Source organism: Stenotrophomonas maltophilia group sp. Smal32 (genome assembly GCF_030237085.1).
Taxonomy (GTDB): domain Bacteria; phylum Pseudomonadota; class Gammaproteobacteria; order Xanthomonadales; family Xanthomonadaceae; genus Stenotrophomonas; species Stenotrophomonas maltophilia_Q.
In genome coordinates this window covers 5819-51494 of record NZ_JASJSI010000026.1, presented here as the reverse complement: position 1 = coordinate 51494, position 45676 = coordinate 5819, and the positions used below count along the sequence as shown (strand labels likewise).

35 protein-coding genes are annotated in these 45676 nt (G+C 67.1%); 8 read left to right on the top strand and 27 right to left on the bottom strand.

Translation table 11 applies throughout. From position 1 onward, the window contains the following. Positions 1-72: 72 nt before the first annotated feature. The 3 genes from QRO91_RS08805 to gap all read right to left on the bottom strand — a co-directional run bounded on the left by QRO91_RS08805 (position 73) and on the right by gap (position 5239). Entirely contained in the window at positions 73-1449 is a 1377-nt protein-coding gene (locus tag QRO91_RS08805) for a DUF3999 domain-containing protein (protein ID WP_049432709.1), read from the bottom strand. Continuing rightward, positions 1446-4109, bottom strand: coding sequence for a DUF2339 domain-containing protein (locus QRO91_RS08800; protein WP_049432705.1), 2664 nt, complete (start codon positions 4107-4109; stop codon positions 1446-1448). The genes QRO91_RS08805 and QRO91_RS08800 overlap by 4 nt, the downstream gene beginning before the upstream one ends. A gap of 125 nt (positions 4110-4234) precedes the next feature. Beyond that, the gene (gap, locus tag QRO91_RS08795; RefSeq protein WP_019660012.1) at positions 4235-5239 is read right to left on the bottom strand and encodes a type I glyceraldehyde-3-phosphate dehydrogenase; all 1005 of its coding nucleotides are present in this window, start codon (positions 5237-5239) and stop codon (positions 4235-4237) included. Between the two features lie 192 nt (positions 5240-5431). On the opposite strand from gap, the gene QRO91_RS08790 reads away from it, so the two are divergent. Then, positions 5432-6061: an OmpW family protein gene (locus tag QRO91_RS08790; protein WP_049432699.1), complete on the top strand. Its 630-nt coding sequence runs from the start codon at positions 5432-5434 to the stop codon at positions 6059-6061. A gap of 232 nt (positions 6062-6293) precedes the next feature. Here the strand turns inward: QRO91_RS08790 and QRO91_RS08785 are convergent, their stop codons facing one another. After that, complete coding sequence (locus QRO91_RS08785; RefSeq protein WP_049432696.1) at positions 6294-7421, bottom strand: GGDEF domain-containing protein; 1128 nt, start codon at positions 7419-7421, stop codon at positions 6294-6296. A gap of 114 nt (positions 7422-7535) precedes the next feature. On the opposite strand from QRO91_RS08785, the gene QRO91_RS08780 reads away from it, so the two are divergent. Together QRO91_RS08780 and QRO91_RS08775 are read left to right on the top strand one after the other, a co-directional pair. Next, a complete protein-coding gene (locus QRO91_RS08780; RefSeq protein WP_049432694.1) occupies positions 7536-8354 on the top strand; it encodes a S1/P1 nuclease in 819 nt (272 codons plus the stop codon). Between the two features lie 11 nt (positions 8355-8365). Continuing rightward, positions 8366-9166: an MBL fold metallo-hydrolase gene (locus QRO91_RS08775; RefSeq protein WP_049432690.1), complete on the top strand. Its 801-nt coding sequence runs from the start codon at positions 8366-8368 to the stop codon at positions 9164-9166. A gap of 22 nt (positions 9167-9188) precedes the next feature. On the opposite strand, the gene QRO91_RS08770 is transcribed toward QRO91_RS08775, so the two are convergent. The 5 genes from QRO91_RS08770 to QRO91_RS08750 all read right to left on the bottom strand — a co-directional run bounded on the left by QRO91_RS08770 (position 9189) and on the right by QRO91_RS08750 (position 12756). Further along, positions 9189-9641 (bottom strand): hypothetical protein, encoded by a 453-nt coding sequence (locus tag QRO91_RS08770; protein WP_197650883.1) that lies wholly within the window; start codon positions 9639-9641, stop codon positions 9189-9191. After that, entirely contained in the window at positions 9638-10516 is an 879-nt protein-coding gene (locus QRO91_RS08765; protein WP_049432683.1) for a hypothetical protein, read from the bottom strand. Before QRO91_RS08765 ends, QRO91_RS08770 begins: the two co-directional genes overlap by 4 nt. Positions 10517-10596: 80 nt before the next feature. Then, a complete protein-coding gene (locus QRO91_RS08760) occupies positions 10597-11160 on the bottom strand; it encodes a hypothetical protein (protein WP_049432681.1) in 564 nt (187 codons plus the stop codon). Next, a complete protein-coding gene (locus QRO91_RS08755; protein ID WP_197620189.1) occupies positions 11157-12398 on the bottom strand; it encodes a TonB family protein in 1242 nt (413 codons plus the stop codon). Before QRO91_RS08755 ends, QRO91_RS08760 begins: the two co-directional genes overlap by 4 nt. After that, a complete protein-coding gene (locus QRO91_RS08750; protein WP_010484077.1) occupies positions 12391-12756 on the bottom strand; it encodes a BlaI/MecI/CopY family transcriptional regulator in 366 nt (121 codons plus the stop codon). The genes QRO91_RS08755 and QRO91_RS08750 overlap by 8 nt, the downstream gene beginning before the upstream one ends. A 118-nt stretch (positions 12757-12874) precedes the next feature. Between QRO91_RS08750 and QRO91_RS08745 the strand changes: the two genes are divergently transcribed. Genes QRO91_RS08745 through QRO91_RS08735 form a run of 3 tightly spaced genes read left to right on the top strand, consistent with a single transcriptional unit; the run spans position 12875 to position 16067 of the window. Beyond that, positions 12875-13432: a flavin reductase family protein gene (locus QRO91_RS08745; RefSeq protein WP_049432676.1), complete on the top strand. Its 558-nt coding sequence runs from the start codon at positions 12875-12877 to the stop codon at positions 13430-13432. Between the two features lie 34 nt (positions 13433-13466). Continuing rightward, positions 13467-15419, top strand: a complete 1953-nt coding sequence (locus QRO91_RS08740) for an acetyl-CoA hydrolase/transferase C-terminal domain-containing protein (RefSeq protein WP_049432673.1) — start codon at positions 13467-13469, stop codon at positions 15417-15419. Positions 15420-15464: 45 nt separating this feature from the next. Beyond that, entirely contained in the window at positions 15465-16067 is a 603-nt protein-coding gene (locus QRO91_RS08735; RefSeq protein WP_285310366.1) for an NADAR family protein, read from the top strand. A gap of 115 nt (positions 16068-16182) precedes the next feature. On the opposite strand, the gene tkt is transcribed toward QRO91_RS08735, so the two are convergent. The 13 genes from tkt to QRO91_RS08670 all read right to left on the bottom strand — a co-directional run bounded on the left by tkt (position 16183) and on the right by QRO91_RS08670 (position 32073). Beyond that, positions 16183-18180 carry a transketolase gene (tkt, locus tag QRO91_RS08730; protein WP_049432670.1) on the bottom strand — a complete coding sequence of 666 codons (1998 nt, stop codon included), beginning with the start codon at positions 18178-18180 and terminating at the stop codon, positions 16183-16185. 215 nt (positions 18181-18395) lie between these two features. Then, on the bottom strand, positions 18396-19715 hold the full coding sequence (locus QRO91_RS08725) for a dicarboxylate/amino acid:cation symporter (protein ID WP_049432668.1): 1320 nt from the start codon (positions 19713-19715) through the stop codon (positions 18396-18398). Positions 19716-19772: 57 nt separating this feature from the next. Continuing rightward, entirely contained in the window at positions 19773-21488 is a 1716-nt protein-coding gene (locus QRO91_RS08720) for a BatD family protein (RefSeq protein WP_049432664.1), read from the bottom strand. Next, the gene (locus tag QRO91_RS08715) at positions 21485-23329 is read right to left on the bottom strand and encodes a VWA domain-containing protein (RefSeq protein ID WP_049432661.1); all 1845 of its coding nucleotides are present in this window, start codon (positions 23327-23329) and stop codon (positions 21485-21487) included. The genes QRO91_RS08720 and QRO91_RS08715 overlap by 4 nt, the downstream gene beginning before the upstream one ends. Then, positions 23326-24330 (bottom strand): VWA domain-containing protein, encoded by a 1005-nt coding sequence (locus QRO91_RS08710; protein ID WP_049432658.1) that lies wholly within the window; start codon positions 24328-24330, stop codon positions 23326-23328. Before QRO91_RS08710 ends, QRO91_RS08715 begins: the two co-directional genes overlap by 4 nt. Next, positions 24327-24776 (bottom strand): DUF4381 family protein, encoded by a 450-nt coding sequence (locus tag QRO91_RS08705; protein ID WP_285310365.1) that lies wholly within the window; start codon positions 24774-24776, stop codon positions 24327-24329. Before QRO91_RS08705 ends, QRO91_RS08710 begins: the two co-directional genes overlap by 4 nt. Then, positions 24773-25702, bottom strand: a complete 930-nt coding sequence (locus QRO91_RS08700; RefSeq protein WP_049432652.1) for a DUF58 domain-containing protein — start codon at positions 25700-25702, stop codon at positions 24773-24775. The genes QRO91_RS08705 and QRO91_RS08700 overlap by 4 nt, the downstream gene beginning before the upstream one ends. Before the next feature lie 8 nt (positions 25703-25710). Then, the gene (locus tag QRO91_RS08695; RefSeq protein WP_049432649.1) at positions 25711-26736 is read right to left on the bottom strand and encodes a MoxR family ATPase; all 1026 of its coding nucleotides are present in this window, start codon (positions 26734-26736) and stop codon (positions 25711-25713) included. 198 nt (positions 26737-26934) lie between these two features. Further along, complete coding sequence (locus QRO91_RS08690; protein WP_100443671.1) at positions 26935-28902, bottom strand: type IV pilus secretin PilQ; 1968 nt, start codon at positions 28900-28902, stop codon at positions 26935-26937. 21 nt (positions 28903-28923) lie between these two features. Next, a complete protein-coding gene (locus QRO91_RS08685) occupies positions 28924-29427 on the bottom strand; it encodes a pilus assembly protein PilP (protein WP_043035665.1) in 504 nt (167 codons plus the stop codon). 26 nt (positions 29428-29453) lie between these two features. Beyond that, positions 29454-30110, bottom strand: a complete 657-nt coding sequence (locus QRO91_RS08680) for a type 4a pilus biogenesis protein PilO (RefSeq protein WP_005410857.1) — start codon at positions 30108-30110, stop codon at positions 29454-29456. Then, the gene (locus QRO91_RS08675; protein WP_049432643.1) at positions 30107-31015 is read right to left on the bottom strand and encodes a PilN domain-containing protein; all 909 of its coding nucleotides are present in this window, start codon (positions 31013-31015) and stop codon (positions 30107-30109) included. The genes QRO91_RS08680 and QRO91_RS08675 overlap by 4 nt, the downstream gene beginning before the upstream one ends. Further along, positions 31015-32073, bottom strand: coding sequence for a pilus assembly protein PilM (locus tag QRO91_RS08670; RefSeq protein WP_005410860.1), 1059 nt, complete (start codon positions 32071-32073; stop codon positions 31015-31017). Before QRO91_RS08670 ends, QRO91_RS08675 begins: the two co-directional genes overlap by 1 nt. 219 nt (positions 32074-32292) lie before the next feature. Between QRO91_RS08670 and QRO91_RS08665 the strand changes: the two genes are divergently transcribed. Then, on the top strand, positions 32293-34716 hold the full coding sequence (locus tag QRO91_RS08665) for a penicillin-binding protein 1A (protein ID WP_049432636.1): 2424 nt from the start codon (positions 32293-32295) through the stop codon (positions 34714-34716). A gap of 196 nt (positions 34717-34912) precedes the next feature. Next, positions 34913-35557 (top strand): hypothetical protein, encoded by a 645-nt coding sequence (locus QRO91_RS08660; RefSeq protein WP_049432633.1) that lies wholly within the window; start codon positions 34913-34915, stop codon positions 35555-35557. Positions 35558-35680: 123 nt separating this feature from the next. On the opposite strand, the gene QRO91_RS08655 is transcribed toward QRO91_RS08660, so the two are convergent. From QRO91_RS08655 to QRO91_RS08635, 5 genes are all read right to left on the bottom strand, one after another. Continuing rightward, a complete protein-coding gene (locus QRO91_RS08655; RefSeq protein ID WP_049432630.1) occupies positions 35681-36430 on the bottom strand; it encodes a hypothetical protein in 750 nt (249 codons plus the stop codon). A 69-nt stretch (positions 36431-36499) separates the two neighbouring features. Continuing rightward, positions 36500-41422, bottom strand: a complete 4923-nt coding sequence (locus QRO91_RS08650; RefSeq protein WP_197651210.1) for an ESPR-type extended signal peptide-containing protein — start codon at positions 41420-41422, stop codon at positions 36500-36502. 67 nt (positions 41423-41489) lie between these two features. Continuing rightward, positions 41490-42188, bottom strand: coding sequence for a pilus assembly protein (locus QRO91_RS08645; protein WP_049432627.1), 699 nt, complete (start codon positions 42186-42188; stop codon positions 41490-41492). A 17-nt stretch (positions 42189-42205) separates the two neighbouring features. Continuing rightward, a complete protein-coding gene (locus tag QRO91_RS08640) occupies positions 42206-43339 on the bottom strand; it encodes a CfaE/CblD family pilus tip adhesin (protein WP_049432624.1) in 1134 nt (377 codons plus the stop codon). Then, positions 43336-45676, bottom strand: a 2341-nt coding sequence (locus tag QRO91_RS08635; protein WP_285310364.1) for a TcfC E-set like domain-containing protein, incomplete at its 5' end; no start/stop codon positions are given. The genes QRO91_RS08635 and QRO91_RS08640, both read right to left, overlap by 4 nt.

The window sequence follows — 45676 nt, the reverse complement described above, 5'->3', positions numbered from 1 at the left end:
GCCAAGCGCGGCTTTTTCTTTTGCTTTGCACGACCACCCCCACCCACGAGGGGCTGCGCCGTTCGCCGGAACCTACGCCGAAGGCGCAGGCTTCTGCCGAAGCAGGCTGACCGCCAGGCCGCCAACAACCAGCACACCCAGCCCCAGCAATGCCCACAGCAACCACGACTTCCAATCATGCTGGGCCTTCAGCGCCGCATCGCCGGCCAGCGGCTCCGGGCTGCCTTCCAGGCGCGCCAGCGTCGGCTGCCACGACGGGTCGTTGCGCTGTCGCAGTTCCTCGATCAGCACCCCGATCGGCGCCTCCATCCGGCGCGCGGTCGAGCTGCCCACCGCCAACGCGTAGGGCGCCGCGCCCTGGCTGAGGAACACCAGCACTTCCGGCTGGTAGCCCAGGCGCAGGGACGGCGCAGTCGCCAATTCGGCAGGATTCGCAACCAGCTTCCAGTAGCGGTCGCGATGCACGCCGCCCAGTGCCTGCGCGGCCGACTGCTGGCGCGGGCCCTGTGCGCCCTGCTGCAGCTGGTAGGCAATCCACGGCGCACTACGGCGCTGCCACTCCGCACTTTCGTCGTCGCGGCTGAACAACGTCCACTGCACCAGGCTGTTGTCGGTACTGGCCACGTCCGCACGGGCGACCGGGAAACGGCCATCCATCTCAAAGGTGTATTCCCCCTTGCCCGTCGAGGTCGGCTCCAGCGACAGCCACTCCCACGGCAGTGTGGCCGGCGCCGGCGGCAGCTCGGCCAGTACGCTGCGCAGCGCCGGCAGGCGTGCATCGCCCTGCGCCAGCACGCGCAGGTAGCGCGCCTCGCCGTCCACCTGCAGGCGGCGCTGCAGCAGGCGCTTGCCAGCACGCTGCAGGTCGACCAGCGGGATATCACGCCCGATCGGACGCCAGTGCTGCAGGTCGTCGCTGGCATCCAGCTGCACCTGTGCCTGCAGCGGCTCTCCGCTGTCGGCCCAATCCAGTACCAGCGCCGCCACCGGCTGCTGGCCGAGCACGCTGGCGTCGATCAGCCAGCCACCCTGCCCGCTCGCCGCCGCACCGCCACTCACGCGTGCTTCGACGCGACGCACACGGCCATCGGTATCACGCTCGGTCAGCAACTGCAGATCGTTGCGCTGCGCTTCGGCCAGCGGCGGCAGCGCGAACCAGGGCAGCTCACGCTGCACCGGCGGCTGCGCCAGCGGCTGATCGGGCGCCAGCAAGGCGGAGGGCAGCGACTGGCCTGCGGCATTGAACACCTGCAGATCGCTCAGGTCCGCGGTACCGGCGCGACGGTAGATCGCCGGTTCCAGCACGACGCGATAAGCACCGGACTGTGCACTGGACAACGTCAGTGGCCACTGTTCGGCGTACTGCGTGCGGTAATCGGCGGCCTGCACCGCGACGGCGGCCAACAGGCCGAACATCGCAGGCAGCAGCACCCTGCTCCACATTTTCATTGCTTTTCCTCCACGGTCGGCGCCGCGCTGGGCGGTGCCGGTGCCAGATAACCCACGACGGTGCACAGCAGGCCGTAGGCGATGAACGATGCGATGCCCAGCAGGTTGCCCAGGTGCTGGCGATCGACGATGACCAGCTTGGCCAGCACCACGCCCATCAGCACGGCACCGACCATCCACAACACGCGCTGGCCGCGACGCGAACCCCATACCCAGGCGATCACTCCGAGCACGCTCCACAGCACGGTCAGGCTGGTCTGCGCCAGGCTGAAGCGCATCATCGACGCGTTCCACGACAGGCCGCCCCACTGGTGCACGCCATGCAGCACCACGCTGGTCAGCGCAACGAACGTTGCCAGTGACAGCAGCGGCATGCGGATACCCAGCAGTGCCTTCGGCGCCTGGCCGCTGTACAGCCAGCGCGCGAGCAGCAACAGGCTGAGCCACTGTCCAAGCTCGGCCGGGTTCAGCACCGGCAGCCAGAGCAACGGAGAAGCATCGCCCGGCAACAGCTGCCCCAGCAGCCAGCCGATCGACAGCAGCCCGAACAGCACGCACTGCAGCGGCGTGCGCACGCGGTCGAACGCTTCACCCAATGGCCAGCGCAGCGTATTCCAGCGCCACAGCGACAGCGACGCCATCAGCAGCCACGGCAGCGTGACCAGCAGCGTCGTCCAACCCTGCGCCAGACCGGCCTCGCCCCCCCCCCACAGCGCCAGCAGCGAAAGCAGCGACGGCCACAGCAGCCACCACAGGAACTGCGCGATGCGCGCCACGCTGTCACCGCCCTGGCGCAGGCACAGCAGCGTGCGTACACCGAGCACGGCGAATACCGCCCAGGCCAACGCACCGTAGCCGGCGAACGGCTGATGGTGCGCGTCGCTCTGCATCAGCGCCAGCGGGAAGCCCAGCGCCAGCATCGCCAGCGCAGTCACGCCCAATGCACGCGCCGGCTGGCGGCGCTGCATTTCGGCGGCCAGCCATGCGGTGACCGCAGCCAGCACCAGCAGCGCATCCACTTCCATGCGGTACGGGAAGAAACGGGTGATCTCGTGTACCAGCCCGCCCAGCCACCACAGCAGGCCCCACAGGTAGTAGACCAGTGCGACCTCATGGCGCGGCCGGCGCTGGTAGCTCCAGGCGGAGGCGAAACCTGCCAGCGCCAGCAGCAGCGCGCCGATGGCGGTCGGATTGATCAGGAAGCGCAGGTCCTCGTGCCAGTGGTCGCCGCCGGCCACGAAGGCGAACGCGGCGCCCATCTGCAGCAACGCGCCAGCCACCTGCGGCAGCCAGCGCTTCTGGCGCAGGCCCAGCCAGGCCAGGCCAGCGCCTTCCAGCGCGAACACGGCACCCGTGGCGCGTGCCGACAGCGCCAGCGGCACTGCCAGCGTGGCAAAGCCCGCCGCCAGCACCGCGTGCGACTGCGCCAGCACGGTGTACGACGCACGCCGGATCAACGCCCACGCCAGCACCGCGTAGATCGCGGCCAGGCCGAGCGCGCAGAGCGCCAGCGTCATCGGCTGCTCATGCAGCATGCCGGCCTGCAGCGAGAACGCGACCAGCGGGGTGCCGAACACCAGGCTGCCATCGACCAGGTCGCGGCGGCCGGCGGGCTGCCGGCGTGCGTACAGCAGCGGGATCAGCAGGTAGAAGGCAAAGAACAGCAGCAGGAACGGTTCGGTACTGCCGAACTTGTCCGGCGCGTACTGCAGCACGCCCCAGAACGTACCGATGCCGAAGGTGAAGGCGAAACCCAGCAGGTTCAGCGCGCGCCACGGCCGGAACCAGGCAATGGCGAAGATGCCGGCGTTGAGCACCGCGTAGTAGCTGAACAACCCCACGTGGTTGCCACTGCCGGTGGACAGCCACAGCGGCGCCATGAAGCCGGCGAGGATGCCCAGCACCGCCAGGGTTCGCGAGTTCTGCATCACCGCCAGCACGCACAGGCCTGCCACCAGCGCAATCGAGCTGACGAAGGCGAAGCCTGGCGGAATCAGGTCGAATCGCTTGAAGGCGGCGAAGATGGTCAGCAGCAGCACGCCGATGGCACCGCCCTGCAGCGCAAGCGCGAACATGCGCCTGCGTTCGCGCTGGTGCCAGCCGAAGGCCAGCAGGCCCAGCGCGCCCACGGTGACGCCGGCCAGGCGCAGTTCGATCGGCAGCACCAGCCAGCCCTGGTCGCTGACGTATTTGAGCAGCGCGGCGACACCGGCGAGCAGCACCAGCATGCCGATCTTGACCGGCACGTTGCCTTCGGTGAACCAGCGCTTGACCGCACCGATGCCACGCTCGATGAAATTCGGCAGCGCCGGCTCGGCAGGCAGTGGTGGCGCCACCGGTACCGGCGGCGGCGTGACGGGACGGGGCGCAGGTGGCCCGGCAGGCAGGGCTTCAGGCGCCGGCGGCGGTTGTGGTGTCGCCGCCGCGACTGGCCGCAGGAACGGAGGATCGGCGCTGGCCGAAGGCGTCACCACCGACCGGGCAGGCGCCGCTTCGGTGGCGGTGGCCGCAGCGGCCGGCCGGGTGGCAGGCGCGGCGGCCAGCGCGCTTTCCAGCGCGGCGACGCGGCGGCGCAGGCCGGCGATCATCACCAGCGCCACCACCAGCAGCAGCGGGATGGCCAGCAGGACCAGTACGACCAGGGCGATCAGAGCTTCCATTGCGTGCTTCCATTGCGTTCCCGCGCCCCAGCGGCAGCGGTCGACCGGGCCATGCTACGACAGGGCCGGCCCCATAAACGACGAACCCCGGCCAGGCCGGGGTCCGCGTGCGATCTTCGCCGGCCTTACTTGGCGGCGACAACCTTGGCCATTTCCAGGCACTTGTTGGAATAGCCCCACTCGTTGTCGTACCACGACACGAGCTTGACGAAGGTGCCGTCCAGGGCGATGCCGGCGTCGGCGTCGAACACCGAGGTGTGGGTTTCACCGACGAAATCGGTGGCCACCACCTTGTCTTCGGTGTAGCCCAGGATGCCCTTCAGCGCGCCTTCGCTCTGTGCCTTCACTTCGGCGCAGATCTCGGCGTAGGTGGCTTCCTTTTCCAGCTCGACGGTCAGGTCGACCACCGACACGTCCGAGGTCGGGACGCGGAAGCTCATGCCGGTCAGCTTCTTGTTCAGTTCCGGAATGACCACGCCGACGGCCTTGGCCGCACCGGTGGACGACGGAATGATGTTTTCCAGGATGCCACGGCCGCCGCGCCAGTCCTTGTTGGACGGGCCATCGACGGTCTTCTGGGTGGCGGTGGCCGCATGCACGGTGGTCATCAGGCCACGCTTGATGCCCCACTTGTCGTTGATGACCTTGGCCAGCGGGGCCAGGCAGTTGGTGGTGCACGACGCGTTGGAAATGATGGCCTGGCCGGCGTAGGTCTTGTCGTTCACGCCGAACACGAACATCGGCGTGTCGTCTTTCGACGGGGCCGACATGATGACCTTCTTCGCGCCCGCATCGATGTGCTTCTGCGCGGTTTCCTTGGTCAGGAACAGGCCGGTGGCTTCCAGCACCACGTCGGCACCGACTTCATCCCACTTCAGGTTGGCCGGGTCGCGTTCCTGGGTCAGGCGGATCTTCTTGCCGTTCACCAGCAGGTCGTTGCCCTGCACGGCCACGTCGGCCTTGAAGCGGCCGTGCACGGAGTCGTACTTGAGCATGTACGCCAGGTAATCCGGCTCCAGCAGATCGTTGATGGCCACGATTTCGATGTCGTCGCCGAAGTTCAGCACCGCCGAGCGCAGGACGTTACGCCCGATGCGACCGAAACCGTTGATACCAACCTTGATTGCCATGTTCTCAAGCTCCTGCGGCCGCGACGGGTGCGGCGGGATGGATAGGGCCCACAAGTCTAGCAAACCGGGGCTGGCCACCGTGGGCCAGCGCCCGCGCCAGAGGGCTGGCGGACAGGATTTGATCCGGATCAAAGCGTTAGCGCGGCGTGAGGCCGAGACTGTCGCCATCCACCCAGCAACGAGATCACCCCCATGCGCAAGACCTCCCCCCTGATCCTGGCCGGCCTGGCCGCCGCCCTGTCCCTCGCCGCCGCCCCGGCCATGGCCCAGTCCAAGGGTGACTGGACCGTCTCGGCCGGCATCCACCAGGTGGCGCCGAAGTCGAACAACGGCTGGCTGGCCGGCCACACCCTGAAGGTCGACGTCGACAACGACGTCAAGCCGACCATCACCGGCGAATACTTCATCGCCGACAACCTGGGCATCGAAGTGCTGGCCGCACTGCCGTTCAAGCACGACATCAACATCAACGGCCTGGGCCGCGTGGGCAGCACCAAGCAGCTGCCGCCGGTGGTGACCCTGCAGTACCACTTCAACAGCAAGGGCAAGGTCTCGCCGTTCGTTGGCGCGGGCGTGAACTACACGACCTTCTTCAGTGAAGACACCACCGGCGCACTGGCCGGCAGCAAGCTGAAGCTGCAGGATTCGTGGGGCCTGGCCGCGCATGCCGGCATCGACTTCGCGATCGGCGAGAAGGGTGCCCTGCGCGTGGACATGCGCTGGATCGACATCGACAGCAAGGTGAAGTTGAACGGCGAGAAGATCGGCACGGTCAACATCGATCCGCTGGTCTACGGTGCGTCGTACGTCTTCAAGTTCTAAGCGGTGTGTTGAGCGCGGGGGCTTCGGCCCCCGCTCCCTGCCACACGCAAAACCCTCGCAGCATGTTGCCCCGGTCTTTGCCGGGGCTTTTTTTCGGGAAGCATGCGTAGGCGCGCTCTTCTGTAGAGCCGAGCCATGCCCGGCTATCTCGCGGAGCGCGCAGATATCCGAAGAAGAGCAGCCGCGCATGGCTCGGCTCTACAGAAGCATGAACGGGCCGCCTTTCAGTCGATTATTGATCCGGCGCCACTTCCACCCGGTTGCGGCCGCTTTCCTTGGCGCGATACAGCGCTGCATCGGCGCGTGCCAATGCCTGCTCCAGCGTATCGCCACCATCGTCATGCCAGCGCGCCACGCCGATGCTCACGCTCACCACCGGGGCTGCATCCGAATCGGCATGTGCGATCGCCAGTGCCTGCACCTGTTGCCGAAGCTGCTCGAACGGCGCTGATTCCGGTTGGCCCGGCGCCCAGTGGCCCAGCGCCACGAACTCTTCGCCGCCGTAGCGCGCCACCACCGAGTCGCTACCGCGCAGCTGCGCGGCCAGGGTGGTTGCCACCGCATGCAGGACGGTGTCGCCGGCGGGATGGCCGTGGTGGTCGTTGTAGCGCTTGAAGTAGTCGATATCGATCATGGCGATGCGCAGTGCGCCGCGCGCATGCGACGTGCGCAGATAGCGCTGGAAGATCTGGTTGGCCTGGCGATCGAAGGCGCGCCGGTTCAGCAGGCCGGTCAGCCCATCGTGGTTGGCCAACGCATCCAGGCGTTGCTCGGCCCGCCACGTTGCACGCGCCTGCCGTTCGGAAATGTAGCTGCCGACAATGCCGGCCAGGTTGCTGGCCAGCACGAACATCACGCTCTGCAGCATCTGCGCCCAGTGCCGGCCCACCTGCAGCTCGGCCAGCAGGAACGCCAGCGCGATCAGGGTTCCGGTCAGCGTCGCCACCCCGAAACGCAGCCCGCACAGGAAGTAGTTCAGCAACAGGAACAGGCTGATGCCTTCGTAGGGGTAGTTCACGCCGGCACGGTGCGCGGTCCAGATCATGGTCACCAGCGCCAGCCCGCTGACCAGCACGACGCTGCCGCCCAGCCACTGGAGGTGGCGCCGCAGCATCGGCACGAAGGTCAGCGCGACGCCCAGCAGCAGTGCCGGCAGCAGAACGCCCAGCCGCCAGCGCAGCACCGGCGCGTGCACCTCCGGCGGCAACCAGTAGGTATCGAGCACGGCAAAGCCCAGCGAGAACGCGCCTGCCACGGCGCAGGCCCAGCGCATGCGCCAGACCACCTGGGCATCGAACGCGGCGGCGAACCCGTCGTCATCGGGATGCCCGGCCATGATGCGCCTGTCCGTGATCGCCATCAGCCCCTCCCCCGCGTGTGCCCGGGTCACCCTAGCGGCTGGTGCATCAAGACCGTGTGGCGAACGCCACGCGTGATCAAGCCCGGGTCTGCCGAGGCCCGCTAGAATGTACGCATGAAAGCCCTGCACTCCCTGTTCCTCGCCGCCGCCCTGGCGCCGGCCCTGCTGTCCGCTTCGGCCCCGGCCCATGCCTGGGGCGCACAAGGCCACCGCCTTGTCGCCGAAGTCGCCGACGCCCGCCTCAACCCCACCGCCCGCGCCGAAGTGGACCGCCTGCTGGCCACCGAGCCAGACGCCACCCTGGCCAGCATCGCCCCCTGGGCCGATCAGCTGCGCGCCAAGGACCCCGGCCTAGGCCGTCGCTCGGCCGGTTGGCACTACGTCAACATCGCCGAAGACAACTGCCATTACGAAGCACCGAAGCACTGCAAGAGCGGCAACTGCATTGTCGAGGCACTGAAAGCACAGAGCACCATCCTCGGCGACCGCAGCCTGACCGACGCCGAGCGCCTGCAGGCGCTGAAGTTCGTCGTGCACCTGGTGGGTGACATCCACCAGCCGATGCACGCCGGCTATGCCCATGACAAGGGCGGCAACGATTTCCAGCTGCAGTTCGGCAACCGCGGTACCAACCTGCACTCGCTGTGGGACAGCGGCATGCTCAACACCCGCAAGCTGGACGATGCCGGCTATCTGCCTCTGCTGCAGAGCCAGCGCGCGCCTAAGCTGGCGCGCCAGTCCAACCCGCAACGCGACCCGCAGATCTGGGCCGAGGCCAGCTGCCGCATTTCCATGCAAGCTGGCGTTTATCCGGCCACGCGTAAAATCGGTGATGAATACACCGAGCGCTACCGGCCGCTGGCCGAAGCGCAGCTGCGACTGGCCGGCGAGAACCTGGCCCAGTTGCTGAACCGCGTGCTCGGCGCGCGCTGAGGAGCGTTCCAATGTCAGTCCAGGTGCAGTCGTTCTTCCACCGTGACAGCAATACCTTCAGCTACCTGGCCAGCGACCCGGCCAGCGGCGAGGCGGCGCTGATCGACCCGGTCCTGGACTACGACCCGGACACCGACGCCAGCAGCGAGTCGCCGCTGCGCGACGTGCTGCAGGCCATCGAACAGCAGGGCCTGCAGCTGCGCTGGCTGCTGGAAACCCACGCCCACGCCGACCATGTGTCGGCGGGGCGTCGGCTCAAGCAGCGCTTCCCGCAGGCCACGCTCGCCATCGGCGAAGGCATCCGTGCGGTGCAGGCGACGTTTGCACCACGCTATGGCCTGCAGCTTCCTGCTGCGGATGACATCTTCGACCACCTGTTCAGCGATGGCGAAACCTTCACCCTTGGCGGACTGGATGGACGGGTGATCGCCGTGCCCGGCCATACCAGCGACAGCGTCGCCTACCTGATCGGCGATGCACTGTTCACCGGCGACTCGCTGTTCATGCCCGACGGTGGCACCGCCCGCTGCGATTTCCCGGGCGGTGATGCCGCACAGCTGTACCGTTCGATCCAGCGCCTGCTGGCCCTGCCCGATGCGACCCGCGTATTCGTCTGCCACGACTACGGTCCGGGCGGTCGTGATTTCGCCAACGAAACCACCATCGGCGAGCAGCGCGCGCACAACATTCACGTGCACGACGGTGTAGCCGAGGCGGAGTTCGTCAGCGTGCGCCAGGCCCGCGATGCGACGCTGGAAGAACCGAAGCTGATGCAGCCAGCGGTGAAGGCCAACATCCAGGGCGGGGCGTGAGCCTTCGCACCGGAGCCGGACATCACCCGCACACTGCAGGGCTGTTCCGTGCTGCAGTGGGCGCAGTGCCACTGCGAATGCGCGCAATGACGACGCTGCGGCGGGTTGCAGGCGTGTTCTTCAGCAAGGTGCACACTGCAGGCCCCTGCCTGCGGTAAAGCGTCGCAGCCATCTCGCTGATTTCTTCACTGGCCATGCCATCGACCACAATCATGAAATCGATCAGTGCCTGCAGCTGCGCCCGCGTCAGTCGACCAGCATCGCGTTCCACCATCGCGTGTACAGCAGGGATCACACGGTCTTCGATGAAGGGTTCGTCTGCATTGCGCGCTGTGTCGGCACGCGCGTCGTGGACGGCGATGAACCGGGTTGCGATGACCACCATATCGGCGCCCTGGTCCCGCTCCGTGGCCAGGCAAGGCGTCATATGCAGCCCCAGGTACACCAGGACGATGGTACCGAGCGCTCTGATCATTCGTAGATCACCTTGTGATAGACGGTTTCCTGCAGCAGGTCATCCTGCGCCGTGCCCACATACATCTGCCGTGACAGCACGCGCTGCGCATCGAAGCGGATACGCACGTTGTAACTCTCCGATGCGTCGCCGCCCTGCAGGTCCAGCACACCGCCGCCAGCATCTGCCTTCAGGGTTCCGCGATGCAGGTCGAAGAGATCGCGGTACACCGAGTACGCCACCGGAACCGGCTGGCCATCCACGCGCAGTTCCAGATGCGTGACCTCGCGGCATGGCGAGGTGGTCCCGCCGCACGCAACGCCGCTTGCGGCCGGTGCATCGGCCGTGCGCATGGCAAGCGTGGCTTCCACTCGCCTGGTGGCAGACGCGTCTGACAGGCGTACCTTCGACTTCTGCGTCAATACACGCGAGGAAGGGTCCTCCAGTTCCTGCAAGGCCTGCCGCAGGCGCTGCAGCTGTTCCGCGCATTGCGCCGGCGCCCCTGGGGAGTCGGTACAGGCCGCCTGCAGCTGCAGCGCATCCACCTGTGCAGCGGTGATTTCGCCGCGATCGACCTTCATTGCCACCGCGCCGACCAGAAGCGAAAGATCACTGCGCTCTCCCCCATCGAGGATCGCCTGCCGCGCAACCGGCAGCAAGGCCGGCGGCTGGGCGGCGAGCAGTTCGGCGATGCAGGGCGATCGCGGGCGGACCTGCAGCGCTCCCCGCAGATACGCCACGCGTGCGGGGTCGTCCAGCGCTGCCAGGTAGCCGCCGGCCGAGCAGGCCGGCGGACCATTTCGATACGCATCCAGGTCGTGCTTGTCCTGCCCATGCGGCGTGCAACCGGCCAGTACACAGGAAAGCCCGGCCAGCATGATTGTCCAGATACTCATCCCCAGCTTCCGTTGCCGTGTCGCCCGCACTGAACGCGTGGGCGGGCGACGGCGCCTGCCTGGTCGCGCATGGCCCGGCACTACCGGCCCTGTGTACGCACCACATGCTGGCCCTTCACGACCTCGAAGGTGAAGGCGTACTGCAGGGTAACGGCCACCGGCTCGACCCGCTCGGCACCGCGGCAGTCGCCGCGATCCGCAGGTACCTTGCCCGCTGCGAAGTGGCAGACCGCGGCGGACGAATACTTCCACATCGCAACCGCCTCCTGCGCGGCCTGCAGCAAGGGCGCATTCTCCGGCGCCCCACCCGCACTGCATTCGCTGCGGTCGGTCAACGGCATGCTGCGCTCAACGCTGCCCTGCGCATCCACCACCACCTGCAGGCAGACCGTGGTCGGCGGCAACGACGTGCGAGGATCGCGATCACCCACCACGGGATCAGGTGCCGTGTGCAGCTGCGGCATCCGGTAGCCTTCGCTGGCGGCCAGCGTGTAAGGCTGGATCTGGCCAGCCCCTCCCCCTGCATCGGGCCGCAGCCGCTGGTGACCGACATTCTCGCTGCGGGTATCAACCGTGGTCAGGCGATCCTGGGTTGCACACCCCACCAGCAGCGCCGCCATCATCAACAGCGGCGCGGACTTCACTTCGTATCCTCGGTGTCATCCATGGCGTAGGTGATCGGAATGCGTACGGCACCGGCCACCGGCTTGCCGTTCTTCCGCGCCGGTCGGTAGGTCCAGCTGCGCGCGGCGGCGATGGAGACGGCATCGAACACCCCCGGATTGGTCGCGCTGAGCACCTGTACATCGGTCGGATGGCCCTGTGCGTCCACCTCGATGCGCAGGTTGACCACGCCCACCTGGCGCTGCTCGAAGGCGGACTTCGGATAGGACGGTGGCGGCATCTTGTCGACCTGGATCGGACTGTCCAGCCCCGCCTTTGCCGCATCCTCTTCCGCATGTTCGAACGGCTCGACACCGATCCGGGTACCTACCGCCGCACCGCCCTGGCTGGCCCACGCCACCGCCGCCATTCCCACGCACAACCCGACCACCAGCACCTGCCCCGACACCCACGGCAATGCCTTCCGCTTGGACTGCTTCAACATGGCGATACGCTCCTTCAACACGGGTTGGCTGCGCCAATGGCAGACCGCGGGCGCAACCGGATGGACCAGCTGCGCCTTCAGCAGCGTGCTGGCATAGAGGCCGCGCAGCGCAGGCTGCGGGGCAATGGTGCGGGCATCACAGGCCAGCTCCTGGTCGCGCAGGAAACGGCGTGCAGCCCATGGCAGAAGCGGGTGGAACCAGAACACTGCGCGCACCAGCAGCAGCGCGCCGTTGGCCCAGTGGTCGCCATTGCGGCGATGGCTGCGCTCGTGCTGCAGGATCAGGTTCTGCTCCTGTGCGGTGAACTGCTGATCGAATTGCGGACCGACCACGATGCGCGGCCGCCACAGGCCGACCAGCGCCGGCAGCCCGGGATCGCCACTGGCCTGCCAGCTGCCATCGGCACGCGCACGCAGCTGGCCCATGCTGCGTTCGAAACGGCGCTGCGCACGCAGGTCGCGCAGCAGGCAGATGCCCGTGCCCAGCGCCCATGCCAGCAGCGACAGCAGGGCCCCAGGCACCGACCAACCTGCCCCACCGTCAGTGGCCCCCGGCACCACTTTCAACGGCAGCGTCGGTACATGCTGCAGCAGCGCGACCTGCGGCAACGGCAGCAGCAAGGTCACCAGCAGCAACGGCAGCAGCCACCAGCTGCGATAGGCCAGCCCGGCGCCGCCCAGGCCCACCAGCAGTGGTCGCAGCGCCGCCAGCAGCAGCACGCCCACCGCCAGCCACAGGCTGGCCCGCCACAGTCCGTCGAGCAGCTCAGTCATGGTCCAGCTCCTGGATCAGCTTCTTCAGTTCGGCAATGTCCTGCGCGCTCAGCTGCCCACGTTCGCTGAAGTGCGCCACCAGTGGCGCCACGCGGCCCTCGAAGACGCGTCCGATGAAGTCCTGGCTTTGCGCCTCCACCCAGGCCTGGCGCTGCAGCAGGGGCCGGTACAGATAGCGCCGGCCATCGCGCTCGGCGGCGATCGCGCCCTTGGTCAGCAGGCGGTTGAGCAGGGTCTTGATGGTCGGCTCGGCCCAGTCGCGATGGGCCAGCGCGGCCACCACGTCATCGGCACTACGTGGTGCCTGTTGCCACAGCACCTCCATCACAACGGCTTCGGCTTCGCTGATCGGGGTCATGGTTTACATCCGTAATCGACGATCTGATTACGCGCGTAATCGACTTGGCTGTCAAGTCCCTCGACTCCGGGTTCATCCCGGCTGCGCCAGCATCGGTTCCTCCCACCCCTGGCATCGGATGAAAGCGCTGCCCAAGAAGGACTTCCCGGTCGAGCAGGCACGTCGCTTCCTCGAACCCGGCCCGATCGTGCTGGTCAGTACCGCGTGGCAGGGCCAGCGCAACCTGATGACGATGGGCTGGCACATGGTGATGGGCTTCTCGCCTTCACTGGTCGCAACCTACCTGTGGAATGAAAACCACAGCCACGGCCTGGCCGTCGGCAGTGGCGAGTGCGTGATCAACGTACCCGGCGTGGAGCTGCTCGATACCGTGGTGGACATCGGCAACTGCAGTGGTCGCGAGGTCGACAAGTTCGCCCGGTTCGGGCTCGACGCGCTGCCCGCACGCGAGGTCGGCGCGCCGCTGGTCGGGCAATGCCACTCGAACTTCGAATGCCGCTTGTACGACGACAGCCAGGTGGCATCGAACAACCTGTTCATCTGGGAAATCGTGCGCGCACACGTAGCGCCACGGCCGAAGCTGCCGCGCACGGTGCACTACCGCGGCGATGGGCAGTTCATGGTGGCCGGCGCCGAAGTCTCGCGTCGACGGCGGTTCAAGCCCGACATGCTGTAATGCCAGCACTCCCCCACACGCAGGACCGCCCCGCATGACCGAACACCTCACCGACCTGGACGCCGCTGTCGACTGGTTGTTTGCGCGCGTGGACGGGCCGTTGCGGATCGGGGCACCGCTGGCGCTGGGCAAGCCGCACCGGCTGCTCAATGCCCTGTACGCGCGCGTCGAGCACGACCCGTCGCGGCCGCTGCAGCTGTATACCGCGCTGTCGCTGAACCCGCCGAAGGCGCGCGGCAACGGCCTGGAAGCGCGCTTCATGGCACCGTTCACGCAGCGCCACTTCGGCGACGATTTCCCGCGCCTGGCCTATGCCGATGCGATCGCACGCGACGCGCTACCGGCACATGTGCAGGTGGAAGAGTTCTACATGCAGTCCGGCGCCCTGCTCGGTTCGCGCCAGGCGCAGTCCAGCTATACCAGCCTGAACTACACCCACGCCGCCGACGCGGTCGCCCAGCGCGCGCCGCAGGTGATCGTGCAGAAGGTGGCGATGCGGCCGGATGATCGCCGGCTGTCGCTGTCATGCAACAACGACATCACCCAGGACACCCTGGATGCCATGGCCGCACGTGGCCTGCCGCGGCCCCTGCTGATCGCCGAGATCGACCCGCAGCTGCCCTACCTAGGCGGCTCGGCCACCGTGGATGTGTCGTTCTTCGATCTGGTGATCACCCCGCCGCCGCCGTACCCGGCACTGTTCGGCCTGCCGCGGCAGCCGGTCGGCGATGCCGACTACGCCATCGGCCTGTATGCCAGCACGCTGGTACGCGACGGCGGCACCCTGCAGATCGGCATCGGCACGCTGGCCGATGCGCTCAGCCATGCGCTGGTGCTGCGCCACACCGACAACGCGCGCTACCGCCGCGTGCTGCACGCGCTGGACCCGCAGCTGGCCAGCCACCCGCTGGTGAAGGAGATTGGCGGGCTGGATCCGTTCGAGGTCGGCCTGTACGGCTGCAGCGAAATGCTCAATGAGGGCTTCCGCCGGCTGGTGCAGACCGGGGTGATCAAGCGCAAGGTGCATGACGACCTGGCGCTGATGCAGCGCATCGAGAACGGCAGCACGCTGTCCATCGACCACGCCACTCTGGCCGCCGAGGGAGAATACCTGCACGGCGCGTTCTACCTGGGCTCGCCGGAGTTCTACGAATGGCTGCGCACGCTGCCGGATGACGAATGCCGTGCGATCGGCATGCGCAGGATCAGCGAGATCAACCAGCTGTACGGCGGCAACGAGACGCTGGAACGCCTGCAGCGCCGCCATGCGCGCTTCTTCAATTCCTGCATGATGGCCACCGCGCTGGGCGCAGCGGTGTCGGATGCGCTGGACGATGGACGTGTGGTGTCCGGCGTGGGCGGCCAGTACAACTTCGTGGCGATGGCCCATGCCCTGCCCGAAGCGCGCAGCGTGCTGATGTTCCGCGCCGCGCGTGACGACAAGGGGCGCCGCGAATCCAACGTGCGCTGGAACTACGGGCACACCACCATTCCACGCCACCTGCGCGACATCTACCTCAACGAATACGGCATCGCCGATCTGCGCGGCTTGACCGACGAGGATTGCGTGCAGGCGATGACCGCAATCACCGAGGCGCCGTTCCAGGGCGACCTGCTGCAACAGGCGCAGGCTGCACGCAAGCTGTTGAAGAGCACCCAGCCGGATCCCGAGCGCCTGCAGCGAAACACGCCGCAGGCATTGGCCGCCGCACTGGCACCGTTCCGTGCCGATGGCAGCCTGCCGGACTATCCGCTCGGCAGCGATTTCAACGAGATTGAACAGGTGCTGGTGAAGGCGCTGGGATGGCTGAAGGCCAACACGCAGACCCGTGGCGACAAGCTGCGCACGGTCTGGGCGGCGCTGCGGCAACCGGCCGGCGACGGCGACGCGGTGTACCTGCAGCGCATGGGCCTGCAGGCGCCGAAGGATTTCGCCGAGCGCCTGGACGCGCGCCTGCTGCGCCTGGCGCTGGCGCGTACTGCGTAATCACGCGTACGGTAGCGCCGGGCCATCCCCGGCGAAAAAGCATCAGTGCCAACCAAGGTTGGCACCTACCAGGGCACGGCGGCACGCTATGCTGTGGCGATGAACGATGATTCCCGTTTCCTGCATGATCTGCAGCAGCGCGAGGCTTCAGGCGAAGACCTGCGTTACCTCTGCTTCTGGGGCCACCAGCCGCCGCGCAGCGGAGTTTCTGCGTCCTGTTTCAGCCAGTGGTATTACGCCGGCTTCGAGATCGATGGCGTGCACTACCGCACCGCCGAGCACTACATGATGGCCGGAAAGGCGCGTCTGTTCGGCGCCACCAAGCTGCTTGAGAAGATCGTCGCCAGCACCACGCCGGACAAGGCCAAGGCTTTCGGCCGCCAGATCGAAGGCTTCGATGAAGCGCGCTGGACGCAGGCCCGCTACGACCTGGTGGTGGAAGGCAACAGGGCCAAGTTCGCGCAGAACCCGGAACTTGGGGCGTTCCTGCGTGCGACCGCAGGCTGGGTGCTGGTCGAAGCCAGCCCGGTGGATTTCATCTGGGGCATCGGCCTGGCCAAGGATCACGCCGACGCGCACAACCCGGCGCAGTGGCGCGGATTGAACCTGCTGGGGTTTGCGCTGATGGACGTGCGGGACGCAATGTAACGCTCATCCACGCATGGCGTGGATCTACTGGCACGGCGGCCGATTCGTTTCGCCCCACAGAAAAAGAGAAAGGCCGGCTTGCGCCGGCCTTTCCTTCATCACGCTGCGATGCTGCTTACAGCGCCTTGGCAGCTTCCACCACATGGGCGGTGGTGATGCCGAAGTGCTTGTACAGCTGGTCGGCCGGGGCCGAGGCACCGAAGGTGTCGATACCGATCACGGCACCGTCCAGGCCGACGAACTGGCGCCAGAAACCGGTGACGCCGGCTTCCACGGCCACGCGCTTGCGCACGGCGTTCGGCAGCACCGATTCACGGTAGGCCGCATCCTGGCGCAGGAACACGTCGGTGGACGGCATCGAGACCACGCGGGTCTTGAGGCCGGCCGCGTCCAGCTGGGCCTTGGCTTCGGTGGCCAGCGAGACTTCCGAACCGGTGGCGATCAGGATCACGTCCGGGGTACCGGCAGCGTCGGCCAGCACGTAACCACCGCGCTCGATCTGGGCGATCTGCTCGGCGTTGCGCGGCTGGTGCGGCAGGTTCTGGCGGCTGAACACCAGGCAGCTCGGGCCGTCCTGGCGGGTGATCGCGGCCTTCCAGCTCACGGCCGACTCGACCGCATCGCACGGGCGCCACACATCGTTGTTCGGGATGTAGCGCAGCGAGGCCAGGTGCTCCACCGGCTGGTGGGTCGGGCCGTCTTCGCCCAGGCCGATCGAATCGTGGGTGTAGACGTGGATGGCGTGGGCCGGGATCAGCGCGCTCATGCGCACACCGTTGCGGGCGTAATCGCTGAACACCAGGAAGGTGGCGTCGAACGGAATGAAGCCACCGTGCAGGGCCAGGCCGTTGGCAATGGCGGTCATGCCGAACTCGCGCACGCCGTAGTACACGTAGTTGGCGTTGGCGTCGTCGCTGGCGACCGACTTGCTGCCCTTCCACAGGGTCAGGTTCGAGTGCGCCAGGTCAGCCGAGCCACCGACGATTTCCGGCAGCAGCGGTGCGTAGGCTTCGATGGCCAGCTGCGAGGCCTTGCGCGAGGCGATCGTCGGGCCTTCAGCGGCGACCTGGGCGATGTAGGCATCGGCCTTGGCAACGAAGTCGGCCGGCAGTTCGCCGTGCGAGCGACGGGTCAGTTCGGCGGCTTCGCCCGGGTACTGGCTGGCGTACTTGTCGAACAGCTGTTCCCACTCGGCCTGGCGCAGGGTGCCGGCGCCATTGGCGCGCCAGCCGTCGTAGATCGCCTGCGGGATCTCGAACGGACCGTATTCCCAGCCCAGCTGCTTGCGGGTGGCTTCCAGTTCGTCCTTGCCCAGCGGGGCACCGTGGCTGGATTCCTTGCCCGCCTTGTTCGGCGAACCAAAACCAATGGTGGTGCGGCAGCAGATCAGGGTCGGCTTGTCGTTCTGCGACAGCGCGGCCTCGATGCCGGCCTTGATGCTTTCCGGGTCATGGCCGTCGACGTCGCGGACCACGTTCCAGCCATAGGCCTCGAAACGCTCCGGGGTGTTGTCGGTGAACCAGCCCTCGACGTTGCCGTCGATGGAGATGTGGTTGTTGTCCCAGAAGCAGACCAGCTTGTGCAGGCCCCAGGTACCGGCCAGCGACGCCGCTTCATGCGACACGCCTTCCATCAGGCAGCCATCGCCCATGAACACCCAGGTGCGGTGGTCGACCACTTCCAGCTCCGGGCGGTTGAAGCGCTGTGCCAGCAGCTTCTCGGCCAGGGCGAAGCCCACGGCATTGGCGAAACCCTGGCCCAGCGGGCCGGTGGTGGTTTCCACGCCCGGGGTCTCGTGGCGTTCCGGGTGACCGGCGGTGTGGCTGCCCAGCTGGCGGAACAGCTTCAGCTGCTCGATCGGCAGGTCGTAGCCGCTCAGGTGCAGCAGCGCGTACTGCAGCATCGAACCGTGGCCGTTGGACAGCACGAAGCGGTCGCGGTTGAACCAGTGCGGATTGCTCGGGTTATGGCGGAGGTAGTCGTTCCAGAGGACTTCGGCGATATCGGCCATGCCCATGGGCATGCCGGGGTGGCCGGACTTTGCGGTTTCAACCGCATCGGCGGCAAGGAAGCGGATGGCGTTGGCCAACTGGCGACGGGTAGGCTGCGTCATGGTTCTGTCGGAATCGGGAGGCGGCCGCGGACGTGCGGGCGGCCTATTGTCCCATAGTCGCCGGGCGGGGGGTCGGTTCACGGTGCCCGGTCGTGGCGGCCGCTGGCCGGCGGCGGCGTGGTCTCCGCCGGATTCCGCATGTGAAAAGGGGTCGGATACCTTTCCCTGCGGAAAGGAATCCGACCCCGATCAGGTCGCCAGCTGTGGCGTTGGACTTAGTCCTGCTGCGGGCCCAGCGCCGGGCCGTCGTGGGACTCGCCCTTGGCCACCAAGGTGGTCAGGGCCAGGTCGCCGGTCACGTTCAGCGCGGTACGGCACATGTCCAGGAAGTGGTTCACGCCCAGGATCAGGCCGATGCCCAGCGGGTTAACGCCGACCATCGCACAGATCATCGCCACCACCGGCAGCGAGCCCGACGGCACGCCGGCGGTACCGATGCCACCAAGGATGCAGACCGCCATCACCATGATCTGCTGGCCGATGCTCAGGTCCACGCCGAAGAACTGGGCCAGGAAGATCACCGTCACGCCCTCGAACAGCGCGGTGCCGTTCTGGTTGGCGGTGGCGCCCACGGTCAGCACGAAGCGCGACACGCGCTGCGGCAGGCCCATCTGGTCGGCCACGCGCAGCGCGGTCGGCAGGGTGGCGTTGCTGGAGGCGGTGGAGAACGCCATCACCGTCGCTTCCTGGGTATCGCGGAAGAACGACAGCGGCGAACGGCCGGACAGCCACACCGCAGTGCCGTAGGTCACGACCATGTGCAGGCCCAGCGCCAGCACCACCACGCCCACGTAGGCACCGAGGCGGATGATCAGTTCGAAGCCGAACAGTGCGGCCAGGTTGAACATGAAGCAGGCCACCGCATACGGGGCCAGGCGGATGACCAGGTTGATCAGGGTCATCGAGATTTCAAACACGCCTTCGATGGCGCGGCGCAACGGGGCGACCTTCTCGTTGTCGGTCAGCACCATGCCGATGCCGAACATCAGCGCGAAGAACATCAGCGACAGGATCGCACCGTTGTCCGACGCCGCCTGCAGCACGTTGCTCGGCACGATCGACAGCAGCATGTCCATGCCCTTCGGCGTGCCATGGATGCCGGCAACGATTTCCTTGCTGCGCTCGGCGTTCTCCGAAAGCATCATGGCGGCGACCTGCGGATCGACGCCGGCGCCCGGCTTGAGCAGGTTGACCAGCACCAGGCCGATGCCCACGGCGATGCCGGACAGCAGCACGGTGTAGGCCAGGGTCTTCCAGCCGATGCGGCCGAGGGCGCGGATGTCGCCCATCTCCGACACGCCCATGATCAGCGCCGAGAAGATCAGCGGCACGATCAGCATGAAGATCAGGTTGAGGAACAGGCCCGACGCCGGGGTGGTGACGTAGTCCATTACCCACTTGGCACCGGCCTGCAGACCATCGACGCTGCCGCCCAGGGCGTGCACGATCAGTCCCAGGACCAGGCCGATCGCAAAGCCGATGCCCATCTTCCAATGCAGGGGCAACTTCTTCTTGTCGGCAGCAGCTGCTGTCATACGCGGGTTTCCTCGAAAAATGAATGCACTCTAACAAAGCGCGCAAGCGACGCCGGTTCAGGTTCGCCGCGGTGGATACAGCGGCGCCAGGCCAGTGTCGGCGGGGCCGGCAGCCGTCGACCAGTGCGGTCCGTCACGGAAGACCTCGCGCAGACGCGAACGCAGCGATGCCAGATCGCCCTGCCCGCCCCAGCGTGCCTGCTGCAGGTCCTGCAGCACCTGGCGCTGGGCCGGGTCATCCAACCGCGCAACGACCTGCTCGATGCGTTCGACGCCGGCCATCGCGCACAGCTGTGCCTCGACCTGCTCGAACCCTTCGCCATCCAGCGTGCGGCGCAGTTCGGCCAAGCCAGCACGTCCGCTCGCCACAATCGGCACAGAGGGCTTGCCAGCTACCGGCGCCGCCGCACGCGGTCGGCGGCCTCGCTGCCAGCCCCACAACAGGGTCAACAGCCACAGCAACGCCAGGCCGACGGCCGCGCCCATCCACGGCCACGGACGTTCGGCCAGGCCACCGGCACGCGGATCGGTCGCGGCGATGCGGCTGTCCTGGCCATCGCTGCCGGGCAGCGCGGCATCGGTATCGATTGGCGGCGGCGGTGCCGGCGAGGTGCTGCCAGCGCCATTGCCCGCCGCGACCGTCAGTGTCAGATCCGGCAGCTTCGCCTCCTGCGCCTTGCCTGCGCGCACATCCCACCACGGCAGGCGTGTACCGGGCACCACCAGCGAGCCGGGCTGGCGCGGCACGATCGAATAGCGGCGGGTGATCTTCAGCCGCGGCGTGCTGCCATTGAACGATTCTTCGTACTGCGCAGGTTCGGCGAATACCTGCGCGGCACTGCCGACATCGGGCACCGGCAGGTCGGTGAACTGCGCGCGGGTTGCCCCTTCGGCAACCGCTTCGACCACCACATTGGCCGCTTCGCCCGTACGGGCACTGGTCGGTGCACTGGTGTAGCGCAGCTGCAGGCTCTGCAGCGGCAGCCACGGTTGTGGCGCCTGCGCCGGTTGCGCCTGCACCTGCAACGTGCGGTCGGCGCCGGTGGCGTTCATGCGCCCGTCGCCACCGCCGAAGAAGTCGTCGAAGAAGCCACCGGCGCTGCGGCCGTTGAAGCGCGCACCTGCGAGGCGCAGGGTGCCGCTGCGCTCCGGGATCAGCAGGAAGCGACGCTCGACCATGTTGTAACGGCGGCCGTTGACCTGGCGCACATCGGTGCGGTCATCGCCCACGCGCTGCAGCGACGCACCGGCCGGTGTATCCAGCACCAGCTCGCCCGACGCCAGCTGTGATGCGAAATACAGGCGCACGACCACGCCCACGCTCTGCTGCACATAGGGCGTCTCATCATCGACAACGGTCTCGATGAAGGCCATCGCATTGCTGTCGGGGCCGGCGACGGCAGCGGCGTCCACCTGCAGGGTCAGCGGCGCGGTACGTGCACTGCCCACCTGCAGGCCCGGAATCACAAGCGCTCCGCTGCGCCGTGGCGTCAGTGCCACGCCATACAGATTGCGCTGCTGCATGCTGCCATTGCTCCACTCCACCTGGCGGCTGCTGGTCTGCCCGCTCAGATCGAAGTCGTTGCGCAGCAGGGTGAAGTCCGGCGCGCCCTGGTCGCTCTCAACGTTGAGGGTGACCGTGTCGCCCATCGCGATGCGGTCACGGTCAAGCCAGGCCCGCGGTTGCGCCCAGGCCAGCAGCGGCAGCCACAACAGCAGCGCCGCCAGAACGTTCCGTGGCCAGCGCCCATGCATGTTGATCGCCCGCGTCATCGCCCTTCCCTCTTCCTGCGTTCGTTTTCCAGCTGGAACTTGGCCCGCAGCAACGCGCCCGGATCGTCCGGAACACGCCGCATCCACGCTTCCACCGCTTGCTGCTCCTCGCGCTGGCGCGCGGTGCGGCCGTCACCGGCCGGTACCGGCTTGCCGTCCTTGTCCGCCTCGCCTTCGCGCGCCTGCTGCATCGCCTGCTGCATGCGCTGGCGCTGCTGCTCGTCGGCCTGCGCCTGGGCCTTGGCATCCTCAACCTGCGGCGGCACCTGCTGGCCATCGCGGCTGCGCTCGCCGGACTGCGGCTTCGATTGCGTGCTGTCGTCACCCGGCCTGGGCTGGCCCTGCTGGCCCTGCTGTGACTGTGGCTGACCCTGTCCCGGATCCTTCTGGCCCTGCTGCGGCTGCTGGCCTTGCGGGTTCTGCTGGCCCTGGGACGGGTTCTGCTGCTTCTGCTGCCCGTTCTGCTGCGGCTTCTGCTGGTCCTGCCCCTGCCCCCCCGACTGCTTGCGCTTGCGCGCGGCATCGACCACCGCGCGGTTGGCCACCGCATCGGGCATGCCGGGATGCAACGCCAGCGCACGGTCGTAGGCGGCGATGGCTTCATCGTAGCTGCCCTGGCGCGCCAGCGTATTGGCCAGGTTGTACCAACCGGCATCGTTGTCGATGCCTTCGAACTGCTTGCGCGCGGTGGCGAAGTCGCCCTTGCGATAGGCCTGCACGCCGTCGGCCAGACGCTGGTGCTGCAGCTGGTCGGCCCGCTTCCACAGGGTGCCCTGCGGCGGCTGCGAAGCAGGCGCCGCAGGCGTCTGCGCGTGCACGTCACTCATCCATGGCAACAGACCCACCGCCAGCACCGCCGCCAGCACCGCTCGGCGTCGGAACGCCAGCAGCGCCAGCAGCATCAGCGGCGGCAACAGCCAGAAGCCCTCGTCACGCCATTGCTTGCCTTCGCCCGGCCGTTGCGTGGCGCTGCCTTCGCGTGCATCAAGCACGCCCAGCGCACGCAGGTCGCTGTCATCTGCAGCGATGCGCGCATAGCGGCCGCCACCTGCCGTGGCAACGGCACGCAGGCTGCCTTCATCCAGCGCGGCCTGGCGAATCTGCCCACTGCCATCACGGTAGGCCGCGCCGGCGGGCGTGCCCAGGCCCAGTACCGACACCTGCAGTCCAAGACCGCGCGCCTGCGCGGCTGCCAACGCAGCTTCGCCATCGGCTTGATCGGTGACCAGCAGGATCTGTCCCTGCGGTGCAGCGATCTGCCGCATCAGCCGCGTGGCCCAGTCGATGCCACGGTCGGCACGCTGACCATCACGCGGCATCACATCCGGCGACAAGGCATCCAGATACAACGCAACATTGCTGCCGTCATCGGTCAGCGGCGCCACGGTGTAGGCATCTTCGGCGTATACCACCAGGCCGACCTGCCCGCCCTTGCGTGCGCGCAGGAGCTCACCGACTTTGGCCCGTGCCTGCAGCAGCCGCGACGGCGGCAGATCGGTGGCAGTGATGCGGCTGGACAGATCCAGCACGACCAGCAGCGGTGCGCTGGGCTGGAACATCGGCTGTGCCTGCTGCCGCCAGCTCGGTCCGGCCATGGCCAGTGATGCCAGCGTCCAGCCCAGCAGCACCGCCAATGGCAGCCGCATGCGACGGCGCGTACCCGCCGCCAGCAGATGCGGCAACAGGTGTGCATCCACCGCCTGCCGCCACGCATCGCTGCGCCGCTGCCGGTACAGCGATACGGCGAGAATCACCGGCAGCGCCAGCAATGCCCACAGCCATTCCGGGCGCAGGAAGTGCAGCGCGTTCCAGTCCGGAAGATGGGAGACGAACGCGATCATCGACGACGCTCCGGCCACGCCCAGGCCAATGCGCCCAGCAGCAACGCCAGGCCCAACGGCCATGCGTAGCGTTCCTCGCGCGGGCGCAGGCTCGGTCCCTTCGCCGCGATTGGCTCCAGACGGTCCAGTTCGGCGTAGATGCCGGCCAGCTGCGAGGTATCGCGTGCACGGAAGAACTGGCCACCGGTCAGGCTGGCAATTTTCTTCAACGTCGCCTCGTCCACCGGATCCTGGTCAGCGGAAATCGGAATGCCGAGGAAGCGCATGCTGCCATCGCCACCAAACGCAACGGTGTGGATGCGTACACCTTCGGCCTGCGCGACTTCGGCCGCACGCAGCGGTTCGAGCACGCCGGCATTGCTGACGCCGTCGGTCAACAGGATCAGTACACGCTGCCCTTCGGGCTGGCTGCGCAGGCGCTTCACCGCCAGGCCGATGGCATCACCGATGGCCGTCTCGCGGCCAGCCAGGCCGACCACGCTGTCGCGCAGCTGGTCGCGCACGCTGGCCAGGTCGGCAGTGAGCGGCGTGAGCGTATAAGCGCGGTCGCCGAAGATCAGCAGGCCGATGCGATCACCGGCGCGACGATCCAGGAAGTCGGCCAGCACGGCCTTGGCCGCGGTGAGGCGATCCACCGCCTGCCCCCCCAGTACCATGTCGCCCTCGCCCATGCTGCCGGATACGTCCATCGCCAGCATCATCTGCCGCCCCTGCTGCGGTGGCGTGATGGCCTCACCCAGCTGCTGCGGGCGCGCGAACGCGATGCACAGCGCGCACCAGCCCAGCCACAGCAGCAGCGTACGCAGCCACGACACATCGACGCGGCCACCACCGGACAGCGCTTCCAGTTCACTCGCCGCGTACGGTACGCGCAGTGCCGCACCCGGGTCGGCGCGGCGCTTCCACCCCTGCATAAGCAGTGGCAGCGGCAACGCCAGCAGGGCCAGCGGCCACGCCAGCTGCAGGTCCGGCCATGGCCAGTAACTCGCCAGCAGGTTCATCGGCGGCGCTCCAGCAGCATTGCCAGGTAGCGCTCGCGGGCCCAGCTGCGCACGGCCGCCACTTCGCTGGCGTCCACGCGGGGGCGATAGGCACCTTCGGCCAACAGGCTGCGACGCGCGTCGGGCAACGTGCCCTTCGGATCCACGCGCTGCCACCAGGCATCGTCGCGCAGGGATTCACTGCCCGGCTGCGCCTGCCGCGCGCCACGGCGCAGCAGGCCGGCGATCACCGCCAGTTCCGCGGTGGCATCAGTGGTGGTGGCCAGCTCCTGGTCGAACGCCTGCAACCAGCGTTGGCGACGGCGGCGGCGTTTCCACCACAGCAGGGCCAGCGCCAGGATCACCAGCAACACCGCGCCGCCGATCATCAGATAGCCGGGGGCCGGCGGCCACCACGACGGTGCCGGCGGCAGCTGTACATCGCGCAGCGGAAGGTTGGCGCTCATGCCGGTACCTCGGTCGCCGACGGCGCCAACCAGGCATCGCTGGGCGCATCGGTGGACAACACCTGCACGTCAACGCGGCGTGCGCCGAGCTGGCGGCGCAGCGCCTGCAGCGGTTCGACGAAGTGCGCCTGCCAGTGCGACTGCACTTCGCTGCGCCGCAGATCAAGGCCAATGCGCTGCTGCGCGGTCTGGAACTGCAGGGCCGCCGAAGGTGGTTGCAGCTCGAGGGGATCGACCAGCAGCACCAGGCTGAGGTCATGGTGCTGGGCCAGCGCGCTCCAGCGCACGACGGGAATCTTCGCGGCCTGCTGCGGATCGGCCAGCACCAGCATGCGCGCCCCGGGACGCAGCACGCGGGCGGCATGGTCCAGCGCGCGCTCCAGGCCGAGATCGTCGGCGGGCGGCTGCGCGTACCAGCGGGTGAGTGCGTCGAGCACGCGCAGTACGCCCCGCGGCCCACCCGCAGGTGCAATCGGCGCTTCACGGTCGCTGCCGCGCAGCGCGCCCACACGATCGCCGCGACGCTGCGCCGACCACGCGGCGACGGCGCCGGCGCGTGCCGCCTGCACCGACTTGAAGCGCACACGGGTGCCGAAGTACAGCGCCGGCGAGGTGTCGGCCACGATCAGGCTGACCCGCTCGCGTTCGGCCTGGAAAAGCTTGGTATGGGCACGCCCGGTCCGCGCGGTCACGCGCCAGTCGATATGCCGGGCATCATCACCGGCCACGTACTCGCGTGACTCGGCGTACTCCATGCCACGCCCACGCAGCGGCGACGGCGCCTGCCCGGCATTGCCGGCACGACCACGGCGCGGCGGCGGCGGCCGCTGTGCCAGCCGGCGCAGCGCCACCAGTTCGGACAGGTGCGGGCGCAATCCGTCGCCATCACTGACGGTGGATGCGGCTTCCAGGGATCGATCGGTCATGCGCAGGCTCAGGGTGCCGGCACCCGGGCCAGCAGCTCCTGCACCAGGCGCTCGCCATCCCAGCCTTCGGCGGTGGCTTCGTAGCTGGGCAGCACGCGATGGCGCAGCACGTCGGCGGCGACCGCACGCACATCGTCGGGAGTGACGAAGTCGCGGCCGGCCAACCAGGCGCGTGCACGTGCGCAGCGTTCCAACGCAATGGAACCACGCGGGCTTGCGCCCCAGGCGATGCGGCGCCCGAGGCCGGCGTCATAGCGCGACGGATCACGCGAGGCCAGCACAAGTTCGACCAGATAGCGTTCCAGTGCCGGTGCCATATGCAGGTCCAGCACTTCGCGGCGGGCATCGAACACATCCTGCATCGGCAGCTTCTCCGGTGCGGGTGCCGCTTCGCCCAGCGCGCCACGGGCACGCTCGCGGGCGAGCCGCAGGATCTCCGATTCGGCCGCCTGGTCCGGGTAGCCGATGCGTACGTGCATCAGGAAACGGTCCAGCTGCGCTTCCGGCAGCGGGAAGGTACCTTCCTGCTCGATCGGGTTCTGCGTGGCCATCACCAGGAACAGCGGCGGCAATGCGTAGGTGTGGCGGCCAACGGTGACCTGGCGCTCGCCCATCGCTTCCAGCAGCGCCGACTGCACCTTGGCCGGCGCACGGTTGATTTCATCGGCCAGCAGGATCGGATGGAAGATCGGGCCGGGTACGAATTCGAAGCGCCCTTCCTGCGGGCGCCAGATCTCGGTGCCGGTCAGGTCGGCCGGCAGCAGGTCGGGGGTGAACTGCACGCGGGCGAAATCCGCCTCCAGGCGCGAGGCCAGCGCACGGATGGCCGTGGTCTTGGCCAGGCCCGGCGCGCCCTCCACCAGCAGGTGGCCGTCGGCCAGCAATGCGATCAACAGGCGTTCGACCAGGGCCGCCTGGCCGACGATTTCGGCCGACAGCGCGTCGCGCAGCTGGTTGAAGGCGCCATGCAGGCGGGAGGTGGCCGGCGCGGGCGGCGGCGAGACGGTTTCGGGCATCGGCGGTGGCAGGTTCATGGGGGCCTTTGACCGGCGCGGGACGGCACGGGTTCCCGACATCATCGCAGGGTGCCTTGCGATTGGCATCAAGAACGGCTGAACGGGCACCTCATCCACGCATGGCGTGGATCTACCGGATCGTCCGCGCATTACGTCCGGCATGAACGAAGAAGGGCCGCACATGGCGGCCCTTCTTCGTGTCGCGGGTGCGTTGGCTCAGTTCTGCCTGGCCACGCGCAGCACCTTCGGGGTGACGAACACCAGCAGCTCGGCCTTGTCCTTGCTGCGGCCACGCTTCTTGAACAGGTTGCCCAGGAACGGCACATCGCCCAGGAACGGAACCTTGCTGATGCTGTTGCGGTCGGTGAACTCGTACACACCACCGATGACCACGGTCTGCCCGTCCTCGACCAGCACTGCGGTGTTCACTTCGCGGCGGTTGATCGACGGCACGGTGCCATAGCCTTCCAGCTGGATCAGCCGATCCACTTCGTCCTTCTTCACCTGCATGTTGAGGAACACGCGGTTGTCGTTGGTGATGGTCGGGGTGACCTTCAGTTCCAGCACCACTTCCTTGAACTGCACGTTCGGCGTAGCGACACCGCCGGCACCGGCACTGATGGTCACATAGCCGATTTCCTTACCCTGCTTGATCAGGGCCTCGCGCTGGTTGGTGGTGACCACGCGCGGGTTGGAGATCACTTCACCACGCGACTCCTCCTGCATGGCCGACAGCTCCACGTCCAGCAGGTAGCCGGCATTGAGGATCGATAGCGCCAGCGAACCCGCCGGATTGGTGGACGCCGCCGGCATGGCCCAGTTCAGGCCACGGGTGATCGTCGAACCGACCGGAATCGGCGCCGGGCCGGTGCTGCCGCCCGCCACCCAGTCACGGTACGCCTTGGCGTTGGTCGCATTGGCTTCGACCTGCGACTTGCGGGTTTCCGCATTGGCTTCGAGGTTGCCGCTGAAGTAGGCGTTGTCGCGGCTGCCGCTGATGCCGAACCGCGCACCCAGCTCACGCGCGAAAGTATCGGTAGCGATGACGATGCGGCTCTCGATCAGCACCTGGTCGACCGGACGGTCGATCACGCTGATCAGTTCACGCATGCGCGCGATCTTCTTCGGGATGTCGCTGATCATCAGCGTGTTGGTGCGCTCGTCGGCGACGATGCGGCCACGGCCGGACAGGAAGCCGCTTTCCTCCTGCGACGACCCACCGCCCCCGCCACCTGCACCACCACCGCCACCACCGCCGATGCCCTTGGCTTCGGTCAGGGCTTTGAAGATCTGGGTGGCGCTGTGGTAGTTGATCTGGACGTAATCGGTCACCAGGTCTTCGCGGTTCTCGATGGCGATGCGCGCGTCTTCCTTCTCCTGCTCGAACTTGGCCAGTTCGGCCTGCGGGCCGACCCAGATCACGCTGCCGTCGCGTCGCTTGTCCAGGCCCTTGGCGCGCAGCACGATGTCCAGCGCCTGGTCCCACGGCACGTTGACCAGGCGCAGCGTCACATTGCCCTGCACCGAGTCGGAGGCCACCACGTTGAGGTTGGACTCTTCGGCGATCAACTGCAGCACGGTGCGCACCGGCACGTCCTGGAAGTTGAAGGTCACCGGCTTGCCGGTGAAGCCGCGCTGGCCGACGGCCTTTGCCGCCTGGGTGACGCTGCCGGCGGTCACTGCACCGACGGCGGCCGGAGCCTGCCGCGCGCTGATCTCGACCACGTATTCGTTGCCGCTCTGGTAGGCCAGCGACTCCACCGCACCGCCGGTGCTCAGCACCAGCTGGGTGCCGGCGCCGGACGGCTTGGCGTCGATGCGCTGCACCGGGGTGGCGAAGTCGACGACGTTCAACGGCTTCTGCAGATTGGCCGGCAGGCGGGCGTTGCCGACGTCGACCACCACGCTGTTGCCCTGCGTGCGCAGGTCCGGGATCGCGCCCTGGCCGTCAAACTGCACGATCAGGCGGCCCGCGCCATCATCGCCGCGCTTGAAATCGATCTTGGCCACCGACAGGCCGGCGGGTGCCGCGGCCGGTGCGACGGTGGTGCCCACCGGCTTCTCCGCCGGTGCGGCGGCCAGCGCCGGAGCGCAGGCCAGCATCAGCGCGACTCCCAACGCGCTGACACGGTTCAAGGTAGAGCGCCGGATGGGACGCAGCCCCTTGGCTTGGTGAAAGGTCATCGTGCTATCCCCAGTAAACGATCATTGATCTTCAAGCGAGAGCGTTGCCGGCCGTTCCAGCCAGCCACCCGCGCCATCCGGCACCAGTTCGATCAGCTCCACACGGTCTTCGAAGACCGCAGTGACCCGCCCGTCGCTCTGCCCCAGGTAGCCGCCCGGGCGCACCCGGTAGGTCACCTTGTCCGGCCCCATCACCAGCGCGACGGTGCCGCCGCCGGTGCCGATGGTACCGACCATGTCCAGTGCGTCCAGCGGGAAGCCCTCCAGGGGCTCCTTGCGCCGGTTCGGATCCGGCCGCAATCCGCCATTCCCCTGCGGATTGGTCCAGGCGTCGGTGAACGGATCACGCAGGCCCTGCGCGGAGTACTCGAAGGTCTCGAACTGCTGCATCACAGGCAACGGTTCCAGCGGCTGCGCCGGCCGGGCACGTTCGCCTTCCACCCACTTCTCGAGATTCGGCGCGTCGCCCGGCGTGCTGGTCACGCCACGGCCGCAGGCGGCCAGCAGCAGCACGGCAGCGACCATCCCGCAACGTGCAAAGAAGGAACGGATCACTTGCTGCCCTCCTTGCCGGCTTCAGCCTTCTGCTGTTCCTGCACCTCGGTCTCGTCGAGATACCGGTAGGTCTTGACCGTGCCGGACAACTCCAGCGCACCGGCACGCGAACCACCGCCAGCCTTGTCCGCCGGCTTCAGGTTGATGTCGTGCATGGTCAGGATCACCACGCGCGGCAGCGAGGCCACGCCACTGACGAACGCGCCGAACTGGTGATAGCTGCCCACCATCTTCAGCTTGATCGGCTTCTCGGCGTAGAACTCCTTGACCTGCTCCTGTTCCGGTTCGAACAGCTGGCTGGTCAGGCCGCTGGACAGCGCGGTCTGCGAAATGTCGATGATCAGGTCCGGCATTTCGGTCTTGCTGGGCAGCTGCCGCAGCATCTGCTGCAGGACCTGCTCCATCTGCGCCAGCTGCTGCTTCAGCGGCCCCAGGTTCACCGCGCGTTCCTGCTGCTTGGAGAACTCGGTACGCAGATCGCTTTCCTTCGACTCCAGGCTGGCCAGTTCATCACGCTTGCCGCTGATCAGCAGCATCCACGCAACGAACATGATGACCAGGGCCAGCAACGAACAGAAGACGATCTTGGCCTTCTGCGGCCAGTTGCCGATGTCGTTGAAATCCAGGTTCTTCAGATCGATTTTCTGGCTCATGCGCGATCCCCCTGCAGCGGGGCGTAAGAGGCCTGCGGCGGCTGCGCCAGGCGGCTGCCCTCAGGCCTGGCGGCCGGTGCCGGTGCGGCGGGCTGGTTCGGCTTGGCCGGTGCAGGCGCCGGCGCAGTGGCCGGTGCGGTGGCCGGTGCGGTGGCCGGTGCGGTGGCCGGCGCCGCTGCCGGGGCCGCCGCCGGTTGGGCCGGGGCCGGCGCTGCTGCAGCGGCCGGGGCCGCCGCATCGGGGCCGGCGGCAAGCGGCGCCACGGCGGGCGTCGCAGCCGGCGCGGCCGCCACGCTGCCATCGGCGTTCAAACCGGGGGTGCCGGTCTCTTCACTCTGCGCAGGCAGCTTCACCGTGACCTTGAACATGTACGGCAGTGCCTTGATGTCCGATACCGGGCCGGCAGCACTCTTGTCTGCGGCACTGGCCTGGATGATCGACAGCTCCGGGTTGGTCATCCAGCCGGAAGTTTCCAGGTTGCGCATGTAAGCCGACACGCGTGCATTGGACTGGGTGCGCCCCTCGAGGGTGAGCATGTCCCCCTCCTGCTGCAGGGCGGTCAGCACCACGCCGTCAGGAATCGTGCGCACCAATGCGTCGAACAGGTGGACCATCTGCGAGCGCTTGGCCTGCAGTTCCTCGATCACCTTCTTGCGGGCCAGCAGGCGGTCCTTCTGCGCATCGAGGCGGTCGATCTCCTTGTTCTGTTCCTTGACCTTCTCGATCTCGGCTTCCAGATAGGCGTTGCGGTCCATCTGGCCGCTCACCTGGCGGTCGTAGTAGAACCAGATCAGCAGCGACAGCAGCAGGCCACCAATCGCGGCCATGCCCAGCATTGCGTAGAACTCGCGCTGGCGTTGCTTGCGCCGCTCGGCGCGCCAGGGCAATAGATTGATGCGTGCCATCAGTCGAAGCTCCTCAGCGCCAGACCGGTGGCGATCATCAGCGCGGGGGCATCCTGGGCCAGCGCATGTGCGTTCACCTTCGGGCCCAGGGTCATCTGTGCCAGCGGGTTGGCGACCACGGTCGGCACGCCCAGCTGTTCTTCAACCATCTCCGGCAGACCCCCCAGCACGGCGCAGCCGCCGGCCAGCACGATGTGGTCGACACGGTTGAACTCACTGCCCGCATAGAAGAACTGCAGCAGGCGGCTGATCTGCTGGACCGTGGCCTCCTTGAACGGCTCCAGCACTTCCATCTCGTAGCTTTCCGGCAACCCGCCCTGGCGCTTGGCCAGACCGGCTTCCTCGTAGCTCAGGCCGTAGCGGCGCATGATCTCGTCGGTCAGCTGCTTGCCACCGAACACCTGTTCGCGGCTGTACAGGCTGCGGCCACCGCGCAGGACATTGAGGGTGGTCATGGTGGCGCCGATGTCGACCAGCGCGACCACGCCGTCGATCGATACCGGCAGCTCGCTGGCGACCAGGGCGTAGGCGTTCTCGACCGCGAAGGCCTCCACGTCCATCACCTTGGCCTGCAGGCCACCCAGTTCCAGCGCGGACTGGCGCAGTTCCACGTTCTCAGAACGCGACGCGGCCAGCAGCACCTGGACCATCTCCGGGTTGTTCGGGATCGCCCCGATCACCTCGAAGTCCAGGTTCACTTCCTCGATCGGGTACGGAATGTAGTTGACCGCTTCCAGCTCGATCTGGGCTTCCATGTCGTTCTCGTCGAGCTCGGCCGGCATCGGGATCACCTTGGTGATCACCGCCGACCCGGCGACGGCGGCAGCGGCCAGCTTGGCCTTGCTGCCTGAACGGTTCATCGCACGGCGGATGGCCTCACCCACGGCCTCCACTTCCACGATGTTCTTCTCCACCACCGCATTCGGCGGAAGAGGTTCCACAGCGTAGTGTTCCACACGGAAACGATTGCCGCTGCGGGACAGCTGCAAAAGCTTTACCGCAGTCGAACTGATGTCGACGCCTACAAGCGGCGACTGACTTTTTGGGATGAGCCCCACGGTTTCTCCCCTGCCGACGGGCACTTGGACGCAAGACCTGCGTCCGAGCATTAATAACGTATTCTTAGCAAATGGCAACGGCCCTGCTGTGAAGTTCCTCACGGATTCACGATGCAGCCCCTGACTGTTCCCCTTGCGCTCCCCGGTGCCGACCCCAGCCGCCACCTTGCGTAATCTATACTCTGCGACCACGAAATTCGCAATCGGAATCTGAACCCGATGACTCGACTCCGCCGCTGGCTGCGCTGGATCTTCCTGATTGTCCTGGTCCTGGCGCTGATCGGCGCGGCCGCCGTGGGCGGTCTGTACTACGCTGTGTCCTCCAAGCTTCCCGACGTGCAGACCCTGCGCGACGTGGAAATGCAGGAGCCGATGTACGTCTATGCTGCCGACGGCAAGCTGATGGCGGTGTTCGGCGAGACCCGGCGCACCCCGATCACCATGAAGGACGTGCCGGAAAAGCTGAAGCAGGCGTTCCTGGCCACCGAGGATGCCCGCTTCTACGAGCATGGCGGCGTGGACTACATGGGCATCGGCCGTGCGGTGTGGCTGCTGGCCACCACCAGCGACAAGCGCGTGCCGGGTGGCTCCACCATCACCCAGCAGGTGGCCCGCCAGTTCTTCCTCAGCTCCGAGTACAGCTACACCCGCAAGCTGGCCGAGATCCTGCTGGCGCGGAAGATCGAGTCCGAGCTGAGCAAGGATGAGATCTTCGAGCTGTACCTGAACAAGAGCTTCTTCGGCAACCGCGCCTACGGCGTGGCCGCCGCGGCCGAGTTCTACTACGGCAAGAAGCTGAACGAGCTGGACCTGGATGAAATGGCCTCGCTGGCCGGCATCCCCAAGTTCCCCTCGTCGGGCAACCCGATCTCCAACCCGGAACGTGCCCGCCAGCGCCGCGACAACTACGTACTGCAGCGCATGGCCGACCTGAAGTTCGTCAGCCAGGCCGAGGCCGACGCGGCCAAGGCCGTGCCGATGCACGCCACCGCGCATGAGCCGCCGGTGCAGGTCGACGCCCCGTACGTGGCCGAGCTGGTGCGCCAGGAAATGATCGCCCGCTTCGGCGGTGATGTGGTCAACAAGGGTTACCACGTCACCACCACCATCGACTCCACCCTGCAGACCGCCGCCAACCAGTCGGTGCGCGACGGCCTGCTGCTGTACGACCACCGCCACGGCTGGCACGGCGTGGAGAAGCAGGTCCAGGTGGGTGCAGGCGAAGACGCCGCCGCCCTGGCCGAGCACCTGCGCGGCATGTTCGGCCAGGCCGGCCTGCTGCCGGCGATCGTCGCCAGCACCGGCGCCGATGGCAGCGCCACCGTGGTGCTGGCCAACCGCAGCGAGATCGTGCTGCCGGCCGGTGCCGCCAAGTGGACCAACAAGACCCCGGGCAAGCTGGTGCAGCGCGGTGACATCGTGCGCGTGCGTGCCGGTGCCAAGGAGGGCGAGTGGCTGCTGGACCAGATTCCGCGCGGCCAGTCCGCGCTGGTCTCGCTGGATGCCCATAACGGCGCGCTGAAGGCGCTGGTCGGCGGCTTCAGCTTCTCCGGCAACAAGTTCAACCGCGCCACCCAGGCCCGTCGCCAGCCGGGTTCGAGCTTCAAGCCGTTTGTCTACGCGGCCGCCTTCGACAAGGGCTACAACCCGGCCTCGATCGTGCTCGACGCCCCGGTCGTGTTCCGCGACCGCCGCGGCAAGACCTGGGCCCCGCAGAACGATGGCGGCGGCTTCCGCGGCCCGATGCGCCTGCGTGAAGCGCTGGTGCAGTCGCGCAACCTGGTCTCGGTGCGCCTGCTCGACGGCATGGGCGTGGACTACGCACGCAAGTACATCAGCGAGTTTGGTTTTGCCGAATCCGAGCTGCCGCCGAACCTGTCGATGTCGCTGGGTACTGCTTCGCTCACCCCGCTGTCGGTGGCCCGTGGCTACGCCGTGTTCGCCAACGGCGGCTCGCGCGTGGACACCTGGCTGATCGACCAGGTGAACGACCGCGACGGCAACCTGGTGTTCAAGGAAAACCCCGCTCTGGCCTGCCGCGACTGTGCCGGCAGCAGCGACCAGCCGGTCAACCAGGTGGTGGACGGCTTCAACTTCGGCGCCCCGGCCCCGAAGGTGGACCCGGCCGCTGCGGCCAAGGCCGAAGCCAAGACCGAGACCCCGGCGGCCCCGGTCAACCCGGATGCCCGCACCGCCCCGCGCGCGATCGACGCCCGCACCGCCTACCAGCTGGTGTCGATGATGCGCGACGTGGTCCAGCGCGGTACCGGCGTGCAGGCCAAGGTACTTGGCCGCGAGGACGTGGGTGGCAAGACCGGTTCCACCAACGACCACCGCGACGCCTGGTTCTCCGGCTTCGGCGGCCCGTACGTGACCACCGTGTGGGTGGGCCGCGACGACTTCCGCTCGCTGGGTTACCGCGAATACGGTGGCAAGGCCGCCCTGCCGATCTGGATCGACTACATGCGCACCGCGCTGAAGGACACCCCGATCGCGCAGAACGATCCGCCCAGCGGCATGGTCCAGGCCACCCTCAACGGCGCAACCGAGTGGGTGAAGGTGGAAGACATGGATCGCCTGACCGACTACGACCTGAACCTCAATACGCCGCAGGCCGACGCCGCCGCGTTCGATATCTTCTAAGAGGCAGGTAGGGATGGGGGCCAACCTTGGTTGGCACCGCCTCTGTAGAGCCGAGCCCATGCTCGGCTCCGGTGGCCCGCGTTAGAGCAGCCGAGCATGGGCTCGGCTCTACAGGATCAACGGCACCCGCACATACCCACGCAGATGTCACATCCGTGCGCTAGTCTGTAGCCAGGTCGCAACAGGGAGTCATCGCATGCATCGCGCCCGCCAGCATGCTGCCAGCCAGACCCGCGAGCGGCGCCACCGCCTCGCCCACGAAGCCGCCCGCCTGATGGCCGAAGGCGGCATCCGCGACTACCACCAGGCCAAGTTGAAGGCCGCCAGCCGGCTCGGCATCCACGACGATGCCTCCCTGCCCCGCAATACCGAGATCGAAGACGCCCTGCGCGAGTACCAGCGGCTGTTCTCCGGGCCCCAGCATGGCAACGAACTGCAGCGTCGTCGCGAAGCCGCAATGCGTGCGCTGGAGTTCCTGCACGGCTTCTCCCCGCGCCTGGCCGGCCCGGTGCTGGATGGCACCGCGGATGCCAACAGCCCCGTGCAGCTGCACCTGCACAGCGACGACCCGGAGGCGGTGCATCGCTTCCTGGACGAGCACGGCATTCCCGCAGAATCGCGGGTGCGCCGCCTGCGCATGGACCGCGAACGCAGCCTGGATGTGCCGGTATGGGTGTTCAGTGCCGAGGAACTGACCTTCGACCTGGCCGTGCTGCCGTACGACGCCCTGCGTCAGGCACCGTTGTCGCCGGTGGATGAGAAGCCGATGCGGCGCGCGTCTGTTGCGCAGTTGCGGCAGGTGCTGGCGGAAGCGGAGATCACCGCGTACATCGGCGGATGACGACGGTAGCGCCGGCCCATGGCCGGCGAGCGCAGCGGCACCTGCCCTGGGTGGGTGCGGACCGTTGGTCCGCACTCTGCTTCAGGTTTCACAGATGCCTGGCCGAAGAGCAGCCGAGCATGGCTACAGTGGCAATCCGGTGCCACGCGACGGCTCGGGGTCACTCATCCACTCGGCCAGCCAGGGGGCGGCGGCACGCTTCGGATACTCCTCCATCATCCGCGCATGCATGGTCTGCAGGTCATTCAACAACCAGGCCTGATGGTAGATGTCGCTGAACGAATCAGACCAGCCGCTCTTCACCCGCTGGCGATCGCTGCTTTCCAGGCTCGGCACCAGATCGTGGGGCCCATCCAGAATGGTCTGCAGCGCGCGGTTGATGCCGGCGTTTTCCTCGGCCGCCTCACGCAGCGAGGCAATGCGGTCCACCACACGCGTGCAGCGATAGGGCGCACAGCCGCCCGTGGCCTCGATGTAATCGGCAATATCCGCCAGCAGGTTGGCCTTCAACCGCCACGCCACTTCGCTTTCCATCGCCTGCCGTACCCGCATGGTTCGCCGCGTGCTGGCACGGATGTCCTCCGCGGTGACGTACGGTTGCCCCGGCGTGTTGCTGCCATGACGCACCAGCACGATGCGATGGATCGCCTCCTTGCCGATGCCCTCCACCCGCAGCGCGGCCGCCTGCGGGTGTATGCGCGGCGGAGGCACATTGGTGAACCGCCAGTAGTACCAGAGCAGCATGACCACACCGGACAGGCACAGCAGGCTGGCCAGCATCCAGCCATCCAGGTGCCGGGTGTAGTAGTAGTACCGCGCACGCCACAGATAGAAGCTGCGGTAGCTCATGAATCGACGTACCCAACCGTACATTGCCATCTCCTCGGCCAGTGCCCCGGCGCGGCGGGGCTCGTTACGCGCACCACGCCGGGGCGTCATGGCTTACCAGCCGATGCCCACACCCACGCCCACGGTACGTTCGCCACTGTTGGTGAACGCGCCATTGAGGCTGAAGGTGGCTGAGCCCTTTTCGTTGAGCACGCGCTGGTAGCCCACCGCCATGGCCGACTCGCCATCGCTGTAGCCCACGCCCGCACCCAGGCGGTTGTAGGTGTTCAGGCCGGCGGTGTTCATGGCCATCGCACTCTGCGCGCTGCTCATCGCCGCCATGCGGTTGAAGCGCTTGTCCATCTTGTCCAGGCGACGATCCACCTCGCGCGAGATGCCATCGCTGTACTCGTTGGCGCGGGCCAGCATCTTTTCCAGATCCGCGGTATCGACCTGCGGGGTCGGCTCCTTCGGGGTTTCCGGCGTGGCGTTGGGTGCCTTGCCGATGTCAGCCACGGTCGACGTTTCGGCCGGCGGCGTGGGGGCCTCGGGGGCTCCGGTGGCGTTGACGGCAACACGCGCCTGCGACTGGCCGTCGATGCGCTGTTCCAGCCCGTCCATGCGGCCGTTGAGCTGCTGCTGCACGTCGTGCAGCTGGCCGCCGTTGACGGCGTCGCGGCTACCGGCAGCTACCAGGCCGTTGGCCACGTTGGAGATGACCATGCCCTGTGCACCGGCCAGGGTGAGCTCGTTCAGGCCATCGCTGCGGGTGGTGGTGTCCTGGAAGACGGAGCGGAGCTGGGTTTCCACCTTGTCCACGCGCGAGCCCTGGCTGGTGACAGCGCCATCAAGCGACTGCAGTGCATCGTTGAGCGTGGACTGCTGCTGGCCCTGGACGGTGAAGTGCGGGCCGATGATGTTGCCGTTGCTGTCGATGTGAGCGCCGCCGCCTAGGTTGGCGAGGGTGGCGTTGAGTTGGGCGACGGTGGTGGCGTCCTGGGCGTTGCGGCCGTTGGCGACGTTTACGATGCGGCGGCGATAGTCCTCGTTACCAACAGAAACGGTGTCCGCCTCCTGAGCAACAGAGGCATACCCAAGTGCAACGCTGTTGCGAGCGCCATCAACAACAACCGAGCGAGCGCCAAGTGCGACACCCCCACTTTCATTCACGGTCGAGCTCGCGCCCAAAGAAAAGCCTTCTATCGCCGACTCCGTAACAAATGCTGCGCGACCTAGCGCGACAGAATTTCGTCCGAGAGCCTTCGAGAAGCTACCAACCGCTGTGCCACCCTCGCCTGTCGGCGAAGATTCGGCGGAATCACCGATAGCCACACCCAACCAGCCCGCCGATGCATCAATGCTCAGATCGTCGTAGCCAACCTTCACGAAGCGGCTTCCCTGCTCAAGGCCATCCATGCGCTGGTTGGTGGTGTACAGCTGCCGGCCATTCACAACATCCTTGCTCCCTGCGGACAGCTCGCCATCCGCCACACCAGTCAGTGTCGCGCCGCCGAAGTCAATTACGTGCCCTGTCTCAGCCGCAGACAAGCGTGCAAGATCGTTGTTCGTCACCTGAGAGTCGCGCAGCGCATCCAGATCGCTGCGATTGCGGGCGATCTCCTGCTTGGCATCGTGCAACTGGCTACCCGTCACTGCATCGCGACTGCCCGCTGCGATTCGACCATCAGCCAGATTGGTCAGCACCGCCCCCTGTGCGCCGGACAGCGTGAGTTGGTTCAAACCATCAGCGCGGATCGTGGTGTCCTGGAATGCCGAGCGCAGCTTGCCTTCCAGCGAGCCAACGCGTGCATCGGTCACAACCACCGCACCATCCAGCGCGGTCAGCGCATCGCCGACGGTGTTGTGGTTGCTCCCCTGAATCGCGTAGGTGGGCGCGATGATGTTGCCGCTGGCGTCGAGGCTGGCACCGCCGCCAAGGGTGGCGAGACCATCTTTGAGCTGCTCCACCGTAGCTACGTCAGTGCTGTTTCGTCCCCTCTGGACGTTGACGATACGTCGCTCCTGGTTCTTCATACCGACCGATACGGTGTTCTCCTCATCCGCATACGAAGAGTGACCCAGGGCGACGCTATTCCTCGCATTCTGATCAACAATTGCGAGTGCACCCACCGCAACACCACCGGCAGCACCCACTCTTGAACTCGCCCCAAGTGCAAAGCCTTCGCCCGCCTCTACAGCGACATAGGCACCGCGTCCCAGCGCCACTGAGTTGATACCAAGCGCCTTCGAGAAGCTGCCCACAGCGGTGCCACCCTCACCAGTCGGTGACGACTCTGCGGAATCACCGATGGCGACACCCAACCAACCAGCCGACGCATCCTCGCTGAACTCATCGTAGCCGACCTGCAGGAAACGACTACCCTGCTCCATCTGCTCGATCCGGGCATTGGTGGCAAACAACTGCCCACCATTCACCGCATCCGTACTGGCAGCCGAGCTGATATCCCCCGGACCAACGCCTTTCACCACAGCACCTTCAAGGTCAACCAGGGTCCGGTCAGCATTGAACTTCACCACGCCTTCCAGATCCGGTTCGAAGCCATCGAACTCGGCGCGCAGGCGGTCCAGATCCACGCGATGGCCAGCCAGACGATCAGCATGATCCACCAACTGCAGATCCTGGGCCTCGTTCCGCGCCTCTGCCGAGCCTACGCGCTCGTTGGTGGCAAACAGCTGCTGACCGGTCACCGCATCGGTGCTCGATGCGCCCAGGATGCCGTTGGCGACACTCTGGATGCGGCGGCGCGCACCATTCTTGTTGGACACGTCCAGTACGGTGCCGGTGTTCTCGGCGCCCAGGCGGACCTGGCCACTGGCCGACACCTGCCCGATCAGACCGGCCACCGTACCCACCTGGCTGATGGCGCTGTCGGCCGCCGTCTTCGCGGCAGTTGCCGTGGACTGTGCGGTGGTCACCGCCGTGTTGGTGGCATGCAGCTGCTGGCCAGTCACGGCATCGGTGCTGGATGCACTGAGCGTGGCATTGGCCACGTTGCTGATGCGGCGGGCAGCACCATTCTTGTTGGCTACATCCAGCACGGTGCCGGTGTTCTGCGCACCCAGGCGCACATTGCCGCTGGCCGATACCTGCCCGACCAGACCGGCCACGGTGGTCACCTGACCAAGGGCATTGTCGGCGGCCGCCTTGGCCGCGGTAGCGGTGCTACTCACGCTGGTCAGTGTGGTGTTTGTCGCGTGCAGCTGCTTGCCGGTAACGGCATCGCTGCTGGTTGCGCTGAGGGTGCCATCGTTGACATTCACAATGCGGCGCTTGACCGTGTCGTTGCCGACCGAAATCTGATTCACACCGGTGGTTCGCGAGTTGCTGCCGAGCGCAACGCTGCCGGCAAAGCTGGACACCGCGTCGTCACCCAGCGCAACCGCATTCGATGCGGAGGCCATGGCGTCCATGCCCATGGCAATGGAGCGATTACTCAACGCCCTCGCGCGATAGCCGATGGCCGTGGCTGCATTCGCACTCCAACTGCCTGAGCCGATCGAAGTTGCCCCCACACCATTGTTGTTCTCGCCATCGGCACCTACGCCCGCCCGTGCCTTCGGCCCCAGAGCGATACTGTCACGGCTGTAGGCAGCGGCGTTGGTTCCCAGGGCAACTGCAGCCGAATCGCCAGTGCCACCGGCCAAGGCCGAACGGCCGAGCGCCAGCGCCTGCGCATCCACGCGCGCCGCGACAGTGTCCGCCGCGCCCTTCGCTGCCGTTGCCGTGGTCTGCGCCGTGGTCACCGCAGTGTTGGTGGCATGCAGCTGCTTGCCGGTGACTGCTTCGGTGCTGGTGGTGCTGAGGGTGGCGTCGGCCACCCCGGTCAGCTTGCGGTTGGCGTTGGACTTGTTGCGGATGTCCAGTTGGGTGCCGGTGTTGTCACCGCCCACGCGTACGGCACTGCTGGCCGAGGTCTGGGTGACCAGTCGCGTGTTGACCAGTGCCTGGTCGGCAGCGGTCTTTGCGGCATTGGCCGTATTGGTCGCGGTGGTGACGTTCTGGTTGGTCGCGTAGAGCTGCTGGCCAGTTACCGCATCGGTACTGGTGGTGGACAAACGCGCGTCTGCCACGTTGACGACTCTGCGCTTGGTGCTGCTGCTACCCACCGATACCGAATTTGATTCGGTCGCCTCTGAGTTGATACCCAGCGCAACCGAGCCGGTTGCGAGTGCCTTGGCATGGTGCCCCAATGCGACGCCATTGTATTCCGCGCGAGCATTGCCGCCGAGGGCAACGGCGCCGGAGTATCCGGCTGTGCCCGCGAAGGCATTGCCGCCGATCGCGACACGTGAGGTGCCAGCCTGACTTTCCACGGTACGAGCACCACTACCGAATGCCATCGAATTGAGGCCGTACGCGCGCGCATCATTTCCTACAACCGTAGTACCGATACCGTTGCCAATAGCCGTGGCGCCGATGATGGTGCTGTATCCAGCAAGTGCCTTGGCGCCGTATCCAAATACAGAAGTGAAGTCACCACGAACATTGATACCGTGTCCGAAGGACGTGGAGTAGTGGCCGCTCACGTCGATGGCAACGCCGGTGTGCAGAACGTCTTTTGAGCTATAGTTCACTTTGCTCCCTACGAAGTTTTCAATGGACCCGTAGGAAGGTGTACACCGGTAGTAGGTCCCGCCCAGGTCCCCGTCACAGGATTCGTTGAACATGGCATAGCCACCGAGGGTGGATCCATTGGCCATCGGCATCTGGCCCATTACACCTACCCTGGATTCATACCCCGCATGTGCCGCCGAGCGCATCGCCTCCTGCATGGCAAGCTGGGTGGCGGGTGCCCCCAGGTCATTGCCTACGATTTCCAGTGGCGCCTCGCCATCTTCATTTTCGCTGCCACGCTCCGATGCAACAGACAGCAGGGGTGTGCCAAGCAGCATCAGCAGCACGCTGGCCAGTGCGCGCGGGCCAGCAGCACGCTTGCCACGCGCCGCGGCCAACTCACTGGCCACCACCCAGCACTGCCGCGCAGTGCACCAGATACGACGATAGATCCTGTTCATGGTGTCTCCTTAACAACCAAGGGAAAAGAAGCCCGTCGCAGCGCGCTGCCGCGACGGGGCGAGCGCTTCAGAGCGCGAGGGCCTGCACGTGTTCGCGATAGCCATCGCGGGTCAACCGATAGCGCAGCTGCAGGCGATGGCCGGGCTTCGGGGTAAAGGGCAATTGCAGGGACGCACCGGGGTAGAGGCTGCGTGAGACGTCATGGGCGGTGCAGGCGCCGGCCGCATCGCAGTCGGCCACGCTGGTCAGGCCCACGCGCAGGGTTCCGGTATTGACCAGGCTGTTGCCCTGCACGCGCACGTCCACATGCCCGTTGGCCGGCACCACGTTCACCAGCGCCCCCCAGATCAGGCTCATGCCCACGGCAGCGCGGGTGGCCGGATCGTCCGGCTCGGCATCATCAGGACCGCGCACACCTTCGAAGTACACGCGGTAGGCGGTCTCCTTCTCCACCGGCTGCAGCGGAATGATCCGGATCAGGCGATTGCCGCCACCGGCCAGGGCGAACTTGCCCGGGGTGATGGCAATGGCCGCGTCGGCTGGCTCGATCTCGATTTCCTGCTCGTCGCTACTGGCCGGATCGTCGATGCGGCGAACAGTGGCCTGCACGTATTGCGCCGTGGTGGATTGCGAGTACACGCGGATCTGCGCGCCCTTCCGGGCCTCGACCGAGGTACGCATCGGATGCACGGTGAGGTTGGCGTGGGCGGGCGCGGCTGCAAGCAGCAGCGCGCAGGTGAACAGGCAGGACAAGGCGGGATGCATAGTGAGCTCCATCGACGTCACGGGCGGGAGGTAGGCAGGCGCAGTTCGACCTTCAGATCGCCCTGGTAGGCACCAGAACGTTTCTCGTCGATGGGTACGCGTGGGGTATCGAGGGTGAGTGGCGTGGGTACGCAGAACACCGGCTGCGACATCCCTGGCAACATCACCAGGCGCAGCCGCGCCGTATCGATGTTGCGCAGTTGTTCTTCCACCCCGTTGCGCAATGGAATGCGCGCGCCGTTGTGGTCGAGGGTGACGGTGTAGTCCATGCGTTGGCTGTCACCGCCGGCACCGTCGGTATGCCAGACCGAATAGCCGGTGGGCCCCGGAGGGCGCGTGCCGCTGTCGCGCACGGTGACCCCCAGGTACTCGCTCTGCGAACCCAGGCCGTCGTACAGGCACATGTCCAGATGCGCACGGCCACCCACGGTTCGGGCAATGGGGTCGTAGCTGAGATTGAGGCCTACGGTGGGCGCGGCTTCCTGGAACTCGGGCAGGTAGATGGAGACCGCGTCGTAGTCGGTGATGGTGAGTGTGAAGCGGTAGGTGTACGTGGCGAGGTTGCGGGCGTCGGGGGTGTTCGCGCGGAGTTCGAGCGTCGCGGTCCAGATGCCGGCGACGAGTTTCTCAAGCTCGGTTGCGAAGAGAGCGATCTGCGCGCCAGTACCCACTGCAGAATCAGTCGAACATTCTGGCGCGAACGTCGACCACGGCGCCCGGATACCTTCCTGCCAGAAGTCACCAAGACAGGACCGCCCACTGAGTGCCCTCTCGAGTCCAGCCTGCAAGCCGAGCTCGACGCGCATGTTTGATCTCGCCTCAACGAACTCAAGCGGTATGGCTCTTGTCCCCAGCAGAATATCGAGGAAGCCCTCCACCGGGCACCGCCCCCTCTCCGCGCTACTATCCGAAACACACGTCAGATGCAGCTCGCCATAGCGCTTACCCGGATCCACATGGTCGTACGCCAGCAGCGTGCGCGGCGGCATCAACACGATGTCCCCCGGCATCGCAGACCGATCCCAACTCATCACGATGTCGCGATGCTCATCGGTCGGATGCGTTTCCGGTGGCCGCTGTGCCATCGCCTGCGGCACCACCAGCACCAGCGCACTGAACAGCATCAGCCACCACCACAGCCACCGGCTCATCGCGCACCTCCCGCGGCAGCCTGCTGGCTGCTGGCGATCAACGCCTTTTCCTGCAGCAACCGCGTCACCCGCGCCTGCTGGCGGATGTCCGCCGGCAGCTGCGCCACGTTCAGCGGTTCGCACTGCACGGCACCCACCAGCAGCACTACCTGGCGGCGCTCGCGCACCTGCAGCGGGCATTGCAGCAGGCGGTCGTCCTGCAGCAGGTACAGCACCGCTTCGCGGCGCGGGAAGTCGGCCACGAAGCCGCCGTTGCTGCCGGTGCCCGGCACCGGTGCGTTGAGGATGCGGGCACCGCGCAGCGGCGTGCCGGCCAGGTCGTGCGCATTGCCGATGAAGGTGTAGGTCACTTCAATCGGTACCGGCATGCGCAGCAGCTTGCCGGGCGGCAGGAACAGCGGGCGCGCGCCGCCCACGCCGGTCACGCGGATGGAGGCGATGCTGTCCAGTGCGCTGGCATCCTGCACTTCGGCACGATGCGACTGGTACGCCGACACCGGCAGCAGCCGGCGGTCGCCCAGCTTCAGGCGCTGGCGGCGCAGGCCGCCCACCTGCAGTTCGGCGGCCACGCCGGTCAGTTCCAGGTCGTCGGTGCCATCCACCTGCACGGCCAGGCCTGCATCGGCGCCCAGGCCGCCGCCCCAGTACAGGCCGCGCGAACCGAGCGCCACGCCGGAACTGTGGGTGGCGCTGTAGGCCAGCTCATCGCGCCCGCGCTGCTGGTAGTGCGACACGGTGGCGCCGGTGTGGCCGATGCGGTTCTGCAGCTGCCCGCTGAGCGTGGCGCTGTAGCGGTCGCTGTTGTTGCCGCGCAGTTCGGCGGACAGTTCGCGGAACTGGTCGTCGTGATCCTGGCGCAGGCTCTGTGCCACGCTGTAGGTCACATCCGGGCGCTGGTGCCGCGGCTGGCGCAGGTCCAGCCCGTAGCGGCGCTGCGCGGTGCCGCGCTCGCCCTGCTGCAGGCGGGTGAGGGTAAGGGTGAGAAACACGCCACGGTCGCGGCTGCTGCGCAGGCTGCCGTCGTTGTGCTGCTGCCACACGCCCACGCGTGTGGAGGCGCTGAAGTCGCCCCAGCGTTCACTGCGGTTGTAGCTGGCCTGCCAGGTACGGCTGAGCTGCGGTTCGCGGCTGGGACGCGGCGCCCACGGCGGCAGCAACGGGTCCAGGCCGTACAGCGGATCGTCGATATCGCCGGGGATGCCCACGCCCTGCCGCCAGGTCTGGCGCCGGGTATAGGCCAGGTAGGCATGGCCACCGGCCACCGGCAACGCCACCGAGGCGCTGAGCGAATCGGCGCAGCCGAGCTGGTCGCGGGCATCGTCGCGGAACTCGCAGGCCTTGCCGCGCATGCGCTGCTGGTACAGGTTCCAGGATGCGTGGCGGCGGTAGGACAGCTGGTGCTGCTGCCCGCGGCTGCCATCACTGCCCTGCATGCCGCTGAAGCTGGCGCGGATCTCCTGCGTGGCGAACACCCGGCGCAGGTCCACGCGCAGTTCGCCATAGCTGAAGCCCGCCAGGTCGGCCACGCCAGCGGTGACGGTGGCGCTGCGGCCCAGCGGCACGCGCACACCGGCCATGGCAGCCATCTCGCCATCGAACTGGTCGCTGCGGCGCTCGCTGCGGCGGCCGCCCTGCATGAACCACTGCACGCTGCTGTCGGCCCGGTCGCCGCCCTTGTCGAAGGGCGCTTCTTCGCTGCGTACCAGCACACCGTCTTCGTAGATGCGCAGGGTGACGGTGTAGTTGCCGAACGGGAAACGCCGCGTATCGATCTGGTTGATGCCGGCCTGCAGGTAATAGGTCTGCAGCAGGCGCTGGCCATCGAAGGCATCGACGCGGGCATCGCGCGCCAGCAGCACGGTCAGTGGCGTGGCCTGCACGGCCGCTTCGCTGTCCACGTAGGCCTGGGTGGTGCCGATGCGCAGGCCCTGGAAGCGGTCCAGCGGCAGCATGCTGAAACTGAAGGTGCCGCCCTGCGGGCTGGACAGGTTGCGGCGGTCCATGCGCCCGGCCTGCAGGTAGTGCTCCGGGCCGATGTCGTGCCGGTAGTAGGCGTTGTCCAGCTGGAAGTCGTGTCGCGTGCGCTGGTTGCGGTAGCGCTGGTGGCTGAAGGTCCAGTTGGCCGAGACATGGCCACGCTCGAACACCCCAAGTACGCCCGCACCCTGCGCGGCCAACGCCTGGTAATCACGGCCGCCACTGAGGTTGACCGTCTGCTGGTGCAGGAAGGCGTTTTCGGCGTTGGCGCTGACCTGGTGGTGGCGCTGCGCGGCCGGCTCGCCGGGAATCCATTGGCGGGCGACGAACAGGCGCACCGCGCCCTCGCCCTCGTCATAC

What these genes read in the sequence shown, in the direction of transcription:
- QRO91_RS08780 (WP_049432694.1), top strand. Translation starts at nt 7,536, where the DNA reads ATGAAAGCCCTGCACTCCCTGTTCCTCGCCGCCGCCCTGGCGCCGGCC.
- QRO91_RS08710 (WP_049432658.1), bottom strand. Translation starts at nt 24,330, where the DNA reads ATGAACCTGCTGGCGAGTTACTGGCCATGGCCGGACCTGCAGCTGGCG.
- QRO91_RS08700 (WP_049432652.1), bottom strand. Translation starts at nt 25,702, where the DNA reads ATGACCGATCGATCCCTGGAAGCCGCATCCACCGTCAGTGATGGCGAC.
- QRO91_RS08770 (WP_197650883.1), bottom strand. Translation starts at nt 9,641, where the DNA reads ATGATCAGAGCGCTCGGTACCATCGTCCTGGTGTACCTGGGGCTGCAT.
- QRO91_RS08640 (WP_049432624.1), bottom strand. Translation starts at nt 43,339, where the DNA reads ATGAGCCGGTGGCTGTGGTGGTGGCTGATGCTGTTCAGTGCGCTGGTG.
- QRO91_RS08675 (WP_049432643.1), bottom strand. Translation starts at nt 31,015, where the DNA reads ATGGCACGCATCAATCTATTGCCCTGGCGCGCCGAGCGGCGCAAGCAA.
- gap (WP_019660012.1), bottom strand. Translation starts at nt 5,239, where the DNA reads ATGGCAATCAAGGTTGGTATCAACGGTTTCGGTCGCATCGGGCGTAAC.
- QRO91_RS08690 (WP_100443671.1), bottom strand. Translation starts at nt 28,902, where the DNA reads ATGACCTTTCACCAAGCCAAGGGGCTGCGTCCCATCCGGCGCTCTACC.
- QRO91_RS08665 (WP_049432636.1), top strand. Translation starts at nt 32,293, where the DNA reads ATGACTCGACTCCGCCGCTGGCTGCGCTGGATCTTCCTGATTGTCCTG.
- QRO91_RS08715 (WP_049432661.1), bottom strand. Translation starts at nt 23,329, where the DNA reads ATGATCGCGTTCGTCTCCCATCTTCCGGACTGGAACGCGCTGCACTTC.
- QRO91_RS08705 (WP_285310365.1), bottom strand. Translation starts at nt 24,776, where the DNA reads ATGAGCGCCAACCTTCCGCTGCGCGATGTACAGCTGCCGCCGGCACCG.
- QRO91_RS08725 (WP_049432668.1), bottom strand. Translation starts at nt 19,715, where the DNA reads ATGACAGCAGCTGCTGCCGACAAGAAGAAGTTGCCCCTGCATTGGAAG.
- QRO91_RS08650 (WP_197651210.1), bottom strand. Translation starts at nt 41,422, where the DNA reads ATGAACAGGATCTATCGTCGTATCTGGTGCACTGCGCGGCAGTGCTGG.
- QRO91_RS08695 (WP_049432649.1), bottom strand. Translation starts at nt 26,736, where the DNA reads ATGAACCTGCCACCGCCGATGCCCGAAACCGTCTCGCCGCCGCCCGCG.
- QRO91_RS08645 (WP_049432627.1), bottom strand. Translation starts at nt 42,188, where the DNA reads ATGCATCCCGCCTTGTCCTGCCTGTTCACCTGCGCGCTGCTGCTTGCA.
- QRO91_RS08800 (WP_049432705.1), bottom strand. Translation starts at nt 4,109, where the DNA reads ATGGAAGCTCTGATCGCCCTGGTCGTACTGGTCCTGCTGGCCATCCCG.
- QRO91_RS08775 (WP_049432690.1), top strand. Translation starts at nt 8,366, where the DNA reads ATGTCAGTCCAGGTGCAGTCGTTCTTCCACCGTGACAGCAATACCTTC.
- QRO91_RS08720 (WP_049432664.1), bottom strand. Translation starts at nt 21,488, where the DNA reads ATGACGCGGGCGATCAACATGCATGGGCGCTGGCCACGGAACGTTCTG.
- QRO91_RS08755 (WP_197620189.1), bottom strand. Translation starts at nt 12,398, where the DNA reads ATGACTGAGCTGCTCGACGGACTGTGGCGGGCCAGCCTGTGGCTGGCG.
- QRO91_RS08785 (WP_049432696.1), bottom strand. Translation starts at nt 7,421, where the DNA reads ATGGCGATCACGGACAGGCGCATCATGGCCGGGCATCCCGATGACGAC.
- QRO91_RS08805 (WP_049432709.1), bottom strand. Translation starts at nt 1,449, where the DNA reads ATGAAAATGTGGAGCAGGGTGCTGCTGCCTGCGATGTTCGGCCTGTTG.
- QRO91_RS08790 (WP_049432699.1), top strand. Translation starts at nt 5,432, where the DNA reads ATGCGCAAGACCTCCCCCCTGATCCTGGCCGGCCTGGCCGCCGCCCTG.
- QRO91_RS08660 (WP_049432633.1), top strand. Translation starts at nt 34,913, where the DNA reads ATGCATCGCGCCCGCCAGCATGCTGCCAGCCAGACCCGCGAGCGGCGC.
- QRO91_RS08680 (WP_005410857.1), bottom strand. Translation starts at nt 30,110, where the DNA reads ATGAGCCAGAAAATCGATCTGAAGAACCTGGATTTCAACGACATCGGC.
- QRO91_RS08655 (WP_049432630.1), bottom strand. Translation starts at nt 36,430, where the DNA reads ATGTACGGTTGGGTACGTCGATTCATGAGCTACCGCAGCTTCTATCTG.
- QRO91_RS08740 (WP_049432673.1), top strand. Translation starts at nt 13,467, where the DNA reads ATGACCGAACACCTCACCGACCTGGACGCCGCTGTCGACTGGTTGTTT.
- QRO91_RS08685 (WP_043035665.1), bottom strand. Translation starts at nt 29,427, where the DNA reads ATGGTCGCTGCCGTGCTGCTGCTGGCCGCCTGCGGCCGTGGCGTGACC.
- tkt (WP_049432670.1), bottom strand. Translation starts at nt 18,180, where the DNA reads ATGACGCAGCCTACCCGTCGCCAGTTGGCCAACGCCATCCGCTTCCTT.
- QRO91_RS08750 (WP_010484077.1), bottom strand. Translation starts at nt 12,756, where the DNA reads ATGACCCCGATCAGCGAAGCCGAAGCCGTTGTGATGGAGGTGCTGTGG.
- QRO91_RS08765 (WP_049432683.1), bottom strand. Translation starts at nt 10,516, where the DNA reads ATGAGTATCTGGACAATCATGCTGGCCGGGCTTTCCTGTGTACTGGCC.
- QRO91_RS08745 (WP_049432676.1), top strand. Translation starts at nt 12,875, where the DNA reads ATGAAAGCGCTGCCCAAGAAGGACTTCCCGGTCGAGCAGGCACGTCGC.